This window comes from Mesorhizobium sp. M6A.T.Cr.TU.017.01.1.1 (assembly GCF_004023115.1).
In the GTDB taxonomy this organism is placed as follows: Bacteria; Pseudomonadota; Alphaproteobacteria; order Rhizobiales; family Rhizobiaceae; genus Mesorhizobium; species Mesorhizobium mediterraneum.
In genome coordinates, this window is the sequence record NZ_RZTA01000018.1 from 1 (window position 1) to 57671 (window position 57671).

The 57671-nt window shown below is 59.4% G+C and carries 52 protein-coding genes and 2 pseudogenes (1 of these 54 running past the window's edge); 29 read left to right on the plus strand and 25 right to left on the minus strand.

Translation table 11 applies throughout. The annotated features are described in order from the left end of the window. A pseudogene (gene groEL / locus EOB36_RS08260) lies at positions 1-200 on the plus strand (chaperonin GroEL); the annotation flags it as partial. A gap of 156 nt (positions 201-356) precedes the next feature. Here groEL and EOB36_RS08265 read toward each other — a convergent pair. The 5 genes and pseudogenes from EOB36_RS08265 to EOB36_RS34960 all read right to left on the minus strand — a co-directional run. Further along, entirely contained in the window at positions 357-1358 is a 1002-nt protein-coding gene (locus EOB36_RS08265; protein WP_126105049.1) for a zincin-like metallopeptidase domain-containing protein, read from the minus strand. A 476-nt stretch (positions 1359-1834) separates the two neighbouring features. Then, complete coding sequence (locus tag EOB36_RS34945; protein ID WP_051695369.1) at positions 1835-2029, minus strand: hypothetical protein; 195 nt, start codon at positions 2027-2029, stop codon at positions 1835-1837. A gap of 82 nt (positions 2030-2111) precedes the next feature. Next, complete coding sequence (locus tag EOB36_RS34950; RefSeq protein WP_245457302.1) at positions 2112-2303, minus strand: hypothetical protein; 192 nt, start codon at positions 2301-2303, stop codon at positions 2112-2114. After that, positions 2213-2482, minus strand: coding sequence for a hypothetical protein (locus EOB36_RS34955; RefSeq protein WP_245457304.1), 270 nt, complete (start codon positions 2480-2482; stop codon positions 2213-2215). The genes EOB36_RS34950 and EOB36_RS34955 overlap by 91 nt, the downstream gene beginning before the upstream one ends. 763 nt (positions 2483-3245) lie before the next feature. Further along, positions 3246-4217 (minus strand): annotated as a pseudogene (locus EOB36_RS34960) (cation:dicarboxylase symporter family transporter); the annotation flags it as partial. A gap of 684 nt (positions 4218-4901) precedes the next feature. Here EOB36_RS34960 and EOB36_RS08280 point away from each other — a divergent pair. Continuing rightward, on the plus strand, positions 4902-5291 hold the full coding sequence (locus tag EOB36_RS08280) for a hypothetical protein (protein ID WP_029354905.1): 390 nt from the start codon (positions 4902-4904) through the stop codon (positions 5289-5291). A 481-nt stretch (positions 5292-5772) separates the two neighbouring features. Here the strand turns inward: EOB36_RS08280 and EOB36_RS08290 are convergent, their stop codons facing one another. Beyond that, positions 5773-6459: a Crp/Fnr family transcriptional regulator gene (locus EOB36_RS08290; RefSeq protein ID WP_095486083.1), complete on the minus strand. Its 687-nt coding sequence runs from the start codon at positions 6457-6459 to the stop codon at positions 5773-5775. Positions 6460-6995: 536 nt separating this feature from the next. Here EOB36_RS08290 and EOB36_RS34965 point away from each other — a divergent pair. Next, positions 6996-7244 (plus strand): DUF6074 family protein, encoded by a 249-nt coding sequence (locus EOB36_RS34965; RefSeq protein WP_095486077.1) that lies wholly within the window; start codon positions 6996-6998, stop codon positions 7242-7244. Between the two features lie 364 nt (positions 7245-7608). Here the strand turns inward: EOB36_RS34965 and EOB36_RS08300 are convergent, their stop codons facing one another. From EOB36_RS08300 to panB, 4 genes are all read right to left on the minus strand, one after another. Beyond that, positions 7609-8241 (minus strand): acyl-homoserine-lactone synthase, encoded by a 633-nt coding sequence (locus EOB36_RS08300; RefSeq protein WP_095486082.1) that lies wholly within the window; start codon positions 8239-8241, stop codon positions 7609-7611. Positions 8242-8333: 92 nt separating this feature from the next. After that, positions 8334-9053 carry a LuxR family transcriptional regulator gene (locus EOB36_RS08305; protein ID WP_029354898.1) on the minus strand — a complete coding sequence of 240 codons (720 nt, stop codon included), beginning with the start codon at positions 9051-9053 and terminating at the stop codon, positions 8334-8336. Between the two features lie 99 nt (positions 9054-9152). Further along, positions 9153-10061, minus strand: coding sequence for a pantoate--beta-alanine ligase (gene panC, locus EOB36_RS08310; RefSeq protein WP_095486076.1), 909 nt, complete (start codon positions 10059-10061; stop codon positions 9153-9155). Next, positions 10058-10894, minus strand: a complete 837-nt coding sequence (gene panB, locus EOB36_RS08315; RefSeq protein ID WP_095486075.1) for a 3-methyl-2-oxobutanoate hydroxymethyltransferase — start codon at positions 10892-10894, stop codon at positions 10058-10060. The genes panC and panB overlap by 4 nt, the downstream gene beginning before the upstream one ends. A gap of 171 nt (positions 10895-11065) precedes the next feature. On the opposite strand from panB, the gene EOB36_RS08320 reads away from it, so the two are divergent. From EOB36_RS08320 to EOB36_RS08365, 10 genes are all read left to right on the plus strand, one after another. Then, the gene (locus tag EOB36_RS08320; protein ID WP_024505567.1) at positions 11066-12028 is read left to right on the plus strand and encodes a membrane protein; all 963 of its coding nucleotides are present in this window, start codon (positions 11066-11068) and stop codon (positions 12026-12028) included. A gap of 62 nt (positions 12029-12090) precedes the next feature. Next, positions 12091-13065 carry a quinolinate synthase NadA gene (gene nadA / locus EOB36_RS08325; RefSeq protein ID WP_095486074.1) on the plus strand — a complete coding sequence of 325 codons (975 nt, stop codon included), beginning with the start codon at positions 12091-12093 and terminating at the stop codon, positions 13063-13065. Next, positions 13062-14603 carry an L-aspartate oxidase gene (locus tag EOB36_RS08330; RefSeq protein WP_128284654.1) on the plus strand — a complete coding sequence of 514 codons (1542 nt, stop codon included), beginning with the start codon at positions 13062-13064 and terminating at the stop codon, positions 14601-14603. Before nadA ends, EOB36_RS08330 begins: the two co-directional genes overlap by 4 nt. Before the next feature lies 1 nt (position 14604). After that, positions 14605-15486, plus strand: coding sequence for a carboxylating nicotinate-nucleotide diphosphorylase (gene nadC, locus EOB36_RS08335; RefSeq protein ID WP_024505570.1), 882 nt, complete (start codon positions 14605-14607; stop codon positions 15484-15486). A 206-nt stretch (positions 15487-15692) separates the two neighbouring features. Beyond that, positions 15693-16661 (plus strand): biotin synthase BioB, encoded by a 969-nt coding sequence (gene bioB / locus EOB36_RS08340; RefSeq protein ID WP_245329906.1) that lies wholly within the window; start codon positions 15693-15695, stop codon positions 16659-16661. After that, complete coding sequence (locus tag EOB36_RS08345) at positions 16658-17797, plus strand: 8-amino-7-oxononanoate synthase (RefSeq protein ID WP_024505572.1); 1140 nt, start codon at positions 16658-16660, stop codon at positions 17795-17797. The genes bioB and EOB36_RS08345 overlap by 4 nt, the downstream gene beginning before the upstream one ends. Continuing rightward, the gene (bioD, locus tag EOB36_RS08350) at positions 17794-18429 is read left to right on the plus strand and encodes a dethiobiotin synthase (protein WP_095486071.1); all 636 of its coding nucleotides are present in this window, start codon (positions 17794-17796) and stop codon (positions 18427-18429) included. Before EOB36_RS08345 ends, bioD begins: the two co-directional genes overlap by 4 nt. Continuing rightward, on the plus strand, positions 18429-19694 hold the full coding sequence (locus EOB36_RS08355) for an adenosylmethionine--8-amino-7-oxononanoate transaminase (protein WP_095486070.1): 1266 nt from the start codon (positions 18429-18431) through the stop codon (positions 19692-19694). Before bioD ends, EOB36_RS08355 begins: the two co-directional genes overlap by 1 nt. Beyond that, on the plus strand, positions 19691-20674 hold the full coding sequence (locus EOB36_RS08360; RefSeq protein ID WP_095486069.1) for a beta-ketoacyl-ACP synthase III: 984 nt from the start codon (positions 19691-19693) through the stop codon (positions 20672-20674). The genes EOB36_RS08355 and EOB36_RS08360 overlap by 4 nt, the downstream gene beginning before the upstream one ends. 172 nt (positions 20675-20846) lie before the next feature. Beyond that, positions 20847-22490: an MFS transporter gene (locus EOB36_RS08365; protein WP_095486068.1), complete on the plus strand. Its 1644-nt coding sequence runs from the start codon at positions 20847-20849 to the stop codon at positions 22488-22490. Positions 22491-22723: 233 nt separating this feature from the next. On the opposite strand, the gene hemN is transcribed toward EOB36_RS08365, so the two are convergent. Together hemN and EOB36_RS08375 are read right to left on the minus strand one after the other, a co-directional pair. Beyond that, positions 22724-24052, minus strand: coding sequence for an oxygen-independent coproporphyrinogen III oxidase (gene hemN, locus EOB36_RS08370; RefSeq protein WP_095486067.1), 1329 nt, complete (start codon positions 24050-24052; stop codon positions 22724-22726). A 495-nt stretch (positions 24053-24547) separates the two neighbouring features. After that, a complete protein-coding gene (locus EOB36_RS08375) occupies positions 24548-24904 on the minus strand; it encodes a hypothetical protein (RefSeq protein ID WP_091595902.1) in 357 nt (118 codons plus the stop codon). A gap of 682 nt (positions 24905-25586) precedes the next feature. On the opposite strand from EOB36_RS08375, the gene EOB36_RS08380 reads away from it, so the two are divergent. Further along, on the plus strand, positions 25587-26726 hold the full coding sequence (locus tag EOB36_RS08380; RefSeq protein ID WP_095486066.1) for a porin: 1140 nt from the start codon (positions 25587-25589) through the stop codon (positions 26724-26726). Positions 26727-27215: 489 nt separating this feature from the next. On the opposite strand, the gene EOB36_RS08385 is transcribed toward EOB36_RS08380, so the two are convergent. The 4 genes from EOB36_RS08385 to EOB36_RS08400 all read right to left on the minus strand — a co-directional run bounded on the left by EOB36_RS08385 (position 27216) and on the right by EOB36_RS08400 (position 31923). Further along, a complete protein-coding gene (locus EOB36_RS08385) occupies positions 27216-29087 on the minus strand; it encodes an acyltransferase family protein (protein WP_095486065.1) in 1872 nt (623 codons plus the stop codon). A gap of 83 nt (positions 29088-29170) precedes the next feature. After that, on the minus strand, positions 29171-29734 hold the full coding sequence (locus tag EOB36_RS08390; RefSeq protein WP_095486064.1) for a CpaD family pilus assembly lipoprotein: 564 nt from the start codon (positions 29732-29734) through the stop codon (positions 29171-29173). 9 nt (positions 29735-29743) lie between these two features. Further along, on the minus strand, positions 29744-31165 hold the full coding sequence (locus tag EOB36_RS08395) for a type II and III secretion system protein family protein (protein ID WP_245467687.1): 1422 nt from the start codon (positions 31163-31165) through the stop codon (positions 29744-29746). A gap of 71 nt (positions 31166-31236) precedes the next feature. After that, positions 31237-31923: a response regulator transcription factor gene (locus tag EOB36_RS08400; protein WP_095486062.1), complete on the minus strand. Its 687-nt coding sequence runs from the start codon at positions 31921-31923 to the stop codon at positions 31237-31239. 321 nt (positions 31924-32244) lie between these two features. Between EOB36_RS08400 and EOB36_RS08405 the strand changes: the two genes are divergently transcribed. Further along, a complete protein-coding gene (locus EOB36_RS08405) occupies positions 32245-32529 on the plus strand; it encodes a hypothetical protein (protein WP_126105043.1) in 285 nt (94 codons plus the stop codon). A gap of 1082 nt (positions 32530-33611) precedes the next feature. Here EOB36_RS08405 and tdh read toward each other — a convergent pair. From tdh to EOB36_RS08450, 7 genes are all read right to left on the minus strand, one after another. Beyond that, positions 33612-34646, minus strand: a complete 1035-nt coding sequence (tdh, locus tag EOB36_RS08415; RefSeq protein WP_095486061.1) for an L-threonine 3-dehydrogenase — start codon at positions 34644-34646, stop codon at positions 33612-33614. Positions 34647-34711: 65 nt separating this feature from the next. Continuing rightward, positions 34712-35725: an adenosine kinase gene (locus tag EOB36_RS08420; RefSeq protein ID WP_095486081.1), complete on the minus strand. Its 1014-nt coding sequence runs from the start codon at positions 35723-35725 to the stop codon at positions 34712-34714. Between the two features lie 100 nt (positions 35726-35825). Then, positions 35826-37001, minus strand: a complete 1176-nt coding sequence (gene metK, locus EOB36_RS08425; protein ID WP_063169265.1) for a methionine adenosyltransferase — start codon at positions 36999-37001, stop codon at positions 35826-35828. A 57-nt stretch (positions 37002-37058) separates the two neighbouring features. After that, the gene (gene glyA, locus EOB36_RS08430) at positions 37059-38396 is read right to left on the minus strand and encodes a serine hydroxymethyltransferase (protein ID WP_095486060.1); all 1338 of its coding nucleotides are present in this window, start codon (positions 38394-38396) and stop codon (positions 37059-37061) included. Positions 38397-38433: 37 nt separating this feature from the next. Next, positions 38434-38778 (minus strand): helix-turn-helix domain-containing protein, encoded by a 345-nt coding sequence (locus tag EOB36_RS35945; protein ID WP_084831489.1) that lies wholly within the window; start codon positions 38776-38778, stop codon positions 38434-38436. Between the two features lie 1058 nt (positions 38779-39836). Continuing rightward, positions 39837-41648 carry an HrpF/NolX family T3SS translocon protein gene (locus EOB36_RS08445; protein WP_245329904.1) on the minus strand — a complete coding sequence of 604 codons (1812 nt, stop codon included), beginning with the start codon at positions 41646-41648 and terminating at the stop codon, positions 39837-39839. Between the two features lie 427 nt (positions 41649-42075). Beyond that, positions 42076-42774, minus strand: a complete 699-nt coding sequence (locus EOB36_RS08450; protein WP_095486058.1) for a secretin N-terminal domain-containing protein — start codon at positions 42772-42774, stop codon at positions 42076-42078. 187 nt (positions 42775-42961) lie between these two features. On the opposite strand from EOB36_RS08450, the gene EOB36_RS08455 reads away from it, so the two are divergent. Then, positions 42962-43471 carry a nodulation protein NolB gene (locus EOB36_RS08455; protein ID WP_095486057.1) on the plus strand — a complete coding sequence of 170 codons (510 nt, stop codon included), beginning with the start codon at positions 42962-42964 and terminating at the stop codon, positions 43469-43471. Between the two features lie 36 nt (positions 43472-43507). Then, a complete protein-coding gene (gene sctJ / locus EOB36_RS08460; protein ID WP_280953371.1) occupies positions 43508-44344 on the plus strand; it encodes a type III secretion inner membrane ring lipoprotein SctJ in 837 nt (278 codons plus the stop codon). 244 nt (positions 44345-44588) lie between these two features. Here sctJ and EOB36_RS35710 read toward each other — a convergent pair whose 3' ends face one another. Beyond that, positions 44589-44810 (minus strand): hypothetical protein, encoded by a 222-nt coding sequence (locus EOB36_RS35710; RefSeq protein ID WP_029354860.1) that lies wholly within the window; start codon positions 44808-44810, stop codon positions 44589-44591. A 170-nt stretch (positions 44811-44980) separates the two neighbouring features. Here EOB36_RS35710 and sctL point away from each other — a divergent pair, with 170 nt between their 5' ends. The 9 genes from sctL (at position 44981) to EOB36_RS08510 (ending at position 52521) form a co-directional block, all read left to right on the plus strand. Further along, complete coding sequence (gene sctL / locus EOB36_RS08470) at positions 44981-45604, plus strand: type III secretion system stator protein SctL (RefSeq protein WP_091595841.1); 624 nt, start codon at positions 44981-44983, stop codon at positions 45602-45604. After that, positions 45601-46959: a type III secretion system ATPase SctN gene (gene sctN, locus EOB36_RS08475; protein WP_024505372.1), complete on the plus strand. Its 1359-nt coding sequence runs from the start codon at positions 45601-45603 to the stop codon at positions 46957-46959. The genes sctL and sctN overlap by 4 nt, the downstream gene beginning before the upstream one ends. Continuing rightward, entirely contained in the window at positions 46935-47447 is a 513-nt protein-coding gene (locus EOB36_RS08480) for a hypothetical protein (protein WP_095486055.1), read from the plus strand. The genes sctN and EOB36_RS08480 overlap by 25 nt, the downstream gene beginning before the upstream one ends. 89 nt (positions 47448-47536) lie before the next feature. Beyond that, positions 47537-48565, plus strand: a complete 1029-nt coding sequence (sctQ, locus tag EOB36_RS08485) for a type III secretion system cytoplasmic ring protein SctQ (RefSeq protein WP_095486054.1) — start codon at positions 47537-47539, stop codon at positions 48563-48565. Beyond that, on the plus strand, positions 48558-49223 hold the full coding sequence (gene sctR, locus EOB36_RS08490; RefSeq protein ID WP_095486053.1) for a type III secretion system export apparatus subunit SctR: 666 nt from the start codon (positions 48558-48560) through the stop codon (positions 49221-49223). Before sctQ ends, sctR begins: the two co-directional genes overlap by 8 nt. A 2-nt stretch (positions 49224-49225) precedes the next feature. Next, positions 49226-49501 carry an EscS/YscS/HrcS family type III secretion system export apparatus protein gene (locus tag EOB36_RS08495; RefSeq protein WP_024505375.1) on the plus strand — a complete coding sequence of 92 codons (276 nt, stop codon included), beginning with the start codon at positions 49226-49228 and terminating at the stop codon, positions 49499-49501. Between the two features lie 7 nt (positions 49502-49508). After that, a complete protein-coding gene (gene sctT, locus EOB36_RS08500) occupies positions 49509-50327 on the plus strand; it encodes a type III secretion system export apparatus subunit SctT (protein WP_126105038.1) in 819 nt (272 codons plus the stop codon). Next, positions 50324-51361, plus strand: a complete 1038-nt coding sequence (locus EOB36_RS08505; protein ID WP_029354843.1) for an EscU/YscU/HrcU family type III secretion system export apparatus switch protein — start codon at positions 50324-50326, stop codon at positions 51359-51361. Before sctT ends, EOB36_RS08505 begins: the two co-directional genes overlap by 4 nt. Positions 51362-51717: 356 nt before the next feature. After that, a complete protein-coding gene (locus EOB36_RS08510) occupies positions 51718-52521 on the plus strand; it encodes a hypothetical protein (protein ID WP_024505378.1) in 804 nt (267 codons plus the stop codon). 542 nt (positions 52522-53063) lie between these two features. On the opposite strand, the gene EOB36_RS08515 is transcribed toward EOB36_RS08510, so the two are convergent. Beyond that, a complete protein-coding gene (locus EOB36_RS08515) occupies positions 53064-55178 on the minus strand; it encodes a hypothetical protein (RefSeq protein WP_245329901.1) in 2115 nt (704 codons plus the stop codon). Positions 55179-56529: 1351 nt separating this feature from the next. Here EOB36_RS08515 and EOB36_RS34325 point away from each other — a divergent pair. The 3 genes from EOB36_RS34325 to EOB36_RS08530 all read left to right on the plus strand — a co-directional run. Next, positions 56530-56859, plus strand: coding sequence for a hypothetical protein (locus EOB36_RS34325; RefSeq protein ID WP_091595908.1), 330 nt, complete (start codon positions 56530-56532; stop codon positions 56857-56859). Between the two features lie 72 nt (positions 56860-56931). Continuing rightward, complete coding sequence (locus tag EOB36_RS34975; RefSeq protein WP_224570034.1) at positions 56932-57174, plus strand: nodulation protein NopA; 243 nt, start codon at positions 56932-56934, stop codon at positions 57172-57174. A 116-nt stretch (positions 57175-57290) separates the two neighbouring features. Further along, positions 57291-57671, plus strand: the 5' end (the start) of a protein-coding gene (locus tag EOB36_RS08530; protein WP_095486051.1) for a hypothetical protein. It continues 510 nt past the right edge of the window; the window shows 381 of its 891 coding nt (coding positions 1-381); the start codon lies at positions 57291-57293; the stop codon falls past the right edge of the window.

Genomic DNA, 57671 nt, shown 5'->3' on the forward strand with positions numbered 1-57671 from the left:
CCCTTGTTCTCGAGGATCTTGCCGGCAACGATCGATGCTTCCGCACCGCTCTCCAGGACGCGGCCTCGGTGGCCGGCCTGCTGGTCACCACCGAAGCCATGATCGCGGAGGCTCCGAAGAAGGAGTCGGCTGGCGGCGGCGGCATGCCTGGCGGCATGGGTGGCGGCGGCATGGGCGGCATGGGCGGTATGGATTTCTAATCCAGCTCTGGCAGCTTTCGCAACGAGAGGGCGGCAGCAATGCCGCCCTTTTTTTGCGAACCTCGGTCCGATAAACGATCGGCGCCAACGCCGGCCATCGGCGTTAGCGCAACCTCAAAAGAACTGTCGAGTTGATTGCGGGCGACTTTTGCGTCATCAGAGGCGCAAGGCGGTCGCGTGTGAGGATTGCGCGCTCCCATGGGCGGTTTCGGCATGTGCCTCGCCTTCGACATCGGCATTGAGGCCAAGCAGGAAATCGGCGGCTTTCGAGGCATGGCTTGCGGCGCGGAAGATGGCGCGGTTGTCCTCGCGCAAAACCGTCAGCCATGAGCCGATGTAGTCGGCATGGCGCACGGTCGGCTCGATGCCGAGACTGCTGCAGATGAAGGCTGATGCGATTTCGGCGACCAGTTCCTCGCGCGCATAGGTCTTGGACCCGAAGGAGCCGGACAGGTCGCGCGCGAGTCGCGTCGGGTGGCCGGTCCAGTGGCCAAGCTCGTGAAAGCAGGTCCGGTAATAGTCAATCTGGTGGAAGAAAGCCGGCTGCGGCGGCACCTGTATGGTGTCGCTGCCGGGCATGTAGAAAGCGCGCTCGCCGCCGATGCGAAAATCAGCGCCGGTTGCATGAATGAGCGCCTCGGCCTGCGGGACCATCTCGCGCTCAGGCAGAGGCTCGCCGGCGGCGTAAAGATATTCGGGCAGATTATCGCACTGCGCGACATTGAAGACGCTAAAGCGCTTCAGGAAGGGCACCGCCTGCGGTTCGTCGCCATCGGTGTCGGCGCGTTGCTTTTCGTTCTTGGGAACAAAGCGGTCAGCGTGAACGATGGTGGTGCCGTGCTCACCCTTCCTGACATTGCCACCTAGGGAAAGCGCCTGCCGGAAGGTGAGCCAGTTCTGGCTGGGGAAACCGCGATCGATGACCCCGCCCCACAGGATCAGGATATTGATGCCGGAATATCGGCGCTGGGTGGCCGCATTCCGCGGCAGGCCGAGGCCTGTCCTTGCCCTGCCCCACGGCTTGACCCATGGCACGGTGCCGCGCTCCAGTTCGGCAATGATGCGGTCGGTGATTTCCTGATAAAGGCTGGCGCCGGTGCGCCCGCCACTCTCTGCGCCAGCCTGTCGGCTGCCGCAACGTTTGTTGTTTGCACGCATCGTGATGTCCTCCGCTCTTCAATCGCGCCCTCCCCGGAAGCGGGGTGGGCGGCGAAAGCGACCGGAAAGGCCCGACGTCGGAGGCGGACTGCATCCGCAGGACCGGAACGGAGTGGAGGACCCGAAGCGAAAGCGAAGGGTTGCGGGACGCCGCGGCGGGCCTAGAAGGGAGTGCTGCCCGCCCTGCGCCACCGGGGAAGGCCACGATAAAAACGACGCCGGCCGACAGGCCGGCGACCGTCAGCAGCCGAAGGCTGCCCCGCGCCAGGGGGCGAAGCCGCAGGGCCAAGACCGCCTGAGCCTGGCGAAGATAAGCGGGCTCGGTTCACGAGCACCCGGCCAGCGCCTTCAGGCGCGGGCGCTCAGGATTGTTGTTGGCGCCCACGGCAGCTGGATGACCGCAACAAGATGCCGAGGAGCAACAGCAAAGCCAGCTGCCACAAACGGCACGCTCCGGCAACAACAGCGTGGCCGATCTACAGATGCTGCCCCGCACGAGAGCCTGCACGCTTTGAGCGCGCATCGGCGAGCAAGCGTTGCAAGCTGGCCATGTCGACCAGGTGGGCGATCACTATATCGCCGACCACCAACGCGGGCGTACGGTCGATGTGCAGACCTTTCGCGAGTGCGCGGACGCGCGCAAGTTCATCTGCGATGGCCGGATCTTGCATTCCCGCTTGAGCTGCTCCACGTCAAGGCCCACACGCGCTGCGATCTTGAGAGTGATCCTTTCAATGATCCAACTGGGGGAAGTCATAAGGGCGCGGTGGAATTCGTCGAACTTTCCCTGTTTTCTCGAGGCGAGTGCGATTGGGAATCCGGTCCCAGGACCGGGAACCGTCTGATCACAAGCTTCAGATTGGGATCATTCTTGAAGGCTTTTTGGTAGTTGAGATCTGCCAGTCTGCAATGCGGACAGTTGTGGTAGTCATTGAATATGACCAGAACGGCATCGCCTTGCGGGTTGCCGGCGATTGGCGAAGGGGGTCGTTGTCGAATGCGCCGCTCCACTTTTGCCTGTCGATCGACCACGCCTGCCGGTGCAGGTTCGCGCTATATTGGCTCGCCAGCACGGCGAGGAGTAAAAGAAGAGCTGCGACAGTGATGGCAGTCGGCTTAGACATGAGTCTCCAATCCATGGACGGCGTGGCAGCAACGGCCCGCCTTTTGGTGTAAAATGCTTTTGATCGAGCCCCGCACTTGCCACAGGGCGCAGTCGCGAGGGCGCACAGCTATAGATGCCGGTGCGCTCTGGCGGTTTCTGGAAAGATGGCCTTGCGCCATCGGGCCCACCCCACCAGCTGAGCGTCGTTCGCGCGGGCCGGGCAACCGCGACCGCCATTCACCACGCCGGGCGACTGACCGTCCGCCCGGCAGAGCGCTGAAGGGTCCCCGGACCTTCCGGGTTGCCGGCGATTTGGCGAAGCGGGGTCGTTGACGAGTGCGCCGCTCCACTTTTGACTGTCCATTGGCACGACTGCATGGGCGGGGGCGGCCTTTCCCGCGGCGGGTGCGCGCTATTATGGCTCGCCAGCACGGAAAGCAGCACGGCGAGGAGAAAAAGGAGAACCGCGAGAGTGGTGGCCGTTGTCTTAGACATGAGGCTCCAATCCATGGACGGCGTGGCAGCAACGGCCCGCCTTTTCGGTGTAAAATGGGTCGCTTTTGATCGTGCCCCGCAGTTGCTACAGGCGCACAGGTGCGGGTGCGATCTGGCGGTTTCTCAAATACGGCTTTGCGCCATCGGGCCCACCCCAATAGCTGAGCGTCGTTCGCGCGGGGAACTGCGTTCACCACGCCGGGCGACTTGACCGTCCACCGCCAGAGCGCTGAACGGTCCGCTAGTGAGGCGCTCCCCGAATCGTCGTTTATCCCGCTCGCCCCAGACCGGGCGACAGCCAGCGTTGCCGCTACGCTGCGGAGAAATATCGTCAGCGCGTGGCATTCGGACATAAGCTGATCGACGCCAAGAATAAGACCCACGGAGGTGACCGGTGCGGCCGGAACAAGAAAGAGCGTTGCAGCCATTGTGACGAGGCCTGCACCGGTAATGCGGGTTGTTCCGTTCGAAGGGAACAATGCGACGAACAGCATGAGGATCCGGCAGCCGATCGGCAGATCAGTTTTCGTCGTCTGGGCGATGAAGAGGGCGGCGAGCATCATATTCGTGCCGTCCAGATTGAATGGAATGAGACCCACGACCGAATGCGTGGCGCCGGCCTTTTCCATCTTCTCCATGAGCGAGGGCAGCGCGGCCTCCGAGGAGGACGTTGCGAGCAGCAGCTCGTCCTTGATGTATCGGACGAGAGAGAAGATCGAGCGGCCGTTGTAGCGGCAGACCGCGCCGAACAGGACCGAGAAGAACAAGACTTGCAGGATGTCGCCTTCCGCGAAGGCACTGGCAATGGTTGATGGGATGATGTTCATCAGGAAGCTGGTCACGGACTGCTCGTGAGCCGTGGCCACATAGCCCTTAACGGCTTGGACATCGAGCGAGGCCGGATCGATGTTGAGGCCGGCGCCAGGCTGAACGATATTCGCGACAATCAGTCCGACAACGAGTGCAAGTGTCGAGAAGGTGAGGAAATAAACCATCGCCTTGGCGGCAACTCGGCCGACCTTCTGCAGATCGCTCATGCCGGCAATGGCGGTCGCAATTGTCAGGAAGATGACAGGTACGGTGATTATCTTGACGACATCGACGAAGGCATCGCCGAGCGGCTTCAGGCTCTGGCCGGTCTCCAAATGGAAATAGCCGATTGCGGCACCCAGGATTATGGCGGCAAGCACCTGCACGTAGGCTCGGGCAAAATGGCGCTTGCGGGCCGCTGCGTTCGCTATGGGGACTTGTGGAACCAACACCGTTTCTCTCCTTGACCGGATCGGGGTGGGGCTCCTCCTTCTCCCATGCAGTGCTCCGGTCGAACGCTGCGCCCCCTTCTGCGCAAGCGATGTGCCAAATAGCAAAGAGGGGAAATCGCTCTCCCGCACTCGCGCTGCGGTTGCCAGTCAACTATGGAAGGGTCAGTTCTTGGGAATTCCAAAGGTCGCTCTTTGCTTCGGCGCAGCTTGGCTGGCTGGAAGGTTTCCTGTTTGCCTTGGGGTCTGGGACCTGCGTCCAGATGGTCAACATTTGCCTGCGCGCCGCACGGGGCTCCAAAGATTCAATCGAGGACGGGCCCTCTTCGAAAACGGGGGCAGCGTTGGTCAAGCCCTTCCACCCTGCTGTCCCACCAAGGGTGTTCAGAAGCTCAGTTCACGATCAAGCGATGGATCAGCTTCATCTGGCGTTTGCGCCATCGCGGCGGCGTTGCAAGGGGTCTGCCAAGGATGAGGAAGCCGCGAGGCAGGGCCCGAGACCTAGACTCCATCCTCATCAACAGCGCGCTCGGCTCGCGTTAGGAATGTTCGAACCGCAGCACGATCAGGTGGGCCACACCGTTGGTCGGAACCGGAACCCGACGAATGATCGTTCGTGACCGACATCTGTGAACAAGCAGTGTGTGTCATTGCAATCACCACCCATTGCGCGCAATTGCCCATATGGCCGTGAATGAACTGGATTTGGTGATTTTCCAGATGGCGGTGGAAAGCGTCCGCTTGCTCTCTTCAAGCTTTGATGAGAAGGCGGCTGAGATAGCCACGAGGAGCCGTGGTAGCCTTCTTTTCGACGTGCGGGTTGACGGTGACCTGGAGGTCCAGCGAGTCGCAGCCATTGGATATCCAGGCGACAAGATCGGTGTGGTGGCATTGGACCGAGAGGGCCTTGTTAGCTGCTGTTGCCTTGTCAATGGCACCTTCTCACCTTTCATTGCACCGTTGGAGAACTGGACCAGCATGCCCCTGTCCATGCAGGCCCAGATCGATGTCACAGGCTATGCGAGGCTCCTTCTGGCCGCCCTGCGAAATGCTGGACATATGCTGGGCAGGTAGCATCGCCGATGATGTCTGTGATGAGATGGTGCAGACGGCTGGATGAGGCGATCGCTTGCCGGCAGCTTTGGCCGCCAAGCGATCGGTGAGTTCGCAATTGCGTCCTGTAGACTCTGCCAGTTAAGTTAGCGGACAACCATCTGACGAATGCCCGATCTGACAGTCTGGACGGCGCGGCATGCCCTCCTAGGAATGCAGCCGTGGTTCTACTCCATCGGTTGTCCTTGCGTCGAAGGCGACGGGCACACCGTGAACGATGGACGTCGCCGCCACCAATTCCTCAACTCGCGATCGGTCGCTTTGCACGCCGGCATAAGCGTTCGAATGGCGCGGATCGCCTGGGCGGTGGAGAGGAACCGGGCCTTGCCTCTGGACAGAACATAGGCTTCGGCGGCTTTTCACCCGCCTCCCTGAAACTCTGACTGACACGATCTAGGACGGGAGTTCGGCAGCCTTCAAGCCTATGTCCGATACCGGACAATCAGGCAGCGGTGGCCAGGCCGAAATAACGTTGCTCCTCCTCGCCGTAAGCGCCATGCGTGAGTTCCATCAATCCGACGCGGTCGATAATCGTGACCTCGCCGCGCTTGGCACGGACAAGTCCTCGATATTCAAGCATTTGCAGGGCCGTGGTGACCCCGGGACGGCGGGCGCCGAGCATGGTCGCCAGAAATTCATGCGTCAGGTAGATCTTGTCTCCGTCAGAGCGGTCATGGATCATCAGCAACCAGCGGGCCAGCCGTTCCTCGATTTTGGAGTGGCCATTGACCAGTGCCGTCCGGGACGACTGGACAAGGAACGCGTGGGCATAGTCCAGCACTGACGTGCGCAGCGACGGGCTTTCCGCAACCGCAGGACGAAGGATTTCAACCGGCAGGCGCCAGCCATTGCCTGCGACCTGGATATAGGTCTCGTTGGAAGAGCTGTCCTGTCCGAGAATGACGGCAATTCCTGTCATCCCGTCATATCCGATAATGCCGACTTCACATTGCCGTCCGCCGGTCATGGTGGCGACCACCGAGGCGATGCCCCTCTCGGGAAAATATCCATTCCTGATCGGCTGATGCGCGATCTCCAACTGAACGCGATGCAGCGATGGTCGCAACAGCGCGAAGTCCTCCGGCGAAAGGGATTTCAGCACCTGGTTGCGAAAAAGGGATTCGGGCAAGGCTCTCTCCCATGCGGGCAAGAGCGCGTACCTCTTACTGTCGGCTGCATCCGAAGTAACTGACGGCCGATGCCAAGCATAGGCTTCGAAACGCGCGATTGCAAAGCCCTGTCGGGGCAGTGCAGCCATGCTAGAAGTCGCGCGGCCTTACGATAGGCGCGGATGGCAATGATTCCCTTCTGCGGCCACCAAGAACGGCTCGGGCACGCTTTAATCATTCCTACACAAGCTCGCAGGAATGTAAGCGGCGGAACAGTCGGGTGATTCGTACCGCCCTGCCCTTTCAGAAATCAAGTCATTGGACGTCAATTCGGGCTGGAACGCCTCGTCGCGGAACGGCACAGGAAACGCAGCCGGATCAGCAATGGTGGTTCACCTTATGTGCGGTCCGGATGTGCGGTCCGGCGGCTCATCGCCCAATGGCTTGTCGAGGGGAAGTGGAACTCGTCATGTCGCCGCGAACCGTCACCGCGCTAGCGCGGCGCTTTTGAAGACGCCGGTGTTTTCTTTGTGGAACTGAAACTGTGAGGTGATTGATGCATCACTCAAACATTTGCGTATTTCCGCTGCATCGGCGACGCACATTGGTCGAAAGTATCGCCCAGGCCCTCGAGACCAAGAACGGCGAGGCGGCGAGTGCGTTCTGGCGCTGTGCTGCCAAGAAAATGCTCATTCAATTGTCCGATGTAGGAATTGCGCCAGAGTTCGCTGCGCAGGAGGTTGGAAGCCTTCTTCATGCGGTCTTGGACGATATGGCCAACCGAACGGTAATGCACATAGCATAGGCTTGGGCGCTGTTGGATCGCGCGTCAGCTCGGGTCCTTATCGGGGGACTGCGCCGACTGGCCGACGGTCCGGCCAAACCGGCATACCGGCAAAGGTTTGAGGTTGGGATCGCTCACGGCGGCCGGTCCAATATTCCAAGGCGACCTCAGAAGCCACATTGGCTTCTTTCCAAGCGGACGGGCGCCATTTTGGCGTGCTCACGCTGGACTGCGGGTTGCGCCTACGGAAATCCGAAGTCCGGCCGCGCGAGTCGATCGACCGGAACAGTCGAATGCTCGTGGGGCCGGGTCCGCTCAGCTTGACGGCGGGCGGTGGCGGCCGTGAGCAGACTTAACCCAGGTCACGGCTGAGCATCCGCAGGCGCTATGCCGATTGGATGAGAACTGGTTGCCACAACACCGGCCCGTTCAGGCGTCCCCTCCAGCGGATGCGCAAGAGACTGGCGTAGGAAATCTCGAGGAAGCCGGCGACTGCCTCGGTGTTGCCGACCTGCTGGGGCTGTCCGATACGTGACAACGGCCAGGTCGCGAGACGAAGGATCCTTTCGATGCGCGTATCTGTCACAGTTACGATCCCGGAGAGATTGTTGGCCAAGCCGAATTCGATGATGCCCGCGAAGAGCTCGTAGGTTGCTTGTGCCAGGCCGCCAGCAGCCTTCGGCGCTGTCGCAGGGAGATCGAGCGCGAAACGACTACTCTCCCAGATATCGGCACTCGCAGGGACCACCATCTCATCCAGCAGCGCCGGAAACGTATCGCGCAACATAGTCGGTCCGGTGGTCGGCAAAAGGCGGACGCAGCCGCAAGTTCGCCAATCGGACCCCTTGAGAAGTAGGTAGACGGGGTTCAGGCTGTCAAACGGGTCCGTTTCCATTTCGCCTTCGGTCTGCACTTCCCAATCGAGCCGCTTCTTGAAAACCCGATACCTAAGCCCGTGCATTTCCCTGAGTTCGCTCGCGAACTCGGCGTAGCAGTCGGGTGTTATCAGCTGCATCATTGTCGTCTCCGTGCGGGATGTGTCCACGCAATCGAAGGGCAAAGCCGTCATGAATGCAGCCTGTAGACCTTTACAGCTAGCCTTGGAGAGGATCAGGATCTCGCCCGAGCAGCCATCCGCACTATGGCCTGGTTGATGGTTCGCACGCCAAGCTTCGCCTTGGCGTTTTCCTGATGGAAGGTCACGGTGCGTTTCGAGACACCGAGAATCTGGCTGATATCCCAGGCCGACTTGCCGCACGCCGCCCATTTCAGGCACTCGAACTCCCGCGGGGTGAGCGTTATGCCATCTACCACGCAATCTTCGGCGAGCCTGCGCCGGGCATGGATATGAACGTTGATCGCAACCAACTGCATTGCTTTTTCGTAGCGCGTCAGCGACCTCAAAAGTGGCGGATGCGCCTCGTTGGAGGCGAAGGTCAGTGCGGCGAACCGGCCGCGATGATCATGCATCGACATGGTCAGTCCGCCGCGAATGCCGAACTCAGCTGCTTTTTCCAGGACTTCCTGCTGCGAGGTCGGCAAATAACGGTGATCGCGGTCCACACCCCAGTCGAAGGTATCCCAGCCTCGCAGTCCCCGCAGGATCACGGGATCCACGCTGTGGTAGCGCAGTTGCAGGTAATGTGATGTCCATGATGATGGATAATTCGAGATCAATCGCGGCGTGTCGCCGGAAGCGGATGGGTAGGTGAAATAAGCGAAGAACGGAAAGTCGAACCCGGCTGCGGCGGACGCCATTGCCTCATGGAGATCGACGGCATCGACGCTTGCAGAGAGTTGCTCGACCAAGGTTTCAAATACGCGATGCATCTGCGCTTTGCGTACCTCGCGGAGGTTGCTGGAAGCCGGGCGGAGACGTGGTTCTAAATGATGGCCTGTCCCTGCAGGGCGTACGACGCGCCGCCGTCATCACCGCAATTGCTGTGCTGCTTCCGATTGGAGAGAGCTCCGCGCACCTGACCAACTACCGATGGGTGATATTGCGACGTTATCGATGAGCCGCGTGTCGCCAAGCCAAGCCGCAGCAAGCAAGCGTGCCGGTCGGTCAAGGCTTGCTAACGATTGCAGGTCTGTTTCTCCGCGAAGCTCCAGGTATTCGAGCTCGCGATAGCCGGCAGCCAGAATTGTTGCACGCGCTTCATCAAGCGTAGGCAGGATGGGAGAGCCGCGTGCAAGCCGCTCGGCCGTATCGAGCAGGACCGATGCTAGTTTTGGGGCAATGGCGCGTTGGGCTGGGGAGAGCCGCACGTTACGCGACGATAGCGCAAGACCATCGGCTTCGCGGACTGTCGGACAGGGCACAATAGTGATCGGAATGTCGAGGTCCCGGACCAAGCGCCTGACAAGCTGAAGTTGCTGAAAATCCTTTTCGCCAAAAAAGGCGAAGTCAGCGCCGGCCTGCAGGAAGAGCTTGGCCACGACCGTCGCCACGCCACTGAAATGGCCGGGCCGGAATGCGCCGCAAAGGCATTCGCTGATGCCGGACACTGAAACGGCCGTGGCGAAGCCCACCGGGTACATTTCCTCTGCGTCCGGCACATAGAGCAGATGCGTGCCCAGCGGCGCGAGCTTGGCAGCATCTTCGCTTTCCGTCCGAGGATAGGCAATCAGGTCGGCGGGGCTGTTGAACTGCTTGGGGTTTACGAACAGCGTCACGATCACCCGCTCGGCCCTTTCAAGCGCCTTCCGCACAAGGCTCAGATGCCCGTCGTGCAAGGCTCCCATGGTCGGCACAATACCGATCGTGGCACCCGAGCGACGCCATTGCGCAACGACGGCGCGCAGCTCGCTCACGGTTCGAGCGATCGGCACGCTCATGTGAAGTCTCCGGCCTTCAAGGCGTTGACATAGAGATGTTCGACCGCCGGAAAGTGCCGGTTCCGCACATCGGTGGCGTAAGCGGCGATTGCCGCCTCAGCCTGCTCACCGAGCTCGGCATAGCGTTTGACGAACTTCGGCCGAAATGAGGTGAAGAGCCCGAGCATATCGTCGCTCACCAGAATCTGGCCGTCGCAAGCTGGCGAGGCACCGATGCCGATGGTGGGTATGTCGATATCGGCGGTTATCTGCCGTGCAAGCTGCTCCGGTATCTTTTCGAGCACCAAGGAGAAGGCGCCCGCCTCGGTTACCGCCCTGGAGTCGCGCCTGATCCGCTCTGCATCGGCTCCCCGGCCCTGCACACGATAGCCTCCGAACGTGTTTACCGCCTGCGGCGTCAGCCCCACATGGGCCATGACAGGTACGCCGCGCGCGGTAAGGAAGCGGATGGTTTCCGCGATGGTCTCGCCGCCCTCGAGCTTCACCGCTGAACAACCGGTCTCACCCATCACGCGCGCAGCGTTGCCGAAAGCGTGCTCTGGGCTTTCCTCGTAGGAACCGAAGGGCAGGTCGACGACCATCAGCGCGTGTTCAAGGCCGCGGCGAACGGCCTGTCCGTGCATGATCATCATGTCGAGCGTGACCCCCAGCGTCGACGACAGGCCGTGCAGCACCATGCCGACGCTGTCGCCGACAAGAACGATGTCGCAGTGGCGATCGAGCAGCCTCGCGACCGGCGTGGTGTAGGCCGTCAAGCATACAAGTGGCGTCTGGCCTTTTCGCGATCGAATATCTGGAGGAGTCATCCCTTTTATCTCACCAGCCGCGCTCAACCGAGGCCCCTTCCCTTACGTTACCAACAGCGGGTGTCGCGTTTGGCATATTTTTGTGCGACTGCGAAGAGCTAAAAACAGTGCTTGAGTAGTACGGTGTTGACGTGCTGGCTGCCAAGGTTACATTCAATCGATTAAGGCGCTCCGTTGGGCCAACCCACTTTCGCAAACATGGATCCTCAGACAAGAAGAACCAAGAAAGGCAAAGCCGCCGTCAAAGCTGACGAAGCCAAAGTGGACCTGACTGCCGTCGTGGTCGCCGTAAACGACAGTGAGCCCTGTGTCCTCACAGTCGGTCATGCGGACACCCTCCCTTCTGGACCTTTTGCCCTTGAGCATCGATCACTGCAGTCGGGTTTGAGGGGGTGGGTGGAGCAGCAGACTGGCCATGCACTTGGATACATCGAGCAACTCTACACCTTCGCCGATCGCGATCGCATCGGCACTGAGCGCCACCAGCGCGTCATCTCAATCAGCTATCTCGCATTGACCAGGAAGGAACAGGCAACGAACTCGGCCGCGTGCGGCTGGCAAAGTTGGTACGAATATTTTCCCTGGGAGGACCACCGCTTCGGCACGCCGCCTGTGCTGCTCGATAGATTGCGGCCCCGCCTGATTGAGTGGGCCGGCGGCGCCAGCGAGCCGACCACTCAACGCGAGCGCCGGCAGCGCGCTGCGATAGCCTTCGGCTTCGACGACCGCCATTGGAACGAGGAACTCACGCTCCAACGCTACGAGTTGCTCTATGAAGCTGCTCTGATTGAGGAGGCCGGTGGCGGCAGGGACGCGATTGCGGCCGCGGCTGGCAAACCAATGGTCGCTGACCACCGTCGTATTCTGGCAACCGGTATCGCGCGGCTGCGTTCGAAGATCAAATACCGGCCGGTCGTGTTCGAGCTTATGCGGCCTTCCTTCACGCTGCTGCAACTGCAGCGAACCGTGGAAGCTTTGGCTGGCAGGCTGATCAACAAGCCGAACTTCCGGAGATTGGTCGAGCAGCAGGAACTTGTTGAGGAGACCGGGGAGACCTCCCTCGACACGGGCGGCCGACCGGCGAAGCTTTATCGCTTCCGGCATGCCGTCCTCGACGACAGGGCTATCGCCGGGACAAAATTACCGCTGGCGCGGGCTTGACATACTTATAGTCAAGGTAGATATATTCCCTTATTGTCAAACCGAATATAATCGAGGCGCCAATGACTGGGGCGTTACCTATGGCTGCGTCCCTGTATGAGCGTGTCCGGCGGGTGATCCCACCCGTTGAATGGCCCGCGTTCGCCGGCGATATTGAAGCCATCTTAGCGCTGAAGCGTGAGCGCAATGCGGTGGTGCTGGCGCACAATTACCAGACGCCCGAAATTTTTCATTGCGTGGCAGACATCGTCGGCGACAGCCTGGCGTTGGCCCACAAGGCGGTGACGGTCGACGCTGACATCATCGTGGTTGCCGGCGTTCATTTCATGGCCGAGACGGCAAAACTGCTCAATCCGAACAAGACCGTGCTCATCCCGGATCTCCGCGCCGGCTGCTCGCTGGCCGAATCGATCACGGCAAACGACGTGCGGCTAATGCGGCTGCGGTATCCGGGGGTCCCCGTTGTTACTTACGTCAACACTTCCGCCGCCGTAAAAGCGGAGTCCGACATCTGCTGCACGTCCGGCAACGCCAAGGCGGTGGTGGAATCGCTTGGCGTGGCGCGTGTGCTGATGCTCCCGGACGAATATCTGGCGAGGAACGTGGCAGCCGATACAGACGTCGAGATCATCGCCTGGAAAGGCCATTGCGAGGTGCATGAGCGCTTCACCGCAGCAGACATCCGGGAACTGCGCGATGCCCATCCAGGCGTCATCGTGCTGGCCCATCCAGAATGCCCACCAGACGTTGTCGCGGAGGCGGAGTTCTCCGGCTCGACCGCGGCGATGTCGGATTATGTCGAGCGTGAGAAACCGACGCGTGTCGTCCTTCTGACCGAATGTTCGATGAGCGACAACGTCGCGGTCGCGCATCCCGACGTCGAGTTCGTTCGCCCATGCAATCTGTGCCCGCACATGAAGCGCATCAACCTGGCCAACATTCGCGCCGCACTCGAGCAGAACCGGCATGAGGTCCGGATTGATCCCGAAATTGCCGGCCCCGCCCGCCGCGCGGTCGAGCGCATGCTTTCCCTATGAGTCTGGAGGTTCGCGACATCGCCGGGGCGCCGGTCGTCATCGGCGGCGGCATTGCCGGCCTGATGACGGCGCTTCATCTGGCGCCGGAACCGGTCGTGCTTTTGACCAACGCGCCGCTTGGAACCGGAGCCTGCAGTGAACTTGCCCAGGGCGGTCTTGCGGCAAGTCTCGGGGGCGACGACGGCCCAGATTTTCACCTTTGCGACACGATAGCTGCCGGCGACGGACTCTGCGATGAGGCCACGGTGCGGCGAGTGGTACGAGCTGCACCCGAAGCGATTAGGACGATCCAAAGGTTCGGCGTCGACTTCGACCAGCACCCTGACCGCGCGTTGCGACTTGGGCTCGAGGCGGCACACTCGCGACGGCGGATTGTGCATGCAGCCGGCGACGCCACCGGTCGCGAGTTGGTGCGCGCGCTCGTCGCCGCGGTTCGGCGTACAGCCTCGATCACCATTATCGAAAATGTGGAGGTCCGCCGGCTGGTCGTGCAGGACGGGTCGGTCATCGCCGTGGTCGCAGCAGGACGAGCCGGCGCGCTCGCTCTGCCCACGCGTCGCGCGGTGCTGGCGACCGGCGGCGTCGGCGGGCTGTTTTGCGACACGACAAACCCCGCTGGCTCATGGGGTCACGGGCTGGCGCTCGCCGCATGGGCGGGGGCGGAACTCGCCGACTTGGAATTCATACAGTTCCATCCAACTGCGCTCGACGGTCCGCGCCGGCCGATGCCGCTGGTGAGCGAAGCCGTGCGTGGCGAAGGCGCGGTGCTCATCGATGAGCGAGGAGAGCGCTTCCTCGCCGACACACCTGGCGGTGAACTTGCGCCTCGCGACGTCGTAGCGCGCGCCATTTGGCACCAGCTTGCCGTTGGACGCCGCGTATTCCTGGACGCACGGCAAAGTCTCGGCCCGAGATTTGGCAAGCGTTTTCCAGGCATCGCCGAATTGTGCCGGAGCGCAGGAATCGACCCCGCGACCGACCTGATCCCGGTGCGCCCGGCGGCACATTATCACATGGGCGGCGTCGCCGTAGACAGCGCCGGCCGCAGCTCCATCGAGGGATTGTGGGCCTGCGGTGAGGTGGCCTGTACCGGCCTGCACGGCGCCAACCGCCTGGCCAGCAACTCGCTCACCGAAGCGGCGGTCACCGCGAGCTGGGTTGCCGAAAGCGTTGCCGGCACGTCGTATACCCGGCGACCGCGCAGATGCTCCACATTCGTCCCTCCACGACCAGACGCTTCCGTGGTCCTCCCGATTGTCTCCGCCGCCCTGGGTATCATCCGCGACGGCGAGGCAATGCGCGAAGCGGTGGCGACCCTGCTGCCGATCGCAGCCAATAGTGTCGCTGCCTCTGGTCCGGCTTTGGTCTCACTGATGATCGCCGCGGCGGCCCTGAGGCGGGAAGAGAGTCGAGGCGCGCACTGTCGGTCCGATTTCCCGCTCCACGATGCCAACGTGCGCCCATCACGGCTGACACTGCACAGCGCAATGCGGGCCGCGGCCGCACTCGATTGCCGGGCTACCATACGGAGCACTTGATATGACTTCATTCTCCCCCCTCCCCGCGACCCTGATCGAACCGATTGTGCGCGTTGCGCTCCTCGAAGACCTGGGCAGATCCGGCGACCTGACCACCGATGCGGTTATCCCGTATGATTGCACTGCCACGTTGGTGCTCAAAGCGAGGCAGGCGGGCGTCGTTGCCGGGCTCGATCTGGTCTCGTATGCCTTCCTTCTCGTGGAACCGGCGATCAACATCCAGATCTGGCGCCCTGATGGCAGCGAGGTTGGGGCCGGGGAAACCATTGCAAGATTGTCCGGACCCGCACGAGGCCTGCTCACGGCCGAACGCACGGCCCTCAATTTCTTATGCCGGCTGAGCGGCATTGCCACTGCCACAGCGGCCATGGTTGAGGCCGTGCGCGGTCACAAGGCGAGGATTGTATCGACGCGAAAGACGACGCCCGGGCTGCGGGCATTGGAGAAATACGCCGTGCGCGTCGGCGGCGGTGCCAATCACCGGTTCGGCCTCGATGACGGCGTGCTCATAAAGGACAACCACATCGCGATCGCCGGCGATATCCGCACAGCAATAGAGCGGGCGCGCGCCGCAGCAGGGCATATGGTGAAGGTCGAGGTCGAGGTCGACACGCTGAAGCAGCTCGATGCAGCGCTCGCGATTGGTGTTGACGCGGTGCTGCTCGACAATATGTCGGTCGAGGATCTTGCCCGCGCGGTTTCTATAGTGGATGGCCGTACGATCACCGAGGCGTCCGGTCGGGTGATGCCGAAAACGGCGGCGGCGATTGCGGCGACCGGTGTCGATCTCATCTCCATGGGTTGGCTGACGCACAGCGCCCCGATCCTCGACATCGGCCTGGACATGCCGGACCACCAGAACATCTGCAAGCACTTGAACTGAGGATTACGGCGTGAGGAGCAACATCAGCTCGGCAGACGTAGGAGGTGCTGGAAAGACGTGCCGCAGCTCGCCTTTAGCGAGTGCGCTCCAAAGCCAAGTCGGACCGGGTTTGCCGGTCGACAGACTCCTTAAGGCGTACCGGACTAGCAACAAAAGGTTTGACGATGACGATTGGAATGAACTCGGAGTTCGACGTGAACCAGACCATGCAATCGCTCGATGGAACGCCTCCGCGATGGAACCGCAAAGAGGCCGAGGCCATCTACGGCATGCCGTTCAACGATCTGCTGTTCCTAGCTCAGACGATCCACCGCCAGAACTTCGATCGAAACCGAGTGCAGCTGTCGCGGCTCCTTAACATCAAGACCGGCGGCTGCCCCGAAGATTGCGGCTATTGCAGCCAGTCTGCGCATTACGAAACCGGGGTGAAGGCGTCGAAGCTGGTGGACGCCAAGCATGTCATCGACGAAGCGGCCAAGGCGCGTGATGGCGGCGCAACGCGCTATTGCATGGGCGCGGCGTGGCGAAGTCCCAAGGAGCGCGACATGGACGTCGTGGTCGCCATGATCGAGGGCGTCAAGGCGCTCGGCATGGAGACCTGCATGACACTCGGCATGCTCGATCTTGAGCTAGCTGCTCGCCTGAAGCAGGCCGGTCTCGACTACTATAACCACAACATCGATACCTCTGAGCGCTACTATGGCGAGGTTATTTCAACCAGGACTTTTGCCGACCGGCTGGAAACGCTTGGGCACGTGCGCGCGGTTGGGATGAAAGTCTGCTGCGGCGGCATTGTCGGGATGGGAGAAGAAAAGACCGATCGCATCGACATGCTGGTCACGCTCGCGAACCTGCCCGAGCCGCCGGAAAGCGTGCCGATCAACATGCTTATTCCCATCGAAGGCACGCCGCTTGCCGCGGCCGACGCCATCGATCCGATCGATTTCGTCCGCATCGTTGCGCTCGCGCGGGTGATGATGCCGAAATCCTTTGTAAGGCTGTCCGCCGGCAGGACGGCGATGAGCGACGAAACGCAGGCGCTGTGCTTCTTTGCCGGCGCCAATTCGATCTTTGTCGGCGACACGCTGCTGACGGCGGGAAATCCCGGCGAGGACAAGGATACCCTTCTGTTCCGGCGCCTCGGCATTGAGCCTATGGAACTCGCCACGCAATGAAGGAGGCAATTCTTGCCCGCTATGACGCAACCTTGCGGGGACTGGGGCGCAAGGACCGGTTGCGGACGCTCGCACCGCGCGCCGGGCTCGACTTCTCGTCGAACGACTATATCGGACTTGCCGCCTCCAAAAGACTGGGCGATGCGGTTTCGACGGCGATTGCGCGGGGCACGCCAGTGGGCGCCACCGGATCGCGGCTGTTGCGCGGCAATGCACCGGAACATGAGCAACTGGAGGCGGACGCAGCGGCATTTTTCGGAGCCGAGCGTGCACTGTTCTTCGGCAGCGGCTATATCGCCAACTTCGCTCTGCTGACGGCCCTGCCGCAGAAAGGCGACCTGCTGGTCCTCGACGAGCTCGCTCATGCCAGCATGCATGAGGGTGCCCAGGCCGGGCGCGCTGAGTTCAAGCTGGCCGCGCACAACGACGTCGACGCTGTCGAGGACGCAATCACCCGCTGGCGCGCCGAAGGCGGCATGGGGCGGGTGTGGATCGCCTTCGAAAGCCTTTACAGCATGGATGGCGACCGTGCGCCGATGGAGAGCCTGGTCGCGCTGGCTGATCGGTACCAGGCATTCATCGTCGTCGATGAAGCGCATGCCACCGGCGTCTGGGGACCGGACGGCCGGGGACTGGCCGCCGCGTATGAAGGCCGCGACAACATCGTCACGCTCCACACATGCGGCAAGGCGCTTGGCGCATCCGGCGCGCTCGTTACCGGACCGCGAACACTGTGCGACTATCTTATCAACCGGTGCCGGCCATTCATCTATGCGACCGCACCATCGCCGCTGATGGCAGTCGCGGCACGTGAGGCGCTGACTATTCTGTCTGACGAGCCTATGCGTCGTGCTCAGTTGCACGAGCGTGTCGCTTTCGCGAGCCGGCAATTGGCCGAACGCTGCGGCGTGATGCCCAGCGGCTCGCAGATCCAGCCGCTTGTGATCGGCGATAACAGCCGCACCATGGCGGTGGCGGCAGGACTGCAGGCACGCGGCTTCGACATACGCGGCATTCGCCCGCCGACAGTGCCTGAGGGTACGTCGCGCCTGCGCATTTCGCTGACTCTCAACGTCGACGAAGCCGACATTTCCGCCATGGTCGAGGCTCTCGTCGGAGTGTTGGCCACAGCATGACCAAACGCATCGTCGTCACCGGAACAGACACTGGAATTGGCAAGACAGTGTTTTCGGCCGGACTTGCCGGGCTGCTCGACGGCTTCTACTGGAAGCCGGTGCAATCGGGCCTCGACGAGGAGACCGACAGCGAGGTCGTCGCCCGGCTTTCCGGCTTGCCCGACGGACGCGTGCTGCCCGAAGTCTATCGACTGACGATGCCGCTGTCGCCGCATCGATCAGCCGAAATCGACGGCGTCGCGATCGAGGCCGACGATCTTTCATTTCCGGTCCTGCCGACACCGCTCGTCATCGAAGGCGCCGGCGGGCTGATGGTGCCGCTCAATCGACAGACAAGGTTCATTGACATATTCGAACAATGGCGGCTGCCGGTCATACTGTGCGCCCGCACCGCGCTTGGCACCATCAATCATACGCTGTTGTCGATCGAGGCCCTGAGAGCCCGCTCCATCCCGCTCATCGGCATTGCCTTCATTGGCGAAGAGGTGGCCGATACACAAAGGACAATCGTGGAATTCGGCGGCGTGCCGCAGCTGGGCAGGCTGCCGCACCTCGGTCCGCTGACGGGTGAAACGTTGAGAGATGCAATGATTTCCGGCTTCGACCTGGCCATGATTGCCGGAGGCGACTGATGGCGCAGTCTCGAGTCTGGCATCCGTTCACGCAGCACGCGCTAGAGCCCTCGATCCCTGAAATCGTGCTGACTGAAGGCGCCTATCTCCACAAGGCCGACGGCTCCCGCATCCTGGATGCGATTTCTTCCTGGTGGGTCGTCACTCATGGCCACCGCCACCCCCGCATCATGAAGGCCATCGAGACGACCGCGTCGAGCCTCGACCAGATCATCTTCGCAGGCTTCACCCACGAGCCGGCCGAGCGCCTGGCCGAGGCGCTTGTCGGCCTCGCACGCGCCGGCCTTGACCGGGTGTTCTATTCCGACAGTGGCTCGACCTCCATCGAAGTCGCGCTGAAGATGGCGCTCGGCTATTTCCGCAACATCGGCGCGCCGCGTTCGCGCATCGTCGTCATGGAGCACAGCTATCATGGTGACACGATTGGGGCGATGAGCGTCGGCGCCCGTGGCGTGTTCAACGCCGCCTACGAGCCCTTGCTGTTCGAGGTCGACACCATCCCCTTCCCGGCCGCCGGGCGCGAGCAGGAAACGCTGGATCGGTTCGAGGCACTCTCCCGCGACCGGCGCGCCGCCGCGCTGATCGTCGAGCCGCTCGTGCTCGGCGCCGGCGGCATGCTCATGTATCCGGCCTGGGTTCTGACCGAATTGAAGAGGATCACTGAGGCCGCCGGCACGCTGCTGATCGCCGATGAAGTGATGACCGGCTGGGGGCGCACCGGAACCATGTTCGCCTGCGAACAGGCGTCCGTCTCGCCGGACATCCTGTGCACCTCGAAAGGTCTGACCGGTGGTACCATCCCGCTGGCCGCCACGATCGCCACCGATGCCATCTTCCAGGCTCACTATTCCGAGGATCGCAAGAAGACGTTTTTCCATTCGAGCTCCTACACCGCCAATCCGATTGCATGCGCGGCGGCACTTGCCAATGTCGAGATCTGGCACGACGAGCCGGTGGCCGAGCGGATCGCGGCCTTGAGCGAGCGACAGGCCGCCGGGCTTCGACGCTTTCGCGACAACCCTCGCTTCACCGATTGCCGGACAACCGGCACCATCGCGGCAATCGACCTACGCACCGGCTCAGCCGGTTATCTGGCCGAGATCGGGCCAAAACTGCGCGCTTTTTTTCTTGAGCGCGGCCTGCTCGTGCGCCCGCTCGGCAATGTCCTGTACCTTCTGCCGCCCTATTGCATTACCGGCAACGAGTTGGATGGGCTCTATGACGCCATCGAGGAGGCCGGCGAACGCTTCGGCTCAAAGCCATGAGCCGATCATCGCGCATTCTCGGGCTTGGCCATCATGCGCCCGCGCGCAAGGTGGAGAATCCGGAAATCGAAGATCGTCTCGGGCTTGAACCCGGCTGGATCGAGCGGCGCACCGGGATACGGTCGCGCTTCTGGGCAGCGGACGAAGACACGCTGTCGGCCCTTGCCGCGCACGCCGGCGACATGGCGCTGACCAATGCCGGTATCGACCGCGGCGACATCGGCCTGCTGTTGCTCGCTACCTCCACACCCGATCATCTTCTGCCGCCAAGCGCGCCCCTGGTCGCACATCGGCTGGGACTAGGTCGCGCCGGCGCGATCGACCTGACCGGCGCCTGCGCCGGCTTCATCTATGCGCTGATGTTCGCCGACGGCTTCACCCGCCTGCACGGCAGGGCGGCCCTTGTCATTGCCGCCAACATCCTCAGCCGCCGCATCAATCCGGCCGAGCGCGCCAGCGCCGTGCTGTTTGCCGATGCCGCCGGCGCCGTGGTGATCGGCTCGTGCGACGACACTGACCGGGGCATTCTTGGCGCTTCGGTGGATTCCGACGGTTCGGGCTACGGGCTGATCCAGATTCCCGCCGGCGGAAGCAACACCCCGTTCCATGGCGACCTCGACCTCGAGCAGACACGGATGACGATCACTGACGGCCGTGAAGTGTTCAGCAAGGCCGTGGAGATGATGACCGCCTGCTCGAGAGATGCGCTCACTGCTGCCCGACTGAGGCCGCAAGACCTCGATCGTTTCGTGCCGCATCAGGCCAATGCTCGCATTTTCGAGGCGGTCGGCGGGAATCTCGGCATCGCAGATCACTCCATCGTCAAGACGATCGCCGAGTATGGCAACTCTTCCGCCGCGACGATCCCGCTCTCATTGTCGCTCGCCCATCGGGCGCAGCCGTTTCGGCCTGGCGAGAAAGTCCTCTTGGCGGCAGCGGGTGCGGGTCTCAGCGGCGGCGCGCTTGTCGTGGGAATTTAGTAAAGCGACGCTTGCGCACAGGACTGCTCATGAATGAGACTATGAGAATGGCTCAATACGTAAATAGTCGCCGGCAAGCTCCATAGAGCTGGTTCCGTGCGGTGCTCCGCGATGTCTAAGTACCGAACCGCTTGCTCAAATCGCAGCGCTCATCGAAGGCCAGCAAAACCTCATGCAGAGCGAAAATCCTCAACCGCCCGTTTCAAAGACGCTGGCTCCATTTCGAAACAAGGTGTTTCGCTCAATTTGGACGGCCACCCAGATTTCCAGCCTGGGTTGGCTAGTGCAAACGGTCGCCATCAGCTGGCTTATGGCAACGATTTCTGCGTCCGACCTTATGGTTGCACTCGTCCAGGCCGCATCTACATTGCCGGTGTTCTTCCTCTCAGTTTTCGCCGGAGCCATTGCCGACAACTTCAGCCGCCGGTGGGTGATGTTTGCGGGACACTGCCTGATAGCTTCGGCGTCGACGACGCTGATGATTTCTGTGGGTCTGGGATTTGTCAGTCCTTGGCTGATTCTCGGGTTAGGTTTCCTGGCCGGCTGCGGCTTTGCCTTGAATGATCCGGCCTGGCACGCTTCGGTCGGCGATATCCTTCACAAACGCGACATTCCGGCCGCAGTGACGCTTATGTCCGTCGGATACAACATTGTGCGCAGCGTTGGTCCGGCCTTGGGGGGCGTGATCCTGGCCGTCTTTGGGCCGCTGGCCGCTTTCGCCTTGGCTGCGGTGAGTGATCTGGCGCCTATAAGCGCGATATGGCGCACCAAATGGGAGGTCCGCTCTTCGCCTCTCCCTCGTGAGAGAATGACGACGGCAATTCATGACGGAGTGCGCTTTACGGCGATGTCTTTGGAGATCAGGGCAGCGACCGCCCGAGCAGCTCTTTTCGGATTGGCAAGCATCTCCATTCTGGCGTTGCTCCCTCTCGTCGTCCGGGATCAGTTGAAGAGTGGGCCAATTGTCTACGGTATCTTATTGGCCGGCTTCGGCATGGGTGCTTTCATAGCGGGCATGGGCAACGGCTTCTTGAGGAAGGTCACGTCTCAAAACAGGCTGGTGGCCTTCGCCTCTGTGGCTTGTGCAGTCTGTTGCCTCTCCCTTGCCCTGACATCGTCGGTTCCTGTGGCGGCCATTTCGCTGGCGCTCGGCGGAGCGGGTTGGCTTATCACCTGGACGGGCATTGACGTGTCGGTGCAGTTGGCAAGCCCAAGGTGGGTTGTAGGCCGCACGCTCTCCATTTACTACGCCTTGAGCGCAGGCGGTATGGCTGCTGGCAGCTGGATCTGGGGTTCTGTCGCGCAAAACTATTCCTTGACCTCAGCATTGGAGGGCGCCGCGGGCGCTCTGTTGCTGGTTGCAGCAGCGGGGATCGTGTTGCCGGTCCGTCCCTGGGAAGAAACGGATCAAGAAAGTTCAGTTTTTCATCCGCCGGACGTGGCTCTCGATCTGAAACCCAGAAGTGGCCCTATCGTGGCCAAGGTCGAGTATTTGATATCGGAGGAAAATATCGAGGCCTTTCTGGGCTACATGCGCACGCGGCGACACGTCCAGAGCCGTGCCGGTGCACGAAACTGGACGCTCCAGCGAAATCTGCAAACACCGTCACTTTGGACGGAGACATTCCGCACCCCCACCTGGATGGACTTTCTCCGCCTAAATCATCGACTCACCGCAGCAGATAAGGAAGTCGGCCAGCATCTCCTGTCACTGCATGAAGGAGAGCTGCCTCCGCAGACAGTGCTTTCGATTGAACGAACGACCGAGGCAATTCGTACCCGTACCTCGACAATCTTTTCTCGTCCTCCAAGATGACGCCAGCAAGCTGCTATCCAAGGACAGGGTGGATCACCGGTGCTTTGCAGAGCACAGCCTCACACCGAGAGCAGCGTGCTCCGAGTTGTGCGCTTTCGAGCGCACCCAGGCGAGATGATGGGAAACGCGGCGTCAAGTGGAAGTCCCCTGCATGCGCTTGCGGAGTCTTCTGCGAGAGCCCATGCCGACGAGCGCCAAACAAGGTCTGATGCCTTCCGAGTCGTGGCCTCAACTCATCGATTCGCGAGAAAAGCATCGAATGCAGCAGCAACGGCGCGAACAACAAAGCGGTGCTCCGGCCGCACGCGGATGAAGCCGTTTTCGACGTCCACGATCCCCTCCTCAGCCAGCGTCACCAAACGCTCAACTGAATCGAGAAAACGAGCTGGTTCGATTTCGTGGGCGGCACAGATGGTCGGCACGTCGGCCTCCAAATCGCACATCAGTCGCTCGATGATTGCTGCGCGCACCCGGTCATCGTCGGTCAGACGGTGGCCCTTTGATGTCGCCAGACGTCCACTTGCGATGTGCCGGGCGTAAGAATCCCGTGTTACTTCGTTCTGAACGTACCCCTCGCCGACTCGGCCAATAGCCGACGCGCCGAAGCCGATCACGGTCTTGCAAGTATCGGCCGAGTATCCCAGCGAATTACGCCGCAGACGCCCGGTCTTCTGCGCTAGCGCGAGTTCGTCGTCCGGCAAAGCGAAATGATCGAGCCCGATCTCCCGGTAGCCGGCGCCAACCAGTGTCTCGGCGACAGCTGCAGCCTGTTCGGCGCGAACATCGCCGTCCGGTAGACCTGCCTGCTCGATTAGGCGCTGATTCTTTATCACGGAAGGAATATGCGCGTAGCCGAACACCGCAAACCGGTTGGGGCGCATGGCGACCGCAGCCATCGCGGTCTGGATGCAGGACTGCACAGTCTGTTTCGGGAGACCGAAGATGAGATCGAAGTTGATATGGCCAACGCCATGCCGGCGGAGATTTTCGACGGCAGCGGCCGTCTGCACCTTACTCTGGATCCGATTGATCGCCTTTTGCACATCGGGATCAAAGCTCTGCACGCCGATGCTCGCGCGGTTGACACCGGTAGCTGCCAAGGCTTCGGCCATTTCCGGTGTGAACGTTCGGGGATCGATCTCCACGGCGATCGCAGCAGTTTTGCTGAAAGCGAAGTGGCGGCGTAGAAATTCCATCAGCGCCAAGTACTCGGCTGGCCCGATAAGGTGAGGCGTTCCGCCGCCGAAATGCACATCGCTCACCGGCAGCCCTTGCCGCGCTTGCTCCGACACCAAACTGATCTCCTGACGCAGCACCGCCAAATAATTAAGGATCGGGCCGTTGCGACGGGTGACCGCGGTAGGGAAGCCGCAATACCAGCACATGGATCGGCAAAACGGAATGTGGAAATAGAGCGACACCGATTCGTCGGCCGGGAGGCCCCTCAGCCATTCCTCATAATCGTCAGCACCAACCGCCGCAGAGAAGTCTGGCACAGTCGGATAGATGGTATACCAAGGCGGCCGGGGGTCCCGGTACTTTGTCAGGATTGAGGTGTGCAAGGAGCTGTCGTCCCACGTCGCTGATCCATCATTGTTTCGTTGCGCGCTCGTCCTGTCTCTGACCTAAGTCAGTGCGTCCCGCTTTCTCCGCGTTTTCAAGGCGGAGGCGGCGATGTCGCAGTCTCGCTTGGACAGGACGGTATCAACCGAGCGCGCGTGCCATGGTCCGCCTGAGGTGATGGTGCGGTGCCGCATTCAACGTTTGAGTACGTGACGCCGATGCAGTGTGCTTGAGGCGTCTGCGGAAGAACTTTGCAATGCGAAATTCATGTCCGACGCCAAACGTCGCAACGCACCTGTCAAGCCTCGTTCAGACGCCATCCAGGTCCAGCCAGCGGCCTTCCCTGCCGGCCGAAAAACCATACCGGCTTTAGCCACCGAGACGCTCTAAAGCTGACGTCCGCTCATTTGATGAAAGGAAGGCGCCGCTAGGGGGTGCACAAGGCTCCCCAGCTTGACGTCGCTTCGAGCGATGAGCGGCGGTGTGGCTTGTCGTCAAGCGCCGGGCAGCGTGCCCCCTACCGATATCCCGAAAAGATCGACCAAGATCGCCATCCCGACGCCACACGCGGTCTGGATGAGGCCGACCATGAAAATGCGATTGGCGCGTTCGTAGATGGGGCGGCGCAAGGAACTCATGTCGAGCAGCATGGACAGCGCTCTCATCTGCAGTGCGATGCCGAGCAGGATCGGCACTACGGCGAACAGATCGTAGAGTTGCCATGGCAAGGGGTTCGCCGCCCAATGAGTGAGGAAGCCGAGCGAAAAGGCAAGCAGGATACCCACGGCAGTGATTGTGCCGTTGCGGAAAATGGTCTCGATCAGTTCTTCCTTCGGATCGTGCTCGTCCAAGCGGCTTCCTTTCGTTGCTCTTTCCGTCGAGACTAAGTTCTCGAGAATGCTGTTCATCGCCAATTACTCGAGGCGAGCCGTAGGCAACCGTTTCAGGGTGCGATCCCTTCTCGCTATCGGCCGCGCAATGTACCTGCACGGCGAACTTACAGCGGCGAAAAGGTGCTTCGGCCACCATGCGACACATCGGACGTGGACGCCCTCTGTTCCTGGCGCAGCCCTTGCGGACCGCACGCGCGCAGTAATCCTTCTCGGTAGCGCATGAAGCGGCCTCCGTTGCGGTCAGACGGGAAGCCGTCGCTGTTAAACGAGACTGTCACATATCGAACATGGCGAACCGTGTCGCACATTGCTTTTCGCAGTGACCCTCAAAAAAAGTGATTCCAGCGAGACGAAGGCGCGTCGGCCCAATTTTGGTGTCGGCCGCATCTACGCTTCAGGTTGGCATGTCGCTTGCTGCTCTATTCTGAGGCTGCAGCGGTCTGACCGGAGTGTTTCACATATAAACGATAATGAATCTCCTAGCAGAAAACACTATTCTAAGTACATGTGGCTTCTACGCTGGATAACCTCCCATGTCAAGCGCTTTTACGTCCACAAATTGGAGACAACACGCACAAAATTTAGAGTAAAGCTTTCTCTTACGCCTCTATCCTTTTTATTCCTTCATGGAGATCTAGACATGTACATCAAGAATCGTCTTCTCGGCTTAACTGCTCTGATCGCCGCCTCCGTCGTTCGAGCAGCTGGCGCCGAGCGGGAACCGGCCGAGTACATCAAGATCTGCGACGTCCTCGGCTCGGGGTATTTCTATATTCCCAACACCGACACCTGCCTGCGCATCGGCGGCTATGTCCGTTATGATATCGGCCTGGGTGATGTCCGATCCTATGACAGCGCAAGAACCTCGGATGTGAGAACTGGCGAGGACCAAGGCACTTGGCGAAACAACACACGCTTCACGTTCAAAACTTGGAGCGGCCAGCAGACCGAGCTCGGCGCGTTGACGACCTATACCGAAACCCACGTGAATTTTGGCAATAGCGCTAACTCGCGTGACAGTCCTCAGAACTATGATTTCAACAGCGGCCTCGCACTGGCTTCTGCCTGGGTCGAGCTGGGGGGCCTGCGAGTTGGCAAGGACGGGTCGGCCTTCGATACGTTTGTAAGCTACGCTGGCAACGTTCTCGATAGTATGCTCGTTCGGTCGGCCGGCTTCGACACCAATGTGGCTCAGTCCTACTTCGACGCCGGCAACGGCATTTCGACCGTGATTTCGCTCGAACAAGGATCGGGCTCAGCCGGTACTATCGACAGCTATATTCCGCACGTTGTCGCCGGCTTGAAATACACGCAAGGCTGGGGCTCGATCACCGGCGTCGCGGCTTATGACAGCAACTACGAAGCTTTGGCCGGCAAGATCCGTGTCGACGTCGCTGTCACAAACCAGCTGTCGCTGTTTGGACTGTTCGGCTACGGTTCCAATGGCAGTCTCAACGAGGACTCAAACGGCGCAATCGCCAATCATGGGCGCGGCTCGTACAAAATCTGGAACGGCCAGTGGGCTTTCTGGGCGGGCGCCACCTACGAGTTTGACGAGAAAACTTCGTTCAACCTTCAGGTCTCGGGTGATCAGCTCAAGGACTCTGGTGTGGCTGCAAACGTCGTCTATATGGTCGTTCCTGGCCTCACGGTCACAGCCGAGGTCGATTACGACCACTACGGCAACTTTGGCGTCGGCCCTGCCGACCCTACGACCGTCAAGGGCACGAGCAAGCCGAACAGCGTCGGCGGCATTCTCCGCCTCCAACGCTCATTTTGAAATCTCTCCAGCCGCGAGCATCTCTGGCAAAGGCACTTGCCTCGACAACGCACGTATGGAGAGCTTCTTTCGCCATCCTTGAAGTCTGCATCGACCGTCCACGGCCCATCGTACCAACTTGAGACTGAAAGGGGTGAGCCCTGTGTAATACAGCCTAGCCCTTGACCTGCCCAATGAACCGGCCAGGGGTGGTCAGTTCAAATTCGGGGCCGTTTAGAGGGCAGTGTGAGGCCGTGTCAGGTAAGTGCCACTGCTATGTCGGGACCGCGACACGCCTGTCGCTGTGGATGGCTGGAATTGCCCTTCGCGGCGCCATTCATTCTCTCAACATTTACGTGATAATGCACGCTTAGTCCGATCCGCGTGGCAGCACCCATCCTAGGTCGCTATCGGGTGGCCTTAAACCTGAACAGCTCCATCGTCGCGGCTGCTGCCGAAGCAGGAGCAATCACAGGGACCCGCACTGGTGCTTGTCAGCCGTCTGACCCGCTACTTCGTCTTAGGAAGAGCATTGTCTTTGCCAAAAGCCGGCCAGTATTTCGAGATTGCCAGTGTGGCGCCGGCTGAAGAGAAATGACCATAGTCGAAATACATAAACTCTCCTCTGTCGGAATAGGGGCAGCGTCCTGCGCTGCACAGGAATTTCAGCGGATCGATGAATGTAGCGCCTTTGGTAAATGAGCGCACACGTTCGTTGATGCCGGGGTCCATCGCCATCGGCCAGGACGTATCGTCCAGATTTTGGCGCTTGGCGAAGAACGCAATTTTCCGGACGTCAGTTGGGAACTGCGGAGACTGGCCGATGACAAACACGCGCACGCCCAGGGCACGAAGCGTATCGATTGTTTGCTGAAGACCGTCGAAGCCTCTGACCTCATAGTCACTCCATTTACCGCTGAGGATAACCGTCTTGATGTCCGCTTCCAAGATGATGTCCAAGGCCTTGCGATTGAACCGGACACAATCAAGACGAGCGTAAGAGTAGTAAGAGAGTATCGGCGGGCAGCCGGCGTACGTATATTCCACGATGTTCGCCTGCAACCGATTTATGTTAGCACCCAGGCCGGAAACATAGTGCGCGGCGAAGGAGTCGCCCCACAAAAAAACCGTTGTTGGAAAACCGCGAGTGCGCGTGCAATCCTCCATATTCCAGCTTTCGATCCGGCTGGTGCCCTCGTTGAAACAGATGCCATTCCTCCAGTCCCCGACGGAAATGCGCCGCTGGACATAGTCCGGAAACCGTTGCGGAAAGCCGTTGCCGAGCGCCCCCGCCGCTCCGCCGGCACAAAGAACAACGATCGCGAGCGCTGAAAAGGCGAAGATAGGCCCCGGGGCGGTGAAGGTCCTCTTCTGTCGAAACGGCTGCTCTACAAACTTCCAGGAGAATGCAGCCAATGCGAGGCTTGCCACCAACATCGCACCGGTCATCAACGGATCGAGTTTTTGGAACGAAAGATAATGCGCGAACGCATTGAGCGGCCAGTGAACAAGATACAACGAATACGAGATGAGCCCAATCCAGACCAGCGGCCGGACTTCGAGCATGCGGCTGGCGACCGTCGAGGGGGAATTTTGGCCAACATAGATCAGAAGGGCCGTTCCGATGCATGGATACAAGGCGTTGTAGCCTGGGAACGGATCACTCTCCGAAATCGCGAAGAACCCGATGGCGAGAAGGCCAAATCCGGCCAACCCCACCGACTCCATCAGGAATCGGTTGCCCAACGGCGGGGGGCGTTTGAGCATGAGCAGGGCGCCCAACATGAGTTCCCAGATTCGGGTCGGCAGCAGATAGAATCCGGCGGTGGGCGCCAGCGATGTCGCCATCACCGCCACTACGAAGCTGCAGAGAATTATCGGAAGAAGTGTCGTCAGCCAGCGCTTCCCGATGTAGCGATAGATTAGGAACATCAGGATTGGGGCGAAGATGTAGTACTGCTCCTCTACGGAAAGCGACCAGGTGTGCAACAGTGGTCGAAGCGCGGCATCGATCGAGAAGTAACTTGACGTTTTCCAGAAAAAAACGTTCGACCAGAAAGTCGAGGCAGCTATGATGCTAAGACTGAATTCGCGCAGATCCGATGGCAGAAGAATGAACAATGCCGCAATGCAGGTGAGAAGCATCACAAAGACGAGAGCCGGCAGAATGCGCCGGGCACGGCGCCAGTAGAAGTTGACGATCGAAAATTGGCCGCGTTCAAGGTCATCCAAGAGGCTTCCGCTGATTAGGTAGCCGGAGATGACGAAGAAGATATCGACCCCGCTAAAGCCACCCGGGATCGCCGAAATTCCGAAATGAAAGAGTACGACCGGAAGTACAGCAACAGCCCTAAGGCCCTCGATATCGCGCCTATATTGCATCCAGCGGTTCCTTTGATTTTAGATCAGGGCGAGATTGGAGCTTTCAATCCCCGGTAGGAGTGCTGCCAAGATAAGGGACGGTATCAGCCACCTTTATCCGTCCCGAATGTTCTGTAAGTGGCAACTGGTATAGAAGCACGATCGCCATCGCCGGACTTGACGGCCTGATTGTCGAGCAGATCGCGCGGATCGTTGACCATCACGGCCAGGTTATATCCTGTCGAACAACCAAGCGGCTGTTTGAAGGATTCTTCATTGGGTAAAGCACCATATGAGGGACAGACCGGCGGACGGGCGTGATAGACAATCGCCTCAATTCGCACTGAGCCGGCGTCGTGTTGATCGAGCAATTGAATGTTGTCTGCTTCGATTGCCAACTGCCTGGCCTGATGGGCTACCCGTGCGCTGAGCTGGGGCGAACCGCTGATCAGGAGGTGGAGGGCATCGAACCGGCCGCGACTGGCCTTGTCTAGGAAAACACGCAAACGCTGCCGTTCGGAAGCGCGCAGGCTTTGCAACGTCAGGACGGTGGTCTCCTCTCGGACAAGCATTGGTGCCGATGGTTCGACATCAACTGGCGTAGTGCTGGTGCAGCCACTTACGCTTGGTGCCAGAGCGACAAAGAGGATTATAAAACGCAACATCATTGGACGACACTATTCGATGATGAAGCCGAGACCGCCCTGGGCGCTTGGCGCGCCCGCACGGATAGCAGCGCGGTCTCGCGGGGGACTTGCCACGGAATTCGTCGGAGCGCCCCCTCCGTTCAAAGCCGGTGCCGCCCGCTCGGTAGGTGCGCTCATCTGGTTTGGGTTGGAGCCTGGTCTTACAATGTAAGGCGTAACTAGAATGACCAGTTCTGACTCCTCTTTTTGAAACGAGGACGAGCGAAAAAGCGGTCCCAGGATCGGCATTTCTCCGAGCCAGGGAAAGGCCCTGACATCATTGTTGACGTTCCGCCTGATTAGACCGCCGATTGCGAAGCTCTGCCCACTGGCGAGTTCGACGACCGTATCGGCTCGGCGCGTGGAAACTGCCGGCACGGAAATTCCGTTGATTTGCACGGCACCTTGCGTCGACAGTTCACTGACTTCGGGCGTTACGTGAATGTTGATTTGATTGTTGCTGAGAACTGTCGGCACAAATTCCAGACTGACGCCGAAGTGACGGAATTCAACCGATACCTGCCTGTTTTCCTGCAGGACAGGAATGGGAAATTCGCCGCCAGCGAGAAAGCTGGCTTTTTCACCCGACATGGCGGTGAGGTTCGGCTCAGCCAGGACGGAAGCTATATGCTCCTTGGCGAGCGCGTCGAGAACCGCGCTGACGTTGACGGCACCGTTGTCGAATCCGATTTCTGCTGTACCGCCACCCTGGGTTGAACCAGACCCAGCGCTTGCACCGCTTCCGCTTAGAACGCCCACTTTGAAATTGCCGATTTGACCGAAGGCGGACAGGTTGATGCCGAGTGACTTCATGGCGCTGCGTGAGACTTCGGCTACGCGCACGCTGAGGTTAACTTGCAGGGATCCAGTGACCTTGATGTTGTTGACGACTTGCGCTCCGTCGCCCAGATATTGCTCAGTGACTCTTTTTGCGGTGTCGGCGACCTCTGCGTCGGGCGCTGTCCCGCTAAGGATTGCGCCGCGCGGCGTATAGTTGACGCGGATGGGATAGTCGCCGACCTGCTCCCGCAACATGGCGCGTAAATCCCCGATCGGTTGCGTGACAACGATACGCAATTCGGCGAGAGGCTCGCCGTTGCCATCCAAGGCGAATAGGCTGGTCCGCCCCGATTTCTTGCCAAAGACGAAGATTGTTTTGCTCGATGGTGCCTGAAAATCCGCGATCGTGGGGTCAGCAACAAAGATGGTCGTGGCTGGCGCGGGCAGATGAACGGTCTCCCCGAGCGAAGAGGAAAGGGTCAGCGTGGCGTTGATGCTATTCGAAGCCGCACGCGGCGCGCCTTTGTCCTGCTTGTTTTGCGCCGCGACACCAAGTGGGAAAGTCACAATAAGCGCACAGAGGAGATGGCCCAGGTAACGGGGCACTGCAGGTCTAGGAACCTTGATGGCGATCGCCCGCCAATTGAGCGCAGGGCAAGGATGTTGAAGGATCAGCAAAATAGATCTTCTTTCGATTCGACAAACTATGCGGATGACGCGTCAGTCAATTCTAGAATGTAACCAATGCCACGGATGGTCTTGATCCGTGGCGTTGCACCTGATCTGGTCAGATGTCCACGTAAACGATAGATTCCGACTTCAAGCGCGTTGGCAGACACGTCGTCGTTGAACGAATAGAGGTGATCTTCCAACTGCGCACGGGGCACGATGCGGCCTGCCCGGTTAAGCAGATGCTCTAGAATACAGAGTTCGCGACGTGCGATCATCATTGGGTGCCCAGCAACGAAAACCTGTCGGGCGACCGGATCGAAGTTGAGATTGCCAAATACGAGCCTCAGGTCGGTCATTTGTGTCGCCCGGCGCAGAATGGCTCTCATTCTGGCGATAAGCTCATCGGTAGAGACGGGTTTGAGCAGAAAGTCGTCCGCACCACCGTTGAAGATCGCAATTCGCTTATCGAGATCGTTGAGGCTGCTCATAATGACGGCAGGAACTGAATGCCCGTGGGTCCTCAACTGCCTCAGCCAACCCAAGCCATCGCCATCTGGCAGAGCCAATTCCAGCAGGAGAATTTCATAGCTGGCGCAAGAAAATGCACTCGAGGCCAGTTCCAGAGTACCAACGACATCAACGACGAAGCCGCCATCCCCGAGCGCAAGTCGCATGGCGCGCGCAAGATCCGCATGATGATCCACGAGCAGCGTTCGCATTTCATCTCCTATCGAAGAGGGACGGCCCATCGAACGCGTCACCGGCGGCCATCTGATCGGAGCACACGGCGCGCAACTCGTCGCAGCTCTCGGAACTGGTCCGAGTCGGAGGGACATGCAAGTCGCTCGGTGGCAATAGGCGCGGGTGAGGACCAACTGGCGGGCTCAAATACGCCGGTCGGCGAACCCACGACGCCAGCAACCCGCGTGCGATTTCTCGTTGCATCATCTCTCCTACGTGCAGCCCCTACGCTCGCAAGGCAGCGTCGCGGCTCAGAGCCCGATTCCCACAGAGGGTAGGGTTAGCTTTCGAGAAACTGATTGAACAAATCGATTATTTGGATCAAATGCATCCACGGTATGGATGCAGCGCCGCATCTTCAACGACTGCGGCGTCCTGATGGATTCTTGTGTCTGTCGTGCTCTGCTTTTTTCGCTGTCCTTCAAGGCTGGCGAGTCTGGTGGAACCTGCGCGTCATTGGCTGTGGTAGCTTGATGCTCAAAAATGGAGCGCCCCGCGGAAAGCCGCTCTCAGATTTCCAAAAAGCCTTGCTGGTCCAAAAGAGCACTTCGCGTCTCGACACCAAAATGGGCGAGGAAAACTGACGTCTGACAGGGATGTGTATGCAACAGCCGATTTGCGGCACCAGGAAACGACCGCGTTCAGGCTGGAGATCGACGACCAACGTCCTCGATTTCCGCATTCAGGCCACGACGATCGACCGCTTTCCAAGCTCTTCCTGTGCGGGCGGATGCCGGCAAACAGCAGCACAGGGTCAGGGAAACCGCGAGCGGGCCTGCTTGATCGCCATGATCACATTGCCGCTGTTGCGCGTGCGGACCGGAATGCATTCGGTCCAGCCGGTGGCAATTTCGGTCAGCACCATCGTCTGCACGAAGCTCCCCGACCAAGACGTGCCCGAATGCGCTCAACCAAGCCGGGCGGCGGATCTTTCCAATCGCCGAAGGTGCGGGCTTGCACCGAGCGGCGAACTTTCGAACTCATTCCTGCCCGGCGGCGCTGGCCGCCGCGAGCGACGATGCGGACCTCAGCCGCTCCGAAGCCTCCCACAACACGATGAGCGCCTCGCGGACATCGCTGCCGTAACAGCGGCTGCGGCTCTTGCCCGCAGACGGCCTCTGCTCACGACGGTTCATAAGACGGATCGCGCGCGCTTGCGATAATAGCCGATTACCGCCCCGAACTCATTCAGAATGCGCCGCTTGTCAACGCCGCGATAACGCTCCACGATCGCCGCTTCAGTTCCGACCGTGTCGCCATGCTGAGCCGCGCCATACTTCCCCCGAACCGGAATGGCACGACCTGTCCAATGCGGCTCGTTGCCTTCCTTAATTCGCTGACCGGAAAGGTACCGGAAGTCGTCTAACGCATCTTACCCGCTGAAACGGCGGCAACACCTCGACCTCAATCGCAGATCTTAGGAAATAGACGATCGCGTGGGGGCCTGTGAGCATCCGTTCACCGGATTTCCGTCATCGGCTGAGGCGAATTGCCACCATCGACCGTTATCGGATGGGCCGCGATACGTCGCCGTATCATGATTAGGGGGCGCACCTAGCGGAGCCATAGCTCTCCACCCAGCCATGTTCCCCTCGTTGGAAGATGTCCGGCGGACCAGAGGGGCGCTGTCCCGTCAGCTTTTCCTGAAGAGCGGCCAAGGCGATCCCTACCAATCCATCACCACCTTCCCCGAATTGCCGCTCTTCATCGCCTCGAAACCGTCGAGGTAGTCATCGACCCCGATGCGGTGTGTGATCAGGCCCGACACGTCGAGAGGACCCTGCACCAGCGCGATCATCTTGTACCAGGTTTCGAACATCTCGCGGCCGTAGATGCCTTTGAGATGCAGCATCTTGAAGATGACCTTGTTCCAGTCGATCTCGAAGCCGGTCGGCGCGATGCCCAGAATGGCGATCTTGCCGCCATTGTTCATGGTGTCGATCATGTCGCGGAAAGCGGGGGCGGCGCCCGACATTTCGAGCCCGACGTCGAACCCCTCGGTCATGCCGAGCACCGGCATGACGTCGCGCAGCTTTTCCTTCGAGGCGTCGACGACATGCTGGACGCCGAGTTTCTTGGCTAGCGCCAGCCGCACCGGGTTGATGTCAGTGATGACCACTTTGCGCGCACCGACGCATTGCGCGACGAGCGCGCCCATGATGCCGATCGGCCCGGCGCCAGTCACCAGCACGTCCTCGCCGACCAGATCGAAGGACAATGCGGTGTGCACGGCATTGCCCAAGGGATCGAAGATCGCGGCAATCTCATCGGGCACATCGTCGGGGATCGGCACGACATTGTGCTGCGGGATCGCCAGATACTCGCCGAACGCGCCCGGACGGTTGACGCCGACGCCGAGTGTGTTGCGGCACAGATGCCCTCGCCCGGCGCGACAGTTGCGGCAATGGCCGCAGACGATGTGGCCTTCGCCCGATACACGCTGGCCGACCTTGTATTCGGTGACCGCTGCGCCGAAATCGGCAACGGTGCCGACGAATTCATGGCCCGTCACCATCGGCACCGGCACGGTCTTCTGCGCCCACTGGTCCCAATTGTAGATGTGCACGTCGGTGCCGCAGATCGCCGTCTTCTTGATCTTGATCAGCACGTCGTTGGGGCCGATTTCCGGCACCGGCACCTCTTCCATCCAGATGCCCGGTTCGGCCTTGGCCTTCACAAGCGCCTTCATCATGTTCGACATCAGGATTTCCCTATTCCGTGATTGCGCTTCTGGCGAGATAGCCTGCACAACGGGAAGGTAGGCCACTAACTCGTTTGAACGTCCGGAATGGTCAGCCCCGCCTGCTCGGCCTCGCGGCGCAAATTCTGACGGGGCCTGGGGCCGATCTGCTGGATCACCAATCCGGCTGCCAGTGAGCCAAGGTCGCCGCAAGTCTGCAGGTCGCGGCCTTGCGTGTAGCCATGCAGGAAGCCGGCGGCATAGAGATCGCCGGCGCCCGTCGTGTCGACCAGTTCCTTGATGGCGGTCGCCTTGATCACCACGGTCTCGTCGCCGCGCACGATGACGGAGCCCTTTTCAGAGCGTGTCACGGCGGCGATCCGGCAATCCTTGCGGATCTGGGCCAGCGCCTCGTCGAACGACGATGTCTGGTAGAGCGACTTGATCTCGTGGCTGTTGGCAAAGACGATGTCGACCGTGCCCGAGCGCATCAGGTCGAGGAATTCGTCGCGGTAGCGGTCGACGCAGAACGAATCCGATAGCGTCATCGACACTTCGCGGCCTGCCGCGTGCGCCAGCTTCGCCGTCTGGCGGATTGCCTCCTTGGCGCGCGGCGGGTCCCACAGATAGCCTTCGAAATAGGTGACCTTGGCGCCAGACGCCTTGTCGGCTTCGACATCCTCAGGGCCAAGCTCGACGCAGGCGCCGAGATAGGTGTTCATCGAGCGCTCGCCGTCGGGCGTGACGAAGATCATCGAGCGCGCCGTCGGCGGCTCACCCTTGAGCGACGTGGTGTCGAAGGCGACGCCCTGCGCATGGATGTCGTGGGCGTAGATTTCGCCCAGCGCATCGTTGGAGACCTTGCCGAAGAAGGCGGCGCGGCCGCCAAAGCTGGCGACGCCGGCCGCCGTGTTGCCGGCGCTGCCGCCGGAGGCCTCGATCGCCGGGCCCATGCGGCTGTAGAGCAACTCGGCGCGTTGTGTGTCGATGAGGTTCATCGCGCCCTTGATGATGCCGTTCGTCTCGAGGAATTCCTCGTCGCACTGGGCGATGATGTCGACAATGGCATTGCCGATGCAAAGCACGTCATAATCCGGCATCAAAATCTCCGCCATAACCCGAGCCGGCTTCTTGCCACGCCGGCCGGGCGTGGTCTCGCGAGTTGAAATGGGTTGCCGCATGCGCTTGATCCAGCCGCCCTCACGCAGCTGCCGGTCCGGCTTCACGCAGCAAATCGTCAGCTTTGTCCGTCTTCTCCCAAGTGAACTCAGGCTCTTCACGCCCGAAGTGTCCGTATGTCGCCGTCTTGCGGTATATCGGCCGTAAGAGATCAAGCATCTTGATGATGCCTTTCGGTCGGAGATTGAAAACCTCGAGAACAAGGCGCTCGATCCTTTTTTCCTCGATCCTTGCGGTTCCGAAGGTATTGACCATGACAGAAACCGGACTGGCCACGCCGATCGCGTAGGCAAGCTGAACCTCGCAGACCTCCGCAAGGCCGCTGGCAACGATGTTCTTCGCGACATACCGGGCGGCATAGGCCGCCGAGCGGTCAACCTTGGATGGGTCCTTGCCCGAAAAGGCACCGCCGCCGTGACGCCCGGTCCCACCGTAGGAATCGACGATGATCTTCCGTCCTGTGAGGCCGCAGTCGCCGGCAGGCCCACCGACCACGAACCGCCCTGTTGGGTTGACCAGAAATCTGATCCCCGAAGTATCCAGGTGGGCCGGCAGGACCGGTTTTATGATCTCCTCAATGACGCCTTCGCGGACCGTGGCTTGTGAGACCGCTTCGTCATGCTGCGTTGACAGGACTATGGTATCCAGCGCCACCGGGCGGAGCCCTTCGTAGCGTACGGACACTTGAGATTTCACGTCCGGACGCAGCCAGCCAAGCTGTCCCGCTTTCCGGACCTCGGCCTGTCTTTTCGTCAAATGGTGAGCGAGTTGGATCGGCAGGGGCATCAATGTATCCGTCTCGTTGCATGCGAATCCAAACATGATGCCCTGATCCCCTGCCCCTTGCCCGAGATCCTGCCCTCGTCCTTCATCAACGCCCTGGCTTATGTCGGGCGACTGCTCGGTGAGGGCCAGAACGACGGCGCAACGTCGACCATCAAAGCCAATCGCATCATCGTCGTAGCCAATATCGAGTATCGTATCGCGGGCGACTTGGCTGTAATCGATGTGTGCATGGCTGGTGATCTCGCCAGCCACAACGACCATCCCCGTCTTCACCAACACTTCACAGGCGACGCGCGCCTTCGGATCGGTGCGCAGGACCGCATCGAGAATGGCATCGGAGATGTTGTCTGCCATCTTATCGGGGTGTCCCGCGCCGACGGATTCGGAAGAGAACACGAACTGCCTGGTCATAAAAATGCCCTCGCTTCAAGTGCTGGAGTTAGTGAGGAGTTTCTGGATTGGGGTGGCTTATCGGTCGGTGATGCCGGGAACATCGAACGCAGTGCAGAAGTCGGCAACGTCTCTTCGTACGCTCGCATGAACTTCCTGGTCATCGGGCTGGCGGCAGACCGAGTCGATGAAAGCGGCGATCTGCACCATCTCCGTTTCGCGCATGCCCATGGACGTCACCGCTGGTGTCCCTAAGCGGATGCCGCTTGTCAGCGCCGGATGCCGTCGGTCGCCCGGGACCATATTGAAATTCGCAATGATGCCTGCACGCGATAAGCGCTCTGCATAGGCTTTGCCTGACAGCGGCCGGTCCCGAAGATCAAGGATCAGCATGTGATTGTCAGTGCCCCCGGTGACGAGTTCATAACCTCGCTCCAGAAGCGCCTGGGCCAGAGCCTTGGCGTTGTGGACGATCTGCTGACCGTAGACACGAAAGGACGAGTTCGCTGCTTCCTGCAAAGCGACGGCAAGCGCGGCGATAGTATTCATATGCGGTCCGCCTTGCAGAAGAGGGAACACGGCGCGGTCTATACGTTTGGCCAGATTGTGTTTGCTCTTCGGATGATGGAGGGGCTGATAACGGTCTTCATTCCTTGATAAAATGAAGCCACCCCGGGGACCGCGGATCGACTTGTGAGAGGTGCTGGTGACCACATCGCAATGGGACACGGGGTTCGGATGCACTCCTGCGACAACCAGGCCGCAGATGTGGGCGATGTCAGCCACCAGATACGAGTTCACCTCCGAAGCAATTTCGGCCATTGCCGCGTAGTCAAAAATACGCGGATAAGCAGTTCCGCCGACCCAAATTAGCTTCGGGCGTTCCCCCTTGGCGGTCTCGCGCAAGTGGTCATAGTCAATTTGCTGTGTCTTTTCGTGCAGCCTGTACGGGACGCGCTGATAATCGCTGCCGGAAAAATTGACGGACCAACCGTGAGTCAGATGGCCGCCTTCGGGTAAAGGCAAGCCCATGACTTTGTCACGGGGGCTCAAAAGCGCGCGATAGACAGCCTGGTTGGCTGGCGAGCCTGAATAAGGCTGGACGTTGGCGTGTTCACTGCCAAATAGCGCTTTCAGGCGCTCGATCGCGAGGGTCTCAAGCTCATCGACGATCTCGTTTCCGGCGTAGTAGCGCGCACCGGGGTATCCCTCGGCATACTTGTTGGTGAAAATCGACCCGGTGGCTTCCAACACCGCCGAGGAGGCAAAGTTCTCAGAGGCGATCAGTTTGAGAGTTGTCCGCTCCTGGCGCTCCTGTCTTAGAAGCAGTTCGTGAACGCGGGAGTCGGCGGCGGCTAAGTGAGGCCGCCCGTAAGTGTCGGGCTGCGCGATGGCGCCGCCGGCGGAGTTATCCATGGTAGTCGCGCTCCATTTGGACTGATCTATTTCACGATCAAGCAGGCGGTCCCTTCAACCGCGCGTCTTGTATTGCTTCTAGGCGTTGTAGGTCTCTTTTATGGTGGCCATCATCGTGGGGCAGGAGATCGACCACCAATTGAGCCAGCCCGCCATCCTTGCCTCCTGCTTGCATATGGTACGAAGACTGCGGACGTTGTTCGTTGCAGCAAAGAAAGTTGGCTCTGACCAGCCGCCGGACGTGGCGTCGAACCTGCTCGCGAGGCAGACTGGTAATATCGGCCAGCTCGCCGACGGTTAGATCCGCATGCGCGCAAAGGCCCAGGATTCGAAGACGATCAAGATGCGCTGCCGTCCTTAGGCGATTTACCAGTGTCAACATTGGTTGGCATCAACCCGGACGGGATGCAGCAAGCCGCTAGCCCTTCTATCCCCATCAATCCGCATGAGACCTCTCTCGTCATTTGCTGTAAATCCGCTGGTATGGATGCTAATGGAAGATGGATCACAGTCCTTTCTACGACTAAGACGCCAGATATTGTGGCGAATGTACCACCTGACAGGAGACTACGCTCACGAACATTATGTGAATTTTTTTTAACGTTGCTGAGAATCAAGAATGAGGTTTGGCGAATGTCTCGCCGTCGACTGCCGAATCCTGCCCGACGGGATTATGGGGTGCGTAGCCTACTTGTCCTTTCCACATGACCAGCGACGATGGGGCGAAGGCGGCAGACATAGCTCTGGAGCATGCTGCGGTGTCTTTGGCCTGAAGCCGAGGAAGGCGGACCGTGGCTTCCGCGCCGCTGCCGGGAGCCCGCGAACAGGCCAAGTGGATCAGCCGGGTGTTGCCGTCATAGAGCGTGAGACGCAAAGCTGGCCAGCCGCGCCCTGAGGCTGACGCACCGCTCAGCGTCCACCTTGCTCTCGAAGCCCATCGGCATAGCGCCGATAACGACTTGACCGCGTGCGTGTCGACGAGCGATCGGTGAGCGCAAGGATCGAGGGTGCAGTGCAGGATAATGCTGTTTTAAATCAGCGCTGTTTTCAGCCGACTGCCTTGAGCGTGGGCACAAGGATATAGGCCCAAGGCAGGAGATCATCGTCTGGCTGTTCGGGAGGCCGCCCTGGGCGCGCGACAGCCGTTCCTTCGGCTGCGCCGCTCCGCCACCATCCGCGCCGTGCCTTCCGGAGACCATTCCCGCTGCCGGCCGGCGCCCGTGAAAACCTCGACCCGGCGCACCGGCTCGAGATGGCTGGGCTCAGCGTAACTCTGAAGTCGTCATATACCGAAGCCTTCACAGACTTCGGACATCCCCCTCACAGTCCGATCCAGATGGCGTCAGGAACACCGCTTGCGTTGATGCGGATGAACCCCTGCTTGTGCCACAATGACCCTTATGTCAGCGCGCGAGCCAAAGCTTCCGCGCAAGGCGACGGCTAGGATAAGGCAATGCCGACGAAGGGCACATTGCTTGCCACACTCTGGAATGATGGCATGCTCGGCAGGCCTAGGTTTTGCTCAGGGCCGCCTGCAAGGCGCGCTTTGAGGTTATTCACATAGCCTTCTGCGTAGTCCTGCGCCGTCGAGACCGAAAGATCAATGCCTGCCGCCAAGGCCTCTTCCATCAGGTGCTTTACGAGCCCATTTCGAATGGCCAGCTTGACCTCGGGGCCTGCGATAAGGCCGATCGCCTGCGCGGCCATATTGAGGCCAGCTTCCTCCAGCGCTCGCTTCATATCGCCTCCGTTAATGGCCGTACGCAGGAGATTGGCTGCTTGCGACTCAGCCTCGAGAACCATCGAGGCAAGATCGGCTACTTGTCCGAGGCCCGGAATGAAGCTGAGCAGTCCCACCGCCGTTGCCGCCAAGTCGAGCACTTTCGTCTCGATTTTGAGCACGGAGTCGACGACGTGCATGACGGCCCCGCCGTTCTTTTTGGCTGACTTAATGTCAGGCTGGTCCATCAGGCCCATCTTCATGTCCGCGACGGCATTCTGCTCTTCTGCGGTTTGGGCGCCGTGGGTGATTGGCTGCTGAACGTTGCGGTTCGCAGACGACATGTTTGTGCAAAAATGGGCAAAGTCTTTTTTGCTGATATTGCCGGAATCAACCGTATGCCCGCCGCCAAAGTCGAAGAATTTATGATGGGTCTTATAGCCCGTGATCGAATTGTTCAGGAGGCCAAACAAAAGAGGATCTGAAAGGAGCTGAGAGGCTGCTTCCCGCACTTTCGGATCAAGGCTCTTGTCGTCTTTCATTTTCGCCAGTTTGTCGCGAGTCAGAACACCGCTTCCAAAGAACGTGTCCTGATGGTCCTTGATCATCTCGACCGTATTCAGCTCAGTTTGCGTGAGGCTCATCGACGATGAGGCGACTTGCAGGAAATCCTCTTTGTGCATCTTCCCTTTCGAGCCACCGCACAACTGGTTCCAAGCATCGGGGTGATCGAGGAAATATTGCGCCGCCGCAATGACCTGGGGCGGAAATTTGCCGTTTTTCGATTCGCCGCCGACCATTTTCTTGAACTCATCCAGACTCAGGTCCTTGGACAGATTTTCGGAGTACCGGTAAAACTCCCGCAAGGCATCGCTCAAAGTCATGACCGAAGGCTGCAAACCTCCGCTGCCGTCGGATGGTATGTAGTTCTGCTCGTAGCTTTGCGCTTGGGCTTCCTGAAATGCAGCAACTTGTGGGTGGTGGTTTGAAAATCCGGCCAAGTCCTTGGCGTTGATCTTGCCTCCACAGCGGCCGTCGCCCTGCGAGCCAATCGCATAAAAAAGTCCCGAATCCTGCTGCAGTCCCTGGATCGCCGCTTTCAGATCCGGTGGCGTAGAGGGATCATTGGCTTTGTCGGTCAACGACTTCCAAGTAAGCGGGCATTGGTCCTTGTGACGGTTGAGTACCGCAACAATCTGCAACTCAGCCGTGGTCAGCGACCCACCGTTCCACGTGATTCCGGGGCTCGGCCTGGGAGCCGGCTCGATCTTCGGGGTGACGCGGAGCAGATGTTGGGCTTCAGTCGCCTTGGAGCGTTGCGATTGGTCCTCCTTGAGAGCCGCCCTCATATTTGGCGGCAGCAGATCCAGTGGGTGTTGCTCCAAGCCCTTCAATGTCAATTCGACATCCGGTGCCAGATGGCCCAAAGGGTCCTGCCGCAAGTTATCCATTGTCGAATCAAGATTCGACGCTGGCAGATCCCCTTGCGCGAAAGAGCCGGGCTTGTCTGCCAGCACACAAGTGGACAGCATCGCTTCGAAGCACGATGCACTTTGCTGATGCTGGGTCGCAAAATGGGAAACTTTCAGGCCCGGCCAACCCCTTGCGGACTGTAGCGAATTTGAGCGGTAGAAAGTTGAAAGATTGCTGGCCGACATTATGCATCCTCAGACGTGACGTTGAAATCCCCACAAGAGACCCCGACAGAAGATCCCTTGCGTTTCACAAAATTCGACAATTCCAAGCGTCGGCAGGTCACGAATGCGCCTGCCCTGCCTTCAATTGCTGTGTTCCGGGCCGGCTCCAAGGTTCGGTCCAACACAATGGCCGGAGTCACCGCGAGAGCTGCCGGGACTCATCATGAGCGGATTAGCTTTCGAGAAACTGACGAGTTTGCGAAGAGTTCACAAAGGGGTAGCCGCAGTCATGTTCTTCAGAGCTGCGGGAAATCCTCAATGTTCATTTCTTGCCCAGCTCAGGCTTCCCGCCAACGCTATCCTGTTGTGGAATGTCAGAAGAATAAGAAGCATCCGGTCGTCCGTCGCGAACGACCGTAGTGGAGGAGCCACGAAACAAGATCAGCACTGATTCCTTTGGCGTGGCCGCTATGTGAGTCTGCGCCTGCGCCTCCGCCACCAAGCCGTTAAAGGTCTGCTCCACGAGTGCGACGAAGCGCGGTGGACCGGAAACGAAGACGAGGCCATTGCCTGGCACGGGTTTGACCACATAGCGCTCGTCAGAGATATCAAGCTTGTCGAGAGCCCCCTTGAACGCATCGAAGCGAATCGACGTCATCAAAAGCATTCGAGTTTGCGATTCTTGTGCAGCAGACACATAGAGTACAAGGCCGTCATAGTACCATTGGAGACCGTAAAGGTTCGTCAAGCGGTCGAGGAACGCGCGCGGTGGCAAATCAGGCATACGTCCGCGAATTCGCCCCTTCACCGCAGGACTGATGTTGACCCTGATATTCAGGTTGTTGCCGAATTCCTGCAACGCTGCAGCGAGTTCCTGATCCAGAACCGTGTATCTATAGGGTGTCGCCGGAAGGGACAGCGGGACTGCGTGCGCCGGTTGAATCCCGGTGGACAGAAAAAACCCGGCACAAAGAAGTCTCAAAACATGCAGGGTGACGGGTTGGATAAGCGTTCTCGGCATGTCGCACTGATAAACCAAACGCTGAAATCATCACAAGTGACTAAATTGCCGAAGAGATTTTAGATTGTCGAAATGACGCCGCCGTTAGTCAGCTTGTTGTCAGCTTGCCCCCCTAGGAGTGTTGCGCCGACACCGGGTGATGAATGGGCGGGGCTCGCCCGGTCAGAGAGAGCAACCGAGTCCTTACATGATGATGCCTGTCACGTCGATCTCTGCCACTCTAACGGCTGGCCTCCCCAGGGTCGGATCACCGTCGATTGTCGAGCAGGCCCAGTTTGAGCGCGCCTTAGGGCATGCAGCCGACTCGCTGAAAAACGATGCCGCCGCGGGGCCAGCGAGTGCGGCGCCAGTTGCTGCGGCGATGGATGTTCAGCGCGCGGCTGCGCCGACGAGCGGCATGGGCGATCGCGTGTTGCAGACGATTTCCTCCCTATATCCACACAATACTGTTTCCTTCCCCGCGCTCGACCATGACATAGCCCTTTCGAAGGGCGCTCTACCGGGACCGGCGCAGAAGCTTCCCGTCCCAGGTGAGGCGGGAACCGGAATCTCGGGCATTCCTCAACAAGGGCAAGACTTCGAAATGATGATGGCTGGTCTTCGGGATGTTTACAACGGCGTCACCCAGGTGGCGCTTATCTCCAAAGGCGTCAGCGGCGTCACATCATCCGTGAATAAACTTTTGAAGGAAGGCTGAACCGCGCGCATGATTGGCTTGGCCGAGGGCGAAATCATGCGTGGCCTGTCAGGGTGGCGGTCGGTTAGACTTGTCATGCTGCCAGTTCTCGTCGCCCTCACTGCTTGCAAAGCCGACCTCTACACGCAATTGCAAGAGCGTGAGGCAAATGAAATGCTCGCACTTCTTGAAGACAACGGGGTCGCCGCGATCCGGGTGGTCGCCAAGGATGGAACCAGCACGATCCAGGTTGACGAAAAGCTGCTCGCCTTCTCAATCAACCTTCTGAACGCCAAGGGGTTGCCGCGCCAATCCTTCAAGAACCTCGGTGAGATATTCCAAGGATCAGGCCTGATTGCCTCGCCGACCGAGGAGCGTGCCCGTTACGTGTATGCCCTGAGCGAAGAGTTGTCGCGGACGATCAGCGATATCGATGGCGTTTTTTCTGTACGTGTTCACGTCGTGCTGCCGCATAACGACCTTGTGCGAGCCGGCGCCACGCCATCCTCGGCCGCGGTGTTTATCAGGCACGACGCCAAAACAAATGTCGCGGCTCTGCTGCCAAAGATAAAGATGCTGGTAGCCGACAGCATCGAAGGCTTGTCCTACGATAAGGTGGAAGTGGTTTTGGTGCCGGTAGAACGGTCCGCACACGAGCAACGGCCCGATCCGACTGCTGTTTTGCCACAAGCATCAACACCTCTTCCTGCGCCAATTCTGGCGACCGTGACAGGGTTTGCCGCAGCCGTATTCGCAGTGGCCTGTTATCTCTTGGGCAGCGTTGCTACGCGTCGGCGCAAGCAATCAACCGGCGTTTCCAAGGTCGAGGGGCGCCGGGATGCTTCTGCTGTCGAGGCCATTCGCAAAAGAATGCCTGCAATTGGACGTGGGTGACATCTCATTGCCAATGCCTATACAGACCGCCCGACCTGATGGTCCGCACCAATTGCGTTTTCCGGGCGCGAGCGAGCTTGCGGCTTCGGCCCATCCGACCCGTCTAGCGGCGCGTCTTGATCCAGCGTTATCGGCAGAAACGTTAGTGAAGTTGCAGAAGTGTTCCAGACTGCATCCAAGGCTGGCAGAATTGCTGGGCAACTATGACGTGGATCTGAACCACATCGGCTGCAGGCCGGACCTTCTACGCGGGCACGATCCATATCGAGCTGCCCTTCTTGCTGGTAGTATCTGGCATGCCCGTTCGCTGGTCGCGTTTGTCTCTCAGCCTGAGCTTGCCATCCTTGTTAAACGCATCGGCGTGGATGCACACGCATTCGGAATCCGACACCTGCTGCATGCCGTTGAGAACAGACTGATCGCGGACCCAGAAAAACTCGCTCAGCAAATCGAATACGATGGACATGCATGTCTTGGGGCTTGGCTCCAGGACAGTTCAGCGACCGAGCGTAACCGCGTGCTTCTTCGGTTGCCCGAGGGGACTGCCGCGGAGACTCCAGCACCTGAGCATTGGACCGCCGCCGGCCAATTGCTTTCACTTGTACTAGCTCATTTTGAGACAGAGACCCCGGTGAAATGACAGCCGAACTTTCCGAGGGGCCAATAGCGCCGCAGATGCGTCCAATCGGACCACTGATACCCGCGAGCGAGCTCGAAACCTGGCACAGCGCCGCGCAAGCGCTTGCCGCGGCAGAACGGCATCGGCAGCGCGTTCGAAACTGGGCACGCGCCGTTTACCAGCGGGCGTGGGTGCGCGGCCACATGGAGGGCTCGAATGCAGGCACCGAGGAGATGGCAGGGCTGATTGCGGAGACAATCTCCGAAATCGCGCGACGAAAGGCGGCTCTGGAGCAGGAATTGCCGCAGCTCGTGATGGAAATATTGAGCGATCTTATCGGCGCTTTCGATCCGGGCGAGCTACTGGTGAGGGCTGTTCGTCACGCCATAGAGTGTCAATACAGCGGCGCCGAAGTTTGCCTTCATGTTTCTCCCATGCAAGTCGACATGCTTGCACGAGAGTTTGCTCGATGCGACGGCCAGGATGGTCGACCAAGGGTGCGGATCGAGCCCGACCCGACGTTGTCGCCGCAACGGTGCGTGCTGTGGAGCGAGTACGGCAATGTCGACCTGGGACTTGACGCCCAGATGCGCGCGCTGCGCCTTGGTTTCGGGACGCTATGTGAAAAAGGCGAGCTATGAGAAAGCCCGTCCCAGAACATAACGCTGACGCCGACACTCGAGCTCTCGTTCCAGCAATCTCGTCTTTGAGGGCTGCGGCCAAGCGAATTGACACGCGTGCGGTGCGCGGTCGGATCACGCGGGCTATCGGCACACTGGTTCATGCCGTCTTGCCAGATACTCGTATTGGGGAACTTTGCCTCCTAGAGGACCCGCGAACCGGGCTGTCGCTCGAGGCCGAGGTGATCGGCCTGTCGGGTGATGGTGTATTGCTGACACCGATCGGGGACTTGGTGGGCCTATCCAGCCGCGCAGAGGTCGTGGCCACTGGCCGAATGCGTGAGGTGCCCGTCGGCGGCGATTTGCTCGGTCGCGTGATCGACAGTCGTTGCCGCCCATTGGACGGCAAAGGCGAAATCAAGACCGTCGAAACTCGGCCCCTGCATGGCAGAGCCCCCAATCCGATGACGAGGCGCATGATTGAGCGGCCATTCCCGCTTGGGGTCCGTGTCCTCGATGGTCTGCTGACGTGCGGCGAGGGCCAGCGGATCGGGATTTATGGCGAGCCAGGTGGTGGCAAGTCGACGCTGTTGTCACAGATCGTAAAGGGTGCCGCCGCTGACGTCGTCATAGTGGCGCTCATAGGCGAACGTGGACGGGAAGTTCGTGAATTCATCGAAAGGAATCTTGGTGAAGAGGGCCTTCTCCGTACGGTCGTCGTGGTTGAAACCTCCGACCGCTCGGCGGTGGAGCGTGCGCAATGCGCTCCAATGGCGACTGCGCTCGCGGAATATTTTCGCGATCAGGGCCTACGCGTTGCTCTCATGCTGGATTCGCTGACGCGCTTCTGCCGCGCTATGCGCGAAATAGGCCTTGCTGCGGGTGAGCCGCCGACGCGACGGGGCTTTCCTCCTTCCGTTTTTGGCATGCTGCCAGGCCTGCTCGAGCGCGCCGGCATGGGTGAGCGGGGCTCAATCACGGCCTTCTATACGGTGCTTGTAGAGGGTGATGGCACGGGTGATCCAATCGCCGAGGAATCGCGTGGTATTCTCGATGGCCATGTCATCCTCTCACGCGCTATTGCGGCGCGATCGCATTTCCCCGCTATTGATGTGCTGCAGAGTCGCAGCCGCGTCATGGATGCAGTCGTTTCGGGGACACATCGCAAGGCAGCATCCATTTTCCGCGAGCTCCTATCGCGCTATGCCGAGACCGAGTTCTTGATCAATGTTGGCGAATACAAGCCAGGTGGAGATCCCCTGACTGACCGGGCCGTCGCGTCAATCGACGAACTGAGGGAGTTTCTGCGCCAGAGCGAAGATGACGCGTCAGATTTCGAGGAGACGGTCGCATGGATGTCGCGTCTGACCGCGTGAACTGGGTTCAGTCTTCGAGGTTACGGCTTCTGAAGGAAATGCAAGAGCGTCGTGCCCTTGGCGAGCTGTCCAAGAAGGAAGCCCAGCGCGATGTGGCCGCCTCAGCCGTACAAAATGCCTCTAGGGAGCTTGCAATGATACAGCAACATTGTTCAAGAAAAGAAGCAGCGCTCTATCAGCATCTGATGTCACTCGACAACTTGTCTAGCGCAGCGCTCGACCGTCACCGCCTTCACACTGAACAGCTTGCCGCTGAGATCAATTCCAGACGGCAGATGCTTGATGATACCCAAATCGCTCAAGAGGAGGCTGAGATGGCGGCGTCCAGGACGAGGGAGCTATGGGTCATATGTTCGGCGGCAAGGGACAAATGGCAACAAATCGAGGACGACGTGCGGCGCGCCGTCGAGACTCATTCGGAGGCCGCAGCCGAGATCGAGGCCGACGATGAGATACTGCTGAAATATGCGAGGGGGTCGCTTGCCTAAATGCCGCGCAACCGGATCCGACGGTCGCAAGAGGTCGTCCGAATGACACGACCGTGCAGTCTTTGATAGGCGCTGCGGTCACACCCGCCATGTTCGAACCAGTTCTGAAACTGTCCCGCACGGTTGTCTCGTGGCTCAATGATACAGGAGCGCCGCGCACGCCGTTTCAAAGCCGGATCAACGAGGTGCCGCTATCGGTGCGAACGGCAGGGCTTGTCTGGCAGCAGGAACCTGCTGCCATTCCGATGCTTGACTGCGTCTGGAGAGTGGGAGCCGAAACGGTCATCTTGTCACTGTCGCGCCCGCTCGTAGAGGAGTTCATCACGACAGTGCAGAACGGCTTGGCCTTCCCTTCCGAGCCAACTGCTTCGCTAATTCTCGAACTCGCTCTGGAGCCGCTTGTCACTCGACTGGAGGAGACGACGCGTCTGAACGTGCAACTCGTGCGGGTATGCGAAGCCACGATGCTGGCTCCTCATCTTGAACTCGACATCATTTTCGGCGCGGTCAAGGGCAAGGGCCGTCTATTCCTGTTCACGCCTCTTGACGGCTTAGTACCGCCTGCGTTTCGCGCGCTAGGCGAACTGCTTGCCCAGTTGCCGCGGCAGCTGGGCGGGCTGCCTCCAGAGCTCCCGCTCATTGTTGCAGGAGAGGTCGGCACGCTTCGCCTTCCTGCGGCGCTTCTTCGAAGCGCATGTGTCGGTGATGCATTGTTGCCCGATATTGCGCCGTTCGGCCGCGGCCAGATCACCCTAGCTGTCGGCCAGTTGTGCGCCGAGGCGGATCTTGACGGCGATGAATTAATCTTGCGGGGGCCTTTCCGCCCGCGACCGTGTCCTTTGGAGAGTGCGCATATGACACAACCCGGATCGCAACTGGAGCTTACTAAGGATCTCGACGATGTCGAGATCGTGCTTGTCTTTGAATGCGGCCGCTGGCCTTTTTCTCTTGGGGAATTAAGAAGTGCCGGCGAAGGGCATATTTTTGAACTTGGATGGCCGATCGACGGCCCGGTCGACATAGTGGCCAATGGTCAGCGTATCGGGCGTGGCGACATTGTCCGCATCGGAGAAGAGCTGGGCATCAGGCTCCGTGGCGGGTTTGCATGCAATGAGTGAAGCTCAGCCGACAATCCTGGCGCTTCTTGCGGTTACCGCCGGACTCGGTCTGCTGGTTTTAGCAGTTGCCACGACAACGGCCTTTGTAAAGGTATCAATTGTTCTTTTCCTCGTCCGCAATGCGCTCGGGACCCAGACCATACCACCCAATGTGGTGCTGTACGCCGCGGCGATGATCCTCACTATGTTCGTTAGTGCGCCCGTTGCTGAGCAGACCTATGACCGCATGTCGGATCCCAAGCTCCACTATCAGACATTCGACGACTGGGTAAGCGCCGCTAAAGCCGGAAGTGAGCCCTTGCGCGAGCATCTCAAGAAATTCACAAATGAAGAGCAGCGGCGATTTTTCCTATCTTCGACAGAAAAGGTCTGGCCAGAGGAAATGCACGCTGCAGCCACACCTGATGACTTTGCAATACTTGTACCATCTTTCTTGCTATCAGAATTGAAGCGCGGATTTGAGATGGGATTTCTACTTTATCTGCCTTTTATTGTTATAGATCTGATAGTGACAACTATCTTGATGGCAATGGGTATGTCGATGGTCTCACCAACTGTTATATCTGTCCCGTTCAAGATCTTTTTGTTTGTTGCCATTGATGGTTGGTCAAAATTGATGCATGGGCTTGTGCTGAGTTATACGTTACCGGGAGGCTGATCATCACTGAATCCAGCATCATTACTCTTATGAGCCAATCACTGGTGGTTTTCATGATCTGGATTCTACCGCCGCTCATTGCATCAGTGGTTGTCGGCCTCGTTATCGGCATCCTCCAGGCGGCGACGCAGATCCAGGATGAAAGCTTGCCGCTCACCGTGAAGCTTCTGGTCGTTGTCGCGGTGATTGGGCTGTTTGCTCCTGTGCTAAGCGCCCCGCTCATAGAGCTAGCCGATCAGATCTTCACCGAGTTTCCCGCAATGACACTTAGCTACTAGTCCTCCCATGGACGCGCTATCGGCCGATATTCAAATTCTGATCCAGACGGCTCTCGAACTCGTCGTTGCGGCAGGTCTTGGGGCAGCCCGCGCGATGGGCATCATGCTGATCTTTCCCGTATTCACACGCTCGCAGATCAGTGGGCTGATCCGGGGCTGTTTGGCTGTTGGCTTCGCACTACCATGCCTGGCACACGTCAGCGGCGGATTGCCGGCGCTGGATTCTGATACACGCCTGATCCAGCTAACCCTGCTCGGATTCAAGGAAGTTTTTGTCGGTGTACTCCTTGGCACTTTTCTTGGCATTCCGCTTTGGGGCCTTCAGGCTGCCGGGGAGCTTATCGACAACCAACGCGGCATCAGCAGCCCGACCGCTTCGGCCGATCCCGCGACGAACAGTCAGGCTTCCGCGATGGGCGTTTTTCTGGGGATCACTGCGATTGCCATATTCGTCGGATCAGGAGGCCTGGAAACTTTGATCAGTGTCCTGTACCGCAGCTACTTGATTTGGCCGGTGTATCAGTTTCACCCGACACTGAGCGGGCCAGGAGCAATGGAGTTGTTGGGGCTTCTCGACAGCATAATGCGCACGGCATTATTGGTATCGGGGCCTGTCGTGTTCTTCCTGATACTGATTGATATATCGATGATGCTGCTGCGTCGCTTTGCCCCGCAATTTAAGGCGAGCCAACTGTCTCCGGCAATCAAGAACATTGTCTTTCCAGTTCTCATGGTCACCTACGCTGCCTATCTGGTGGAGAGCATGAAACTGGAGGTCACACGTGCCAACGGCGTGCTGGAGTGGTTCGACAAATTGCTGCCATGAGCGACACAAGTGAAGAGAAGACACACGCCGCCAGCCCGAAGAAGTTAAGTGAAGCGCGCAAAAAAGGACAGCTGCCACGTAGCTCCGATTTCGTCCGCGCGGTCGGGACTTGCGCTGGGCTCGGCTACCTTTGGCTAAGAGGCAGCGTGATCGAGGACAAATGCCGGGAAGCGCTCCTATTAGCCACCAAGTTGCAGAGCCTACCTTTCGATACCGCGGTGCCGCAGGCATTGGTTGTGCTCGTCCAACTCACCGTCGCGGCTGTTGGCCCGCTGCTTGGAACCCTCGTCGCCGCGGTGATTTTGGCCAGCCTGCTAGCCAATGGTGGATTTGTCTTCTCTCTGGAGCCGATGAAGCTCAGCTTTAAGAAAATTGACCCCTTTGAAGGGCTGAAGCGCTTGGGGTCTGCTCGTTCCATGGTCGAAGTCTGCAAGACCATGTTCAAGGTATTGGTTCTCAGCGCAACCTTTTCCATTGTCCTTCTCGGGATGTGGAAGACAATGGTCCCTCTGCCGATCTGCGGCATGGGCTGTGTTGGCCTCATCTTTATGGAGACAAAATTGCTGATGGGAATTGGCGCCGGCGCACTGCTGGTCGGCGGACTGATCGATCTCCTGCTCCAGCGCGCGTTGTATCTGCGCGAAATGCGCATGACCAATACCGAAGTGACGCGCGAGTCGAAGGATCAGCAAGGAGCGCCAGAGTTGAAAGGTGAACAGCGTCGCATCCGCGAGGAGGCGGCCGACGAGCCTGCGCTTGGCGTGCATCGCGCCACGCTGGTCTTAACAGGAAGGGCGGTCCTGATCGGTCTGCGTTACGTTCGCGGTGAAACCGGGGTGCCGTTCTTAGTTTGCCGTGCCGAAGGTGAGCGCGTTTCACATGTGTTGAGTGAGGCGCGGGCACTACGCCTGACGATCGTCCATGACCATGTCTTAGCGCGTCAGCTGATAAGCACTACAAAACTCGGCCACGCGGTTCCTATGCAATATTTCCAGCCTGTCGCGAAAGCATTCTTTGCCGCAGGCTTGGCCTAGTCATTGGAAGTCCACGACTGCCCAGTTCAAAACTGACCTGGTTCCATGCTAGTGGCAAATGTCGGCTGGCCATCCGTGCCCCAGTGTCTCTGTCAGGCCAACCGCGCAACCGCGGGCCTGGGGCAATCACTCCCCTCGGATCTGCCACCCAGCAACTACGGCAAGTCCTCCGGGCATGACCTTTCAGCCTCTGCTGGCCGGTGCGTGGCGCAGTCCGAGGTTTTGAGGCCGGCAGTGCGGATTTGATTGGTGCAGCCGTTGGAATGCCCTCGTCAGCTAGTCGTCAACTAAGCGCCCTATGTTGAACAGCCGTGCTAACTTGAGCTCGGTTGCGAAACATAGGAGTACGAATCGTCATGTATGGTCGAATTGGTGGCTCATCCGATAGTTACCGCGCGCACAATGCCGGCGAGCAATCGGATGCAGGAAGCGAAGGGTTCGCGGACACATTTGCCCGAATGCACTTATCCGGATCGGAAGGTAGCGGCGCCTCATCATCGGCGGCTCCCCAAGCATACTCCCTCAATTCCCGACCTCCTGTGGTGGAGATCAACAGGACTTCCTTCAGGAGACAGGTGAGGCAATTTCATGGTGATGAAATCACGCACATCGCCGACAATCCTCAAGAGTATTCGGAGTTCGTATCGTCACGAGCCAGGCGCACCGCGGACGTTGCTCAGCAATATGGCATCCGTCGAGATACGGAGCACGCGCGATATTTCAGTTACCAATTGGGAGACCGGAGTGCCGGACTGCTGAGAATGGAAGGCGGATTCAGCATGAACGAGTTCGAATCGGAAAGTTGGCGGGAACAATTTCCTGGTCGAACTGAGGTCACTTCCATAGTGGATCTTCAAGTCGCCCATCCGCTCGTCGAAAATGCGGGCGATATTCTGCTGGAGCATCAACTTCGGATAGACGGCGACCGACCGTTGCTGAATTGGCGTGCGGCTAATCCGGAAGCACAAGCGCGCGCGCAGACGATGGGGTTTGTTGAAGTGGATCATGGCGACCTGGTGCTTGACCCTACGCAGCATCCCGACAAATGGACGAAGAACAGTGCCGGTGAGTGGCAGCGTGCAGGCAAACCTCCACTCTATCTCCACAAAACCGAGGACAGCGACAGCAGCGATAGCGGGTCCGACGACGATTTCATGTGATTTGTCGACCCGCCGCCGAGCCTTGCAACTGGTGACGGTTGCAAGGCTGTTGGCAGTGAATGCTAATTGTCCGGCGACAGCCCCGCCTTAGCGCCAGCGCCGCCGAGCAATCCAGCCCATCTCCCAGACAATAAACTGCGGATGCGCATCGTGGGTGCTTGCGAGCGGATTGTATTCGGGCCGGAACTCCGCCTCTTGGATACGAGCTCTCCCGAATCCAATTTTCTCCACCACACCGTTGGGTCGTTGCGATGCGCCGATCCCGATCGGATCGGCTATGCCTGCTCCGCGCTCGCAGGAAGACCTTCCGCCTCGATCTTGGCGGCGCGATCTCGGCGATAAGTTGGATGGGAGGCAAGATACGCCGCCACGTCAACAGCAGGTAACGCGACATCGCAAATCGGCCCTGACGGTAGCCGATCGACTCCAATCGCCGGACCGCAACTCGCGCAGCGGCATTCGCGGTTTGGCCAGGAGAAATGCTCGCTGACTCACAGCGTGGCCGGCCGCATTCTGCCCTAGACCCCAAAGTACGTGCCCTGTCATGCAGCCTGCGCCGACGGGAGCTCGGCACGCGAATGGCGTGGTTGGCGGCCAAGCCCCGAGGTCAACAAGGACTTACAGAAAGCGGGGGTGAGTTTGCCGCGATGAATTATGACCTTCTCGCGACCGGACCTAGCATCGGCTTCCTCTCGCTCTCGATTGTAGCCGCGCTGTTCGTTGGATTTAACGTGGCAAGCGGTGAATTCGGAATCAGCCAGCCCTTCCAAGTTTCTGGCCATGACGGGGCGACTCGTGTGGATGTGCACCCACATCGGGCTCGGCATCGCACCATTGACCAGCATCTTGGGCTGCAGCTTCATCTCAAACAGCTTTCCTGGCTCGCCACGCAGCGCGACCGGTGCCTCCGGCGGCATCAATTCGTCGGCATTGCACAAATGTTCCAGGTATTTTTGCGCCGGAAATGCGTAGGTCTTCATGCAATCAGTCGTAATGCCGGCTTTTCCTTCATTCAATGCGTTGGCCTGTCCCAGCACCATGTTCAGCAACCCTTTGAGCTGGTCTGTGCGTTCGTGCACTTTGGGTAGCTGGGTGGAGGTGAGTAGCAGGCGTACATTACGCCCCTGCAACCCGGCGAGACAGGTTTGCATCTCAATGGCCTGGGCTCGCAGGTACTGGGCCACATCGTCCACGACCTTACCGGCCTCCTCAGGCTTCATCTGGCGCACTTGGGAGACGACGCTTTGCTGACCGGCCAGATCGAACTGCAAAAGTTCGTCCAATCGTTTGAGCCGCTCCGTCAATACCTCCATTGACAACGCGGCGCCCCCGATTGTCGAGCCTGCCCCCGACGAACTCGCAGCCACCTCTTGCGCTCTCACCTGTGTACTCGCAACTTGATCCGAGCGCGCGAGAACCTTGGCTGCTGGCACTGTGCCGGCGTTCGCAGCGACTGGTGTTGATGGCTGCCCGGCGGCAGAAGTCCCGGCGCGAGCTGCCGACTTATGCTTTGACTTCCCTTTCCTTCGCGCTGTAGTGCCTTCTGACACTGCAGCCGTACCAGCAGTGTCAGCCGGTATCGCAGCGCCTGCCCTGGCCGGCATCGCAGCGCCCGCCTGGGCCTGTGGCGCCATGATGGCTGACGGCGGAGACTGCAGGTTCAACAAGTGCATGGCATCGTGCGCAGTGATCCATGCATCGTCCACGATCCGTTCGAACAGTTTCAATGGGAGGCCGGCATCTGGGTAGGTATGGCTTAGCTTGGTATGCACCTCGTGCAACGCCAATCCAAAATCCGAAAGCCGCTCCATGATTTTTTCTACAACCGCGCAATCATGAGCGTTGAGTGCTTTGCCATCATCCATTATGCCCTTCGCCAAAGAGAGGGCGCGAAGAGCTTCTTGAACGGCGCTTGCCATCAGCTGCACCACTCCATTTCGACCGACGAGGAGTTCCTTCAAATCTGGCTCGAACCTGCTCGCCCGCAGTTCAATCTTGGCCCGCGCAAGACCGATCCGCTCACGGACCAGCCAGATCCTGACACTCAGTACCGAGCCGGCACGCAGCCGCAGTGCGCACCGCTCGGCTTCCCGCATCACGGGCGTTCCACTGGATAGGCTAGCGGTGGCAGCGCAGGCGGATCGCTGCCGTTCGGAGCGCCATGCCTTTTTTTCCCACCACTTAATTGCCGCCGTATGGTGGTTCTCCACATTTAAAATCAACAGCTCCTGCCGGTCCGCCTGGGAGTAGGAGTAGAGTTTATCGACCATACCTGCCGCTTTCTTGGTCTTTTTGTCCAATTTCGTGATCGTCGACAGGCCAAGTTTGTCTACTTCATTCGCGGCGTCGCACACGATCTGGCAACATCTACGCACCTTGTCGTCTGGCATAATTGTCTGCGCCTCAGCCGCAGGCAGGCTAGCGCGGTACTCCAGAATTGCTGAGGCTGCATCGACGACCCGACTGATCAGCTCCACCGCCTCCTCGGGGACGTCGGTTTTCCTGGCCGCAGCCTCGCAATCAGTCAGTTGTTGAACAAGACTGTTCATTCTGAGCTGTGTCGGACTGATATCTTGATTTGACGATGAGCTGGTGCCTTCCACCTGCGCGGTTGATAGTTGGCTACCGACCGGCGCCATGGCTTCGCCCTCAGACATGGAGGGAGAACCGCGCCGCCTTGCGGCTGCGCCACGTGGCGCTACGGTTCCGCGTGGTGGCGCAGCGGCTCCACGTGGCGGTGCGTTCAGGATTTGATCTTCGCCAATCGAGGCGCCTGGCAGACTTTCGCGGGCATCGCCTGGACCGCGCGCAACTGGAAGGGAGGAGGGCCTCCTATCGGCGTCCCCAGAGCGCATCTGCTCCACAACGGAATCGAATGACTGTCCACCTTCTCCCGCAGCAAGACTTGATTGCGAAAGGGAACTGCTCGCCCGCCCCGCGCGGCTGGCTCCAGTTTCAGCCTGCGATTTCCGTGGTCGGCCAATGCCCTTCATATTGCGTCTCCGTAGTAGGCGAGAATGTGCTGCTATTGTGCTGGCGGCTGACGAGACCAGCGGCATCTTTCGGTTAACGTCACGGTCAGCCAGACCCGCGACGGCGTAATGTTCCCGCCAAAGTGCTTCTCAGTAGCAGGCCAAGATTGGCCCGAGCTCACAGGACTTTCGCAACGTTGCCATCGATGTCCTGAGATTATCAGCGCTTCAGTCCGCCGATTTCCAGGAACAGCGAATGAAATCAGACCAACTCGGCTAGCTCCCCTTCCTAGACACGTGCCTGACGATTTTATTGAGGCGTCACTCCTCTCGTTCGCCACCGACAAAGTCACACATTTGCTTCAGAGAAGCGTGTGCGTTGCGTATCGCGCGGGAAACCATTTCGATCTATAGTTACAAAAAGTGTCGAGACGGGACCTTTGGATCCGAAGGTCAGGCACGGCCGGCCTAGATAGACCGCTTGGCTGACGATTAGCTGACGATGGGAGTTCTCACGAACAGGGCAAGAAAATCCGACCGCTTCAAGCTTTCGATATGGTGAGAAGAGGATCCGCACCGGCCTCCCAAAGCCGGCAGACCATCCCATGTTCGTACGGTCGCCGACCTTCTCGAAGCCAATGAGCTCACCGCGCCGGGCCGTGATGTGCAGGCGAGAGAATGGTGATGCAAAGACCGAGTTCCTGCTCGTTGCGTGCGCCCGTGGAGCCAGCAAGAATACGGTCATTGCGGTCATGCAGCACGTGGACCGTGTCTCCTGTTCGACACCACAGCATCGAGGATTCAAACGAGCTGCTGCGGCTGCCATTCGGTCGCGGCATGCGTGGACGGCGGGATTGGCCGAACAGCCGAGATCGTGGTCGACTGTTCGATGCGAGAGCAACATCCTGCAGAGCATACGTTTTTGCGCTGGCCGGTTTTTGTCAAAAGCCGTCAGGTTCTCGAAAGCTCCCGCCCTTAGCTTGATCGAGGTTAACCTTTAACACGTCGCCGCCAATGGCAAATGCCGGAGTACCTGATGATAGCAGCAATTGGGAGTGGAGTTGGCAACCTCGGGACTTCCTTGATCCGAAAGGGCCATGGGGATTCGAAATCCGAGCATTCTGGTGATGGCAAGCCGGCTGGTGGCAATGATGGCAAGCCAGCTGGTGGGAATGATGGCAAGCCAGCTGGCGGGAACGATCGGGCGGATAACCGGACCGTTTCAAATGATCAACTTCAAGACAACTCACAGTCTGCAGCACAAAGTGAAGCCTTCCAAAGTATCCTGCGATCGTTCGCGTTCCAATTCGCGAACGATGCGATGGCTGAGGCCGATGAAGCTTTGGATGACACAGAAGATGCCTGACGCGGGAAAATCCGGCGTGAGGTCATACAGGCCGTTATTGACGGCACAACTCCAACAGAAAAAGGAATGATCATGGCTGCAGTTGATAATAATAAAAAATCAGGCAATACCAATACCAGTAGCGCCGGCAATACCGATAAAACTAACAGTGGCACTCCCGGCAATACAAGCGGAGCTGATGCTACTGCTTTTCAGGCGCAAGTGCAGGAACTAACCAATGTTAGCTTGGAGGCGACGAAAAGGAGTGTCCAGTTGCGCACTCTAACGACCAATCTCCAGACCATCAAGAAGGCCGCCGACGAACGCGTTTCGTAATGTCGGAAGCGGCTTTTAGACTGCCCCTAGCGCGTCTCCTTATTGACGCGACGTAGTCCCGAAATGAGCCGCATGGCAATTGCCATGCGGCTTCTATCCTGTTTGAGAGATGCTCTGTGGATGACGCCGTTTCCCTCCGTTTCGAAGTGCTTTCGGGGCTCTATTGCGGACTGACCGGCAAGACGGATCTTCAAACGTGTTTAATCGGCAGCGGCTTCGATGCCGATTTGGTCTTTGTCGAGCAAGGACTGGCACCGCATCATCTTCGTGTAACTCTTCTTGGCAAGTCGATCGAACTCGAGGCGCTTGCACCCGGACTCAGTATCGAGGGCAACCGGAATATCGCCGCAGGCCAGTCCGTTGTTGTGCCCCTTCCTGTCGTCCTGCTCGTAGGCGAGATGTCCATTGCTTTGTCCGTGCAGGATGCAGAGCCGCCTGGTTCGACCGGCATACCGCGCCTACCGATCGGTGTGCTCGCCATGGTCATAATCAGCTCA

What these genes read in the sequence shown, in the direction of transcription:
- sctQ (WP_095486054.1), top strand. Translation starts at nt 47,537, where the DNA reads ATGTTCGAACCAGTTCTGAAACTGTCCCGCACGGTTGTCTCGTGGCTC.
- EOB36_RS08480 (WP_095486055.1), top strand. Translation starts at nt 46,935, where the DNA reads ATGGATGTCGCGTCTGACCGCGTGAACTGGGTTCAGTCTTCGAGGTTA.
- EOB36_RS35945 (WP_084831489.1), bottom strand. Translation starts at nt 38,778, where the DNA reads ATGTTGACACTGGTAAATCGCCTAAGGACGGCAGCGCATCTTGATCGT.
- sctT (WP_126105038.1), top strand. Translation starts at nt 49,509, where the DNA reads ATGGACGCGCTATCGGCCGATATTCAAATTCTGATCCAGACGGCTCTC.
- EOB36_RS08455 (WP_095486057.1), top strand. Translation starts at nt 42,962, where the DNA reads ATGATGATGCCTGTCACGTCGATCTCTGCCACTCTAACGGCTGGCCTC.
- nadC (WP_024505570.1), top strand. Translation starts at nt 14,605, where the DNA reads ATGACTTCATTCTCCCCCCTCCCCGCGACCCTGATCGAACCGATTGTG.
- EOB36_RS34945 (WP_051695369.1), bottom strand. Translation starts at nt 2,029, where the DNA reads ATGCAAGATCCGGCCATCGCAGATGAACTTGCGCGCGTCCGCGCACTC.
- nadA (WP_095486074.1), top strand. Translation starts at nt 12,091, where the DNA reads ATGACTGGGGCGTTACCTATGGCTGCGTCCCTGTATGAGCGTGTCCGG.
- EOB36_RS34955 (WP_245457304.1), bottom strand. Translation starts at nt 2,482, where the DNA reads ATGTCTAAGCCGACTGCCATCACTGTCGCAGCTCTTCTTTTACTCCTC.
- EOB36_RS08330 (WP_128284654.1), top strand. Translation starts at nt 13,062, where the DNA reads ATGAGTCTGGAGGTTCGCGACATCGCCGGGGCGCCGGTCGTCATCGGC.
- EOB36_RS34975 (WP_224570034.1), top strand. Translation starts at nt 56,932, where the DNA reads ATGGCTGCAGTTGATAATAATAAAAAATCAGGCAATACCAATACCAGT.
- EOB36_RS08360 (WP_095486069.1), top strand. Translation starts at nt 19,691, where the DNA reads ATGAGCCGATCATCGCGCATTCTCGGGCTTGGCCATCATGCGCCCGCG.
- EOB36_RS08305 (WP_029354898.1), bottom strand. Translation starts at nt 9,053, where the DNA reads ATGCATCGCGTATTTGAAACCTTGGTCGAGCAACTCTCTGCAAGCGTC.
- sctL (WP_091595841.1), top strand. Translation starts at nt 44,981, where the DNA reads ATGACAGCCGAACTTTCCGAGGGGCCAATAGCGCCGCAGATGCGTCCA.
- EOB36_RS08450 (WP_095486058.1), bottom strand. Translation starts at nt 42,774, where the DNA reads ATGCCGAGAACGCTTATCCAACCCGTCACCCTGCATGTTTTGAGACTT.
- sctR (WP_095486053.1), top strand. Translation starts at nt 48,558, where the DNA reads ATGAGTGAAGCTCAGCCGACAATCCTGGCGCTTCTTGCGGTTACCGCC.
- EOB36_RS08515 (WP_245329901.1), bottom strand. Translation starts at nt 55,178, where the DNA reads ATGTCTGAGGGCGAAGCCATGGCGCCGGTCGGTAGCCAACTATCAACC.
- EOB36_RS08390 (WP_095486064.1), bottom strand. Translation starts at nt 29,734, where the DNA reads ATGATGTTGCGTTTTATAATCCTCTTTGTCGCTCTGGCACCAAGCGTA.
- EOB36_RS08345 (WP_024505572.1), top strand. Translation starts at nt 16,658, where the DNA reads ATGAAGGAGGCAATTCTTGCCCGCTATGACGCAACCTTGCGGGGACTG.
- EOB36_RS08510 (WP_024505378.1), top strand. Translation starts at nt 51,718, where the DNA reads ATGTATGGTCGAATTGGTGGCTCATCCGATAGTTACCGCGCGCACAAT.
- EOB36_RS35710 (WP_029354860.1), bottom strand. Translation starts at nt 44,810, where the DNA reads ATGTCCATCGTATTCGATTTGCTGAGCGAGTTTTTCTGGGTCCGCGAT.
- EOB36_RS08400 (WP_095486062.1), bottom strand. Translation starts at nt 31,923, where the DNA reads ATGCGAACGCTGCTCGTGGATCATCATGCGGATCTTGCGCGCGCCATG.
- bioD (WP_095486071.1), top strand. Translation starts at nt 17,794, where the DNA reads ATGACCAAACGCATCGTCGTCACCGGAACAGACACTGGAATTGGCAAG.
- bioB (WP_245329906.1), top strand. Translation starts at nt 15,693, where the DNA reads ATGCAATCGCTCGATGGAACGCCTCCGCGATGGAACCGCAAAGAGGCC.
- EOB36_RS08300 (WP_095486082.1), bottom strand. Translation starts at nt 8,241, where the DNA reads ATGATGCAGCTGATAACACCCGACTGCTACGCCGAGTTCGCGAGCGAA.
- panC (WP_095486076.1), bottom strand. Translation starts at nt 10,061, where the DNA reads ATGAGCGTGCCGATCGCTCGAACCGTGAGCGAGCTGCGCGCCGTCGTT.
- EOB36_RS08280 (WP_029354905.1), top strand. Translation starts at nt 4,902, where the DNA reads ATGGCCGTGAATGAACTGGATTTGGTGATTTTCCAGATGGCGGTGGAA.
- EOB36_RS08420 (WP_095486081.1), bottom strand. Translation starts at nt 35,725, where the DNA reads ATGCCGGATTATGACGTGCTTTGCATCGGCAATGCCATTGTCGACATC.
- EOB36_RS08320 (WP_024505567.1), top strand. Translation starts at nt 11,066, where the DNA reads ATGGATCCTCAGACAAGAAGAACCAAGAAAGGCAAAGCCGCCGTCAAA.
- EOB36_RS08505 (WP_029354843.1), top strand. Translation starts at nt 50,324, where the DNA reads ATGAGCGACACAAGTGAAGAGAAGACACACGCCGCCAGCCCGAAGAAG.
- tdh (WP_095486061.1), bottom strand. Translation starts at nt 34,646, where the DNA reads ATGTCGAACATGATGAAGGCGCTTGTGAAGGCCAAGGCCGAACCGGGC.
- EOB36_RS08265 (WP_126105049.1), bottom strand. Translation starts at nt 1,358, where the DNA reads ATGCGTGCAAACAACAAACGTTGCGGCAGCCGACAGGCTGGCGCAGAG.
- glyA (WP_095486060.1), bottom strand. Translation starts at nt 38,396, where the DNA reads ATGGATAACTCCGCCGGCGGCGCCATCGCGCAGCCCGACACTTACGGG.
- EOB36_RS34325 (WP_091595908.1), top strand. Translation starts at nt 56,530, where the DNA reads ATGATAGCAGCAATTGGGAGTGGAGTTGGCAACCTCGGGACTTCCTTG.
- sctN (WP_024505372.1), top strand. Translation starts at nt 45,601, where the DNA reads ATGAGAAAGCCCGTCCCAGAACATAACGCTGACGCCGACACTCGAGCT.
- EOB36_RS08355 (WP_095486070.1), top strand. Translation starts at nt 18,429, where the DNA reads ATGGCGCAGTCTCGAGTCTGGCATCCGTTCACGCAGCACGCGCTAGAG.
- metK (WP_063169265.1), bottom strand. Translation starts at nt 37,001, where the DNA reads ATGACCAGGCAGTTCGTGTTCTCTTCCGAATCCGTCGGCGCGGGACAC.
- EOB36_RS08445 (WP_245329904.1), bottom strand. Translation starts at nt 41,648, where the DNA reads ATGCTGTCCACTTGTGTGCTGGCAGACAAGCCCGGCTCTTTCGCGCAA.
- EOB36_RS08365 (WP_095486068.1), top strand. Translation starts at nt 20,847, where the DNA reads ATGCAGAGCGAAAATCCTCAACCGCCCGTTTCAAAGACGCTGGCTCCA.
- EOB36_RS08380 (WP_095486066.1), top strand. Translation starts at nt 25,587, where the DNA reads ATGTACATCAAGAATCGTCTTCTCGGCTTAACTGCTCTGATCGCCGCC.
- EOB36_RS34965 (WP_095486077.1), top strand. Translation starts at nt 6,996, where the DNA reads ATGCATCACTCAAACATTTGCGTATTTCCGCTGCATCGGCGACGCACA.
- EOB36_RS08385 (WP_095486065.1), bottom strand. Translation starts at nt 29,087, where the DNA reads ATGCAATATAGGCGCGATATCGAGGGCCTTAGGGCTGTTGCTGTACTT.
- sctJ (WP_280953371.1), top strand. Translation starts at nt 43,508, where the DNA reads ATGCGTGGCCTGTCAGGGTGGCGGTCGGTTAGACTTGTCATGCTGCCA.